This window comes from Spirillospora sp. CA-142024, from assembly GCF_050942325.1.
Taxonomy (GTDB): domain Bacteria; phylum Actinomycetota; class Actinomycetes; order Streptosporangiales; family Streptosporangiaceae; genus Spirillospora.
The window spans coordinates 2,588,355-2,640,866 of the sequence record NZ_CP192077.1 but is presented as its reverse complement, the minus strand read 5'-3'; the positions used below and the strand labels follow the sequence as shown (position 1 = coordinate 2,640,866).

67 protein-coding genes, 3 tRNA genes and 2 pseudogenes (2 of these 72 running past the window's edge) are annotated in these 52,512 nt (G+C 71.1%); 28 read left to right on the top strand and 44 right to left on the bottom strand.

Going from position 1 to position 52,512, the window contains the following annotated elements:
- The 3 genes in view from ACQPZP_RS12780 to ACQPZP_RS12770 are tightly spaced (each overlapping or abutting the next) and all read left to right on the top strand, a layout consistent with a single transcriptional unit that may run on beyond the window.
- Positions 1-230, top strand: the 3' end of a protein-coding gene (locus ACQPZP_RS12780; protein WP_433477840.1) for an SDR family oxidoreductase. It extends 505 nt beyond the left edge of the window; the window shows 230 of its 735 coding nt (coding positions 506-735); the start codon falls outside the window, past its left edge; the stop codon is at positions 228-230.
- Positions 227-1,069, top strand: a complete 843-nt coding sequence (locus ACQPZP_RS12775; protein WP_433477839.1) for an NAD(P)-dependent oxidoreductase — start codon at positions 227-229, stop codon at positions 1,067-1,069. Before ACQPZP_RS12780 ends, ACQPZP_RS12775 begins: the two co-directional genes overlap by 4 nt.
- A complete protein-coding gene (locus ACQPZP_RS12770; RefSeq protein WP_433477838.1) occupies positions 1,062-1,433 on the top strand; it encodes a carboxymuconolactone decarboxylase family protein in 372 nt (123 codons plus the stop codon). Before ACQPZP_RS12775 ends, ACQPZP_RS12770 begins: the two co-directional genes overlap by 8 nt.
- On the opposite strand, the gene ACQPZP_RS12765 is transcribed toward ACQPZP_RS12770, so the two are convergent.
- On the bottom strand, positions 1,430-2,002 hold the full coding sequence (locus tag ACQPZP_RS12765) for an acetamidase/formamidase family protein (RefSeq protein ID WP_433477837.1): 573 nt from the start codon (positions 2,000-2,002) through the stop codon (positions 1,430-1,432). The two genes, ACQPZP_RS12770 and ACQPZP_RS12765, sit on opposite strands and share 4 nt — an antisense overlap.
- A 160-nt stretch (positions 2,003-2,162) precedes the next feature.
- On the opposite strand from ACQPZP_RS12765, the gene ACQPZP_RS12760 reads away from it, so the two are divergent.
- On the top strand, positions 2,163-4,022 hold the full coding sequence (locus ACQPZP_RS12760; RefSeq protein WP_433477836.1) for a beta-propeller domain-containing protein: 1,860 nt from the start codon (positions 2,163-2,165) through the stop codon (positions 4,020-4,022).
- 4 nt (positions 4,023-4,026) lie between these two features.
- Here ACQPZP_RS12760 and ACQPZP_RS12755 read toward each other — a convergent pair whose 3' ends face one another.
- Genes ACQPZP_RS12755 through ACQPZP_RS12745 form a run of 3 tightly spaced genes read right to left on the bottom strand, consistent with a single transcriptional unit; the run spans position 4,027 to position 7,129 of the window.
- Positions 4,027-5,148 carry a D-alanine--D-alanine ligase family protein gene (locus tag ACQPZP_RS12755; RefSeq protein WP_433477835.1) on the bottom strand — a complete coding sequence of 374 codons (1,122 nt, stop codon included), beginning with the start codon at positions 5,146-5,148 and terminating at the stop codon, positions 4,027-4,029.
- A 56-nt stretch (positions 5,149-5,204) separates the two neighbouring features.
- The gene (locus ACQPZP_RS12750; RefSeq protein ID WP_433469957.1) at positions 5,205-6,194 is read right to left on the bottom strand and encodes an NAD(P)H-dependent glycerol-3-phosphate dehydrogenase; all 990 of its coding nucleotides are present in this window, start codon (positions 6,192-6,194) and stop codon (positions 5,205-5,207) included.
- Between the two features lie 17 nt (positions 6,195-6,211).
- Positions 6,212-7,129, bottom strand: a complete 918-nt coding sequence (locus ACQPZP_RS12745; protein ID WP_433477834.1) for a lysophospholipid acyltransferase family protein — start codon at positions 7,127-7,129, stop codon at positions 6,212-6,214.
- 83 nt (positions 7,130-7,212) lie between these two features.
- On the opposite strand from ACQPZP_RS12745, the gene cofC reads away from it, so the two are divergent.
- Together cofC and ACQPZP_RS12735 are read left to right on the top strand one after the other, a co-directional pair.
- Complete coding sequence (gene cofC / locus ACQPZP_RS12740) at positions 7,213-7,890, top strand: 2-phospho-L-lactate guanylyltransferase (RefSeq protein WP_433477833.1); 678 nt, start codon at positions 7,213-7,215, stop codon at positions 7,888-7,890.
- A gap of 27 nt (positions 7,891-7,917) precedes the next feature.
- Positions 7,918-8,121 carry a cold-shock protein gene (locus tag ACQPZP_RS12735; RefSeq protein WP_433467968.1) on the top strand — a complete coding sequence of 68 codons (204 nt, stop codon included), beginning with the start codon at positions 7,918-7,920 and terminating at the stop codon, positions 8,119-8,121.
- A 67-nt stretch (positions 8,122-8,188) separates the two neighbouring features.
- On the opposite strand, the gene ACQPZP_RS12730 is transcribed toward ACQPZP_RS12735, so the two are convergent.
- The 4 genes from ACQPZP_RS12730 to leuC all read right to left on the bottom strand — a co-directional run bounded on the left by ACQPZP_RS12730 (position 8,189) and on the right by leuC (position 10,995).
- Complete coding sequence (locus tag ACQPZP_RS12730; protein WP_117399631.1) at positions 8,189-8,467, bottom strand: HU family DNA-binding protein; 279 nt, start codon at positions 8,465-8,467, stop codon at positions 8,189-8,191.
- Between the two features lie 158 nt (positions 8,468-8,625).
- Positions 8,626-8,859: a hypothetical protein gene (locus ACQPZP_RS12725; RefSeq protein WP_433477832.1), complete on the bottom strand. Its 234-nt coding sequence runs from the start codon at positions 8,857-8,859 to the stop codon at positions 8,626-8,628.
- A gap of 140 nt (positions 8,860-8,999) precedes the next feature.
- On the bottom strand, positions 9,000-9,587 hold the full coding sequence (leuD, locus tag ACQPZP_RS12720) for a 3-isopropylmalate dehydratase small subunit (protein WP_433477831.1): 588 nt from the start codon (positions 9,585-9,587) through the stop codon (positions 9,000-9,002).
- A gap of 10 nt (positions 9,588-9,597) precedes the next feature.
- Positions 9,598-10,995, bottom strand: coding sequence for a 3-isopropylmalate dehydratase large subunit (gene leuC / locus ACQPZP_RS12715; protein WP_433477830.1), 1,398 nt, complete (start codon positions 10,993-10,995; stop codon positions 9,598-9,600).
- 97 nt (positions 10,996-11,092) lie between these two features.
- Between leuC and ACQPZP_RS12710 the strand changes: the two genes are divergently transcribed.
- The 5 genes from ACQPZP_RS12710 to ACQPZP_RS12690 all read left to right on the top strand — a co-directional run bounded on the left by ACQPZP_RS12710 (position 11,093) and on the right by ACQPZP_RS12690 (position 13,882).
- On the top strand, positions 11,093-11,812 hold the full coding sequence (locus ACQPZP_RS12710) for an IclR family transcriptional regulator (protein ID WP_433467964.1): 720 nt from the start codon (positions 11,093-11,095) through the stop codon (positions 11,810-11,812).
- Between the two features lie 106 nt (positions 11,813-11,918).
- Entirely contained in the window at positions 11,919-12,548 is a 630-nt protein-coding gene (locus ACQPZP_RS12705; protein ID WP_433477829.1) for a MerR family transcriptional regulator, read from the top strand.
- 95 nt (positions 12,549-12,643) lie between these two features.
- On the top strand, positions 12,644-13,033 hold the full coding sequence (locus ACQPZP_RS12700) for a YidH family protein (RefSeq protein WP_433477828.1): 390 nt from the start codon (positions 12,644-12,646) through the stop codon (positions 13,031-13,033).
- 34 nt (positions 13,034-13,067) lie between these two features.
- Entirely contained in the window at positions 13,068-13,373 is a 306-nt protein-coding gene (locus ACQPZP_RS12695) for a DUF202 domain-containing protein (protein WP_433477827.1), read from the top strand.
- A 113-nt stretch (positions 13,374-13,486) separates the two neighbouring features.
- Positions 13,487-13,882, top strand: coding sequence for a RidA family protein (locus ACQPZP_RS12690; protein WP_433477826.1), 396 nt, complete (start codon positions 13,487-13,489; stop codon positions 13,880-13,882).
- 16 nt (positions 13,883-13,898) lie between these two features.
- Here the strand turns inward: ACQPZP_RS12690 and ACQPZP_RS12685 are convergent, their stop codons facing one another.
- A complete protein-coding gene (locus tag ACQPZP_RS12685) occupies positions 13,899-14,819 on the bottom strand; it encodes a LysR family transcriptional regulator (RefSeq protein ID WP_433477825.1) in 921 nt (306 codons plus the stop codon).
- Positions 14,820-14,857: 38 nt separating this feature from the next.
- Between ACQPZP_RS12685 and ACQPZP_RS12680 the strand changes: the two genes are divergently transcribed.
- The 3 genes from ACQPZP_RS12680 to ACQPZP_RS12670 all read left to right on the top strand — a co-directional run bounded on the left by ACQPZP_RS12680 (position 14,858) and on the right by ACQPZP_RS12670 (position 17,292).
- The gene (locus tag ACQPZP_RS12680; protein ID WP_433477824.1) at positions 14,858-15,679 is read left to right on the top strand and encodes an SAM hydrolase/SAM-dependent halogenase family protein; all 822 of its coding nucleotides are present in this window, start codon (positions 14,858-14,860) and stop codon (positions 15,677-15,679) included.
- A gap of 12 nt (positions 15,680-15,691) precedes the next feature.
- Entirely contained in the window at positions 15,692-16,090 is a 399-nt protein-coding gene (locus tag ACQPZP_RS12675) for an NUDIX hydrolase (RefSeq protein WP_433477823.1), read from the top strand.
- Positions 16,091-16,212: 122 nt separating this feature from the next.
- The gene (locus ACQPZP_RS12670) at positions 16,213-17,292 is read left to right on the top strand and encodes a hypothetical protein (protein WP_433477822.1); all 1,080 of its coding nucleotides are present in this window, start codon (positions 16,213-16,215) and stop codon (positions 17,290-17,292) included.
- Between the two features lie 28 nt (positions 17,293-17,320).
- Here ACQPZP_RS12670 and ACQPZP_RS12665 read toward each other — a convergent pair whose 3' ends face one another.
- From ACQPZP_RS12665 to ACQPZP_RS12625, 9 genes are all read right to left on the bottom strand, one after another.
- Positions 17,321-18,685, bottom strand: a complete 1,365-nt coding sequence (locus tag ACQPZP_RS12665) for an NADH-quinone oxidoreductase subunit N (protein WP_433477821.1) — start codon at positions 18,683-18,685, stop codon at positions 17,321-17,323.
- On the bottom strand, positions 18,685-20,172 hold the full coding sequence (locus ACQPZP_RS12660) for a complex I subunit 4 family protein (RefSeq protein ID WP_433477820.1): 1,488 nt from the start codon (positions 20,170-20,172) through the stop codon (positions 18,685-18,687). Before ACQPZP_RS12660 ends, ACQPZP_RS12665 begins: the two co-directional genes overlap by 1 nt.
- Before the next feature lie 4 nt (positions 20,173-20,176).
- Positions 20,177-21,763 (bottom strand): NADH-quinone oxidoreductase subunit 5 family protein, encoded by a 1,587-nt coding sequence (locus tag ACQPZP_RS12655; protein WP_433477819.1) that lies wholly within the window; start codon positions 21,761-21,763, stop codon positions 20,177-20,179.
- Positions 21,760-22,065, bottom strand: coding sequence for an NADH-quinone oxidoreductase subunit NuoK (nuoK, locus tag ACQPZP_RS12650; protein ID WP_433477818.1), 306 nt, complete (start codon positions 22,063-22,065; stop codon positions 21,760-21,762). The genes ACQPZP_RS12655 and nuoK overlap by 4 nt, the downstream gene beginning before the upstream one ends.
- Entirely contained in the window at positions 22,055-22,561 is a 507-nt protein-coding gene (locus ACQPZP_RS12645) for an NADH-quinone oxidoreductase subunit J family protein (RefSeq protein WP_433477817.1), read from the bottom strand. The genes nuoK and ACQPZP_RS12645 overlap by 11 nt, the downstream gene beginning before the upstream one ends.
- Before the next feature lie 10 nt (positions 22,562-22,571).
- Positions 22,572-23,435: an NADH-quinone oxidoreductase subunit H gene (locus ACQPZP_RS12640; RefSeq protein ID WP_433477816.1), complete on the bottom strand. Its 864-nt coding sequence runs from the start codon at positions 23,433-23,435 to the stop codon at positions 22,572-22,574.
- Entirely contained in the window at positions 23,428-24,294 is an 867-nt protein-coding gene (locus ACQPZP_RS12635) for a hypothetical protein (RefSeq protein ID WP_433477815.1), read from the bottom strand. Before ACQPZP_RS12635 ends, ACQPZP_RS12640 begins: the two co-directional genes overlap by 8 nt.
- Positions 24,285-24,629, bottom strand: coding sequence for an NADH-quinone oxidoreductase subunit A (locus ACQPZP_RS12630; RefSeq protein WP_433477814.1), 345 nt, complete (start codon positions 24,627-24,629; stop codon positions 24,285-24,287). The genes ACQPZP_RS12635 and ACQPZP_RS12630 overlap by 10 nt, the downstream gene beginning before the upstream one ends.
- 71 nt (positions 24,630-24,700) lie before the next feature.
- A complete protein-coding gene (locus tag ACQPZP_RS12625; protein ID WP_433467946.1) occupies positions 24,701-25,147 on the bottom strand; it encodes a helix-turn-helix domain-containing protein in 447 nt (148 codons plus the stop codon).
- A 202-nt stretch (positions 25,148-25,349) separates the two neighbouring features.
- Here ACQPZP_RS12625 and ACQPZP_RS12620 point away from each other — a divergent pair, with 202 nt between their 5' ends.
- Positions 25,350-25,925, top strand: coding sequence for an ArsR/SmtB family transcription factor (locus ACQPZP_RS12620; RefSeq protein ID WP_433477813.1), 576 nt, complete (start codon positions 25,350-25,352; stop codon positions 25,923-25,925).
- Between the two features lie 96 nt (positions 25,926-26,021).
- Here the strand turns inward: ACQPZP_RS12620 and ACQPZP_RS12615 are convergent, their stop codons facing one another.
- Positions 26,022-26,708, bottom strand: coding sequence for a hypothetical protein (locus tag ACQPZP_RS12615; protein WP_433477812.1), 687 nt, complete (start codon positions 26,706-26,708; stop codon positions 26,022-26,024).
- Positions 26,609-27,028: a hypothetical protein gene (locus ACQPZP_RS12610; protein ID WP_433477811.1), complete on the bottom strand. Its 420-nt coding sequence runs from the start codon at positions 27,026-27,028 to the stop codon at positions 26,609-26,611. Before ACQPZP_RS12610 ends, ACQPZP_RS12615 begins: the two co-directional genes overlap by 100 nt.
- A gap of 23 nt (positions 27,029-27,051) precedes the next feature.
- Between ACQPZP_RS12610 and ACQPZP_RS12605 the strand changes: the two genes are divergently transcribed.
- Positions 27,052-27,810: an MMPL family transporter gene (locus tag ACQPZP_RS12605; RefSeq protein WP_433477810.1), complete on the top strand. Its 759-nt coding sequence runs from the start codon at positions 27,052-27,054 to the stop codon at positions 27,808-27,810.
- 49 nt (positions 27,811-27,859) lie between these two features.
- Here ACQPZP_RS12605 and ACQPZP_RS12600 read toward each other — a convergent pair whose 3' ends face one another.
- Complete coding sequence (locus ACQPZP_RS12600; RefSeq protein ID WP_433477809.1) at positions 27,860-28,249, bottom strand: ATP-binding protein; 390 nt, start codon at positions 28,247-28,249, stop codon at positions 27,860-27,862.
- Between the two features lie 139 nt (positions 28,250-28,388).
- On the opposite strand from ACQPZP_RS12600, the gene ACQPZP_RS12595 reads away from it, so the two are divergent.
- The gene (locus tag ACQPZP_RS12595; protein WP_433477808.1) at positions 28,389-29,198 is read left to right on the top strand and encodes a helix-turn-helix domain-containing protein; all 810 of its coding nucleotides are present in this window, start codon (positions 28,389-28,391) and stop codon (positions 29,196-29,198) included.
- Positions 29,189-29,380 carry a DUF397 domain-containing protein gene (locus tag ACQPZP_RS12590; protein WP_433477807.1) on the top strand — a complete coding sequence of 64 codons (192 nt, stop codon included), beginning with the start codon at positions 29,189-29,191 and terminating at the stop codon, positions 29,378-29,380. The genes ACQPZP_RS12595 and ACQPZP_RS12590 overlap by 10 nt, the downstream gene beginning before the upstream one ends.
- Positions 29,381-29,932: 552 nt before the next feature.
- Here ACQPZP_RS12590 and ACQPZP_RS12585 read toward each other — a convergent pair.
- Positions 29,933-30,103, bottom strand: a pseudogene (locus ACQPZP_RS12585) (transposase); the annotation flags it as partial.
- Between the two features lie 126 nt (positions 30,104-30,229).
- Here ACQPZP_RS12585 and ACQPZP_RS12580 point away from each other — a divergent pair.
- Both ACQPZP_RS12580 and ACQPZP_RS12575 read left to right on the top strand, forming a co-directional pair.
- The gene (locus ACQPZP_RS12580) at positions 30,230-30,913 is read left to right on the top strand and encodes a response regulator transcription factor (RefSeq protein WP_433477806.1); all 684 of its coding nucleotides are present in this window, start codon (positions 30,230-30,232) and stop codon (positions 30,911-30,913) included.
- Complete coding sequence (locus ACQPZP_RS12575; protein ID WP_433477805.1) at positions 30,910-32,340, top strand: HAMP domain-containing sensor histidine kinase; 1,431 nt, start codon at positions 30,910-30,912, stop codon at positions 32,338-32,340. Before ACQPZP_RS12580 ends, ACQPZP_RS12575 begins: the two co-directional genes overlap by 4 nt.
- Before the next feature lie 226 nt (positions 32,341-32,566).
- Here the strand turns inward: ACQPZP_RS12575 and ACQPZP_RS12570 are convergent, their stop codons facing one another.
- The 4 genes from ACQPZP_RS12570 to ACQPZP_RS12555 all read right to left on the bottom strand — a co-directional run bounded on the left by ACQPZP_RS12570 (position 32,567) and on the right by ACQPZP_RS12555 (position 36,515).
- A complete protein-coding gene (locus ACQPZP_RS12570) occupies positions 32,567-34,657 on the bottom strand; it encodes an MMPL family transporter (RefSeq protein WP_433477804.1) in 2,091 nt (696 codons plus the stop codon).
- Between the two features lie 145 nt (positions 34,658-34,802).
- Complete coding sequence (locus tag ACQPZP_RS12565; RefSeq protein WP_433477803.1) at positions 34,803-34,961, bottom strand: hypothetical protein; 159 nt, start codon at positions 34,959-34,961, stop codon at positions 34,803-34,805.
- Positions 34,962-35,041: 80 nt separating this feature from the next.
- Positions 35,042-35,893, bottom strand: a complete 852-nt coding sequence (locus ACQPZP_RS12560; protein WP_433477802.1) for an NADP-dependent oxidoreductase — start codon at positions 35,891-35,893, stop codon at positions 35,042-35,044.
- A 10-nt stretch (positions 35,894-35,903) separates the two neighbouring features.
- A complete protein-coding gene (locus ACQPZP_RS12555) occupies positions 35,904-36,515 on the bottom strand; it encodes a Crp/Fnr family transcriptional regulator (protein ID WP_433477801.1) in 612 nt (203 codons plus the stop codon).
- A 246-nt stretch (positions 36,516-36,761) separates the two neighbouring features.
- Here ACQPZP_RS12555 and ACQPZP_RS12550 point away from each other — a divergent pair, with 246 nt between their 5' ends.
- Positions 36,762-37,241 carry a hypothetical protein gene (locus ACQPZP_RS12550; RefSeq protein WP_433477800.1) on the top strand — a complete coding sequence of 160 codons (480 nt, stop codon included), beginning with the start codon at positions 36,762-36,764 and terminating at the stop codon, positions 37,239-37,241.
- Between the two features lie 10 nt (positions 37,242-37,251).
- Here the strand turns inward: ACQPZP_RS12550 and ACQPZP_RS12545 are convergent, their stop codons facing one another.
- The 4 genes from ACQPZP_RS12545 to ACQPZP_RS12530 form a co-directional block, all read right to left on the bottom strand.
- Positions 37,252-38,334 (bottom strand): hypothetical protein, encoded by a 1,083-nt coding sequence (locus ACQPZP_RS12545; RefSeq protein WP_433477799.1) that lies wholly within the window; start codon positions 38,332-38,334, stop codon positions 37,252-37,254.
- A complete protein-coding gene (locus ACQPZP_RS12540) occupies positions 38,327-38,905 on the bottom strand; it encodes an RNA polymerase sigma factor (protein ID WP_433477798.1) in 579 nt (192 codons plus the stop codon). The genes ACQPZP_RS12545 and ACQPZP_RS12540 overlap by 8 nt, the downstream gene beginning before the upstream one ends.
- A gap of 282 nt (positions 38,906-39,187) precedes the next feature.
- Positions 39,188-39,589: a hypothetical protein gene (locus tag ACQPZP_RS12535; protein WP_433477797.1), complete on the bottom strand. Its 402-nt coding sequence runs from the start codon at positions 39,587-39,589 to the stop codon at positions 39,188-39,190.
- A 146-nt stretch (positions 39,590-39,735) separates the two neighbouring features.
- On the bottom strand, positions 39,736-40,575 hold the full coding sequence (locus ACQPZP_RS12530; RefSeq protein WP_433477796.1) for a class II glutamine amidotransferase: 840 nt from the start codon (positions 40,573-40,575) through the stop codon (positions 39,736-39,738).
- Positions 40,576-40,676: 101 nt separating this feature from the next.
- On the opposite strand from ACQPZP_RS12530, the gene ACQPZP_RS12525 reads away from it, so the two are divergent.
- The 3 genes from ACQPZP_RS12525 to ACQPZP_RS12515 all read left to right on the top strand — a co-directional run bounded on the left by ACQPZP_RS12525 (position 40,677) and on the right by ACQPZP_RS12515 (position 41,539).
- The gene (locus tag ACQPZP_RS12525; protein ID WP_433477795.1) at positions 40,677-40,898 is read left to right on the top strand and encodes a hypothetical protein; all 222 of its coding nucleotides are present in this window, start codon (positions 40,677-40,679) and stop codon (positions 40,896-40,898) included.
- Positions 40,899-40,901: 3 nt separating this feature from the next.
- Positions 40,902-41,225 (top strand): DUF6191 domain-containing protein, encoded by a 324-nt coding sequence (locus ACQPZP_RS12520; protein ID WP_433477794.1) that lies wholly within the window; start codon positions 40,902-40,904, stop codon positions 41,223-41,225.
- A gap of 143 nt (positions 41,226-41,368) precedes the next feature.
- Positions 41,369-41,539: a hypothetical protein gene (locus ACQPZP_RS12515; RefSeq protein WP_433477793.1), complete on the top strand. Its 171-nt coding sequence runs from the start codon at positions 41,369-41,371 to the stop codon at positions 41,537-41,539.
- Positions 41,540-41,780: 241 nt separating this feature from the next.
- On the opposite strand, the gene ACQPZP_RS12510 is transcribed toward ACQPZP_RS12515, so the two are convergent.
- From ACQPZP_RS12510 to ACQPZP_RS12500, 3 genes are all read right to left on the bottom strand, one after another.
- On the bottom strand, positions 41,781-42,329 hold the full coding sequence (locus tag ACQPZP_RS12510; protein WP_433477792.1) for a YciI family protein: 549 nt from the start codon (positions 42,327-42,329) through the stop codon (positions 41,781-41,783).
- Between the two features lie 69 nt (positions 42,330-42,398).
- Complete coding sequence (gene dapF / locus ACQPZP_RS12505; protein ID WP_433477791.1) at positions 42,399-43,397, bottom strand: diaminopimelate epimerase; 999 nt, start codon at positions 43,395-43,397, stop codon at positions 42,399-42,401.
- Between the two features lie 150 nt (positions 43,398-43,547).
- Entirely contained in the window at positions 43,548-43,949 is a 402-nt protein-coding gene (locus ACQPZP_RS12500) for a roadblock/LC7 domain-containing protein (protein WP_433477790.1), read from the bottom strand.
- A gap of 283 nt (positions 43,950-44,232) precedes the next feature.
- Between ACQPZP_RS12500 and ACQPZP_RS12495 the strand changes: the two genes are divergently transcribed.
- The 4 genes from ACQPZP_RS12495 to ACQPZP_RS12480 are packed head-to-tail and all read left to right on the top strand — an operon-like array spanning position 44,233 to position 47,950.
- The gene (locus tag ACQPZP_RS12495) at positions 44,233-46,563 is read left to right on the top strand and encodes a sensor histidine kinase (protein WP_433477789.1); all 2,331 of its coding nucleotides are present in this window, start codon (positions 44,233-44,235) and stop codon (positions 46,561-46,563) included.
- A complete protein-coding gene (locus ACQPZP_RS12490; RefSeq protein WP_433477788.1) occupies positions 46,560-46,976 on the top strand; it encodes a roadblock/LC7 domain-containing protein in 417 nt (138 codons plus the stop codon). Before ACQPZP_RS12495 ends, ACQPZP_RS12490 begins: the two co-directional genes overlap by 4 nt.
- A gap of 13 nt (positions 46,977-46,989) precedes the next feature.
- Complete coding sequence (locus ACQPZP_RS12485) at positions 46,990-47,352, top strand: DUF742 domain-containing protein (protein WP_433477787.1); 363 nt, start codon at positions 46,990-46,992, stop codon at positions 47,350-47,352.
- The gene (locus tag ACQPZP_RS12480; protein WP_433477786.1) at positions 47,333-47,950 is read left to right on the top strand and encodes a GTP-binding protein; all 618 of its coding nucleotides are present in this window, start codon (positions 47,333-47,335) and stop codon (positions 47,948-47,950) included. Before ACQPZP_RS12485 ends, ACQPZP_RS12480 begins: the two co-directional genes overlap by 20 nt.
- A 23-nt stretch (positions 47,951-47,973) precedes the next feature.
- Here the strand turns inward: ACQPZP_RS12480 and ACQPZP_RS12475 are convergent, their stop codons facing one another.
- The 11 genes and pseudogenes from ACQPZP_RS12475 to ACQPZP_RS12425 form a co-directional block, all read right to left on the bottom strand.
- On the bottom strand, positions 47,974-48,477 hold the full coding sequence (locus ACQPZP_RS12475; RefSeq protein ID WP_433477785.1) for a pyridoxamine 5'-phosphate oxidase family protein: 504 nt from the start codon (positions 48,475-48,477) through the stop codon (positions 47,974-47,976).
- Between the two features lie 41 nt (positions 48,478-48,518).
- Positions 48,519-49,157, bottom strand: coding sequence for a phosphatase PAP2 family protein (locus ACQPZP_RS12470; RefSeq protein ID WP_433477784.1), 639 nt, complete (start codon positions 49,155-49,157; stop codon positions 48,519-48,521).
- Positions 49,158-49,329: 172 nt separating this feature from the next.
- Positions 49,330-49,425: pseudogene (locus tag ACQPZP_RS12465) on the bottom strand (hypothetical protein); the annotation flags it as partial.
- Between the two features lie 26 nt (positions 49,426-49,451).
- A complete protein-coding gene (locus tag ACQPZP_RS12460) occupies positions 49,452-49,694 on the bottom strand; it encodes an alcohol dehydrogenase catalytic domain-containing protein (RefSeq protein ID WP_433477783.1) in 243 nt (80 codons plus the stop codon).
- Between the two features lie 73 nt (positions 49,695-49,767).
- A tRNA-Glu gene (locus ACQPZP_RS12455) sits at positions 49,768-49,843 on the bottom strand.
- Positions 49,844-50,097: 254 nt separating this feature from the next.
- Positions 50,098-50,442 carry a zinc ribbon domain-containing protein gene (locus ACQPZP_RS12450; protein WP_433477782.1) on the bottom strand — a complete coding sequence of 115 codons (345 nt, stop codon included), beginning with the start codon at positions 50,440-50,442 and terminating at the stop codon, positions 50,098-50,100.
- A gap of 21 nt (positions 50,443-50,463) precedes the next feature.
- A tRNA-Glu gene (locus tag ACQPZP_RS12445) sits at positions 50,464-50,536 on the bottom strand.
- Positions 50,537-50,560: 24 nt separating this feature from the next.
- Positions 50,561-50,632: transfer RNA gene (locus tag ACQPZP_RS12440), tRNA-Gln, on the bottom strand.
- A gap of 103 nt (positions 50,633-50,735) precedes the next feature.
- Positions 50,736-51,371 carry a DUF2461 domain-containing protein gene (locus tag ACQPZP_RS12435; protein ID WP_433477781.1) on the bottom strand — a complete coding sequence of 212 codons (636 nt, stop codon included), beginning with the start codon at positions 51,369-51,371 and terminating at the stop codon, positions 50,736-50,738.
- Between the two features lie 10 nt (positions 51,372-51,381).
- Positions 51,382-52,149, bottom strand: a complete 768-nt coding sequence (locus ACQPZP_RS12430; protein ID WP_433477780.1) for a fumarylacetoacetate hydrolase family protein — start codon at positions 52,147-52,149, stop codon at positions 51,382-51,384.
- A gap of 22 nt (positions 52,150-52,171) precedes the next feature.
- On the bottom strand, positions 52,172-52,512 hold the 3' end of the coding sequence (locus tag ACQPZP_RS12425) for a cellulose binding domain-containing protein (RefSeq protein WP_433477779.1). It continues 1,147 nt past the right edge of the window; 341 of the gene's 1,488 nt are visible here — the last part of the coding sequence; its start codon lies off the right edge, out of view; the stop codon is at positions 52,172-52,174.

Sequence of the window (52,512 nt, the reverse complement as noted above, 5' to 3'; positions counted from 1 at the left end):
TGAACATCCGCGTGAACGCGATCGCGCCGGGCCCGATCGACACCGAGGCGAACCGCACCGTGGTCCCCGGGAACATGTCGCAGAAGATCGTCCAGGACAAGATGGCGCTCAAGCGGATGGGCTCGCCCGAGGACCTCGTCGGTGCCTGCCTGTTCCTGCTGTCCGACGAGGCCGCCTGGATAACCGGCCAGATCGTCAACGTCGACGGCGGTGAGGTGTTCCGCTCATGAGGGTCGGGTTCATCGGGCTCGGGCAGATGGGCGCGCCCATGGCTGCCCGTCTCGCCGGCGAGGGCCTGGCCGTGTACGACGCGCGCGCCGAGGCGATGGCGCCGCTGGTGAAGGCGGGCGCGCGGGCTGCGCGGAGCGTCGCCGACGTGGCCGCGCACGCCGACCTCGTGTCGGTGATGGTCCGGGACGACGAGCAGGTGAACGAGGTGGGCGCGGAGGTGCTCGCGAGCGCCCGCCCGGGCACGGTCCTGGCGATCCATTCGACGATCCGCGCGAAGACCGCCGAGGACCTCGCGACCCGGGCGCGCCGCTACGAGATCGAGGTGGTGGACGCGCCGGTCAGCGGGGGGTTCATGGGGGCGAGCGCGGGCAGCCTCGCGGTGATGGTCGGCGGGACGGACGAGGCGTTCGAGCGCTGCCGTGAGCCGTTCGGCGCCTGGGCCGGCCTCGTCCTGCACATGGGGCCGGTCGGCGCGGGCACCCGCACGAAGCTGGCCCGCAACCTGCTGCACTTCGTCGCGTTCACGGCCGCCGCCGAGGCGCAGCGGCTGGCGGAGGCGTCCGGGGTGTCGCTGCGCAAGCTGGGCCGGGTGGTCCGGCACACCGACGCCGTCACCGGCGGCGCCGGCTCGATCATGCTGCGGCCGACGACCGCGCCCATGACGCCGGACGACGACCTGTACGGCATCCTGAGTCACACCCGGGACCTCGGCGAGAAGGACCTGGCGCTCGCGCTGGAACTGGCGGACGAACTCGGCGTCGACGCCCCGCTCGCCCGCATCGCCCTCGGCCGCTTCGGCGCCGGGCTCGGCCTGACGGAAGGGGACGGCGATGGATGAGCGGCGCGAGCGCGGGCTGGAGATGATGCGGCAGGTCTACGGCTGGGAGGTCGGAGACGCGCCCGGCGACTTCTTCGGCATCACCGTCGACCACCTCTTCGGCGAGATCTGGACGCGTCCCGGGCTGAGCATGCGCGACCGGCGCCTGCTCCTGATCGGTGTCCTCGCCGGTCAGGGGCTCAACGACGTCCTCGACATCCAGATCCCGGCGGCGCTGGCCAACGGGGAGCTGTCACCGGACGAGCTACGCGAGATCGGCATCTTCCTGACGCACTACATCGGCTGGCCGCTCGGCTCGAAGCTGAGCGTGCAGATCGACACCCTGATCGCCCGGCAGGAGAAGCGCGCGAAGAAGGACGGCTAGGCGATGCGCGGGGACGGGTCGGGCATCAGCATCGGCCCGGTCACGCGGAACCGCTCGACGCCCCGCCGGGTGAGGTTGACCCGCAGGTCGATCCAGCCCGGGAGCCCGGAGTCGCCGCAGCCGTACGCTCCCCGCACCGGGAAATGCAGGTCGCCCACGGACAACTTCGCTCCGCGGACGTTCACCGGCAGCAGGAGGCGCGACCCGGCGGCGAGCGGCGCGATGAGGCACCCGCCCACGTCGCGGCCCCGCGCGTCGCCCGGCACGGCCACGGCGTCGGACGGCGCGCAGCCGATGATCCCGGGGTGGCCGCCGGCGTCGCGCACTCCGCCGGACCGCCCGACGCCGAGCACGTCCACCACGATCACGTCGCCGGGCTCGGCGCCGACGACCACGAGCGGCCCGCACAGCAGCACCCCGGCGCCGGGCTCGCGGCCGGGACACTCCATCCGGACGGACCCGCCCGTGATGACCTCCGCGACGCCGGGAACGTCGGGGTGCCAGTGGGAATGACCGAGGACTTCCCGCGTCCCGGGGTCACCGAGGTCGAACACGGCTGGTGAGGGCATCGGGCGAAGCTCCTTCCGGCAGCGGATCAGGCGGTGATCCGATCATGACGGGCCGCTGTTTCCGCCCGGTTTCCGCGCCCTGACGCCCAGGTAAGACGCCCATCACCGGGAAATCGTGGAATCAGGGGAACCTCGCCCCCACTTTCGACATCCAAGGTCCATGCGTGGTCACGTCCGCGTACCGGCCGCGGCGATACTGCTCCTGACCGGGATCGCCGGGTGTTCCGGTTCCTCCGGCGACGGCACCCGCGACCGGCCGAGCCAGGCACCGCCCGTACGGCTCGTCGCCTATGACACCTGTGACAGGCTCCACGAGGAGTTGCAGCGCGCCACGGCCGACAAGGTCGGTCCCTACGGGCTGGACGACGCGCCCGCCCTCCCCGCCGACGGGACCTGGGCGCTGCGCAAGGGCCCGAGTGCCGCCGAGGCCCCCGGGCAGGCGCCGGACCATTCGACGACCAACTCCCACGAGCCGGGCGCTGACGAGCCCGATCAGGTGAAGACCGACGGGCGCAGGATCGTGACGGTCGCGGACGGACGGCTCAGGGTCATCGACCCGGCGACGCGCAAGGTGACCGGCACGCTGCAACTGCCCGGCGGGACCCGCTACGACGATGCGCAACTGCTGCTCAGCGGCGCCCGGGTGCTCGTCCTGACCCGGTCGGCACAGATGATCCCCTTCGACAAGCCGGTGCCGGGGCGGAGTCCCCTTCCCTCGCCGGACCAGGCGACGCGGCTGACGCTGGTCGATCTCTCCGGTGCCCCGAAGGTCGTCGGGTCGATGACGTCCGGCGGCGACTACCTGGACGCGCGGCAGACCGGCTCGACGGTGCGCGTCGTGGTGCGGTCCAGGCCGCGCATCCACTTCCCCGGCGGGAACGGCGAGAAGAAGGCGACCGCCGAGAACCGGAAGGCCGTGTGGGAGGCTCCGCTCGACGCCTGGCTGCCCGCCTTCCAGCTGGATGGCGGCCAGACCTACCGAACGCCCTGCGACCAGGTCAGCCGCCCGTCCTCGTACGCGGGTGCGTCGATGCTGACCGTGCTGACCTTCGACCTGTCGAATGGCCTCGGCGACCCGCAGCCGATCGCAGTGACCGCCGACGGCTCCACCGTCTACGGCAACGGGAAGAGCCTGTACGTCACCGGCACTCCCCCGCAGCTGTTCACGTGGCCGCGCGGCAAGAACGTCGAGCCCCACACCGACGTGTACAAGTTCGACGTCAGCGGCAGTGGACGTCCGCGTTACGTGGCATCGGGTTCGGTGAAGGGCTTCCTGCTGAACCAGTATTCGATGTCGGAACAGGACGGGAACCTGCGCATCGCCACGACGACCAGCCAGAACGAGCAGGACCGCAGGTCGTCCCAAAGCTCGGTCTACGTCCTGGCAGAGCGGGGTGCGGGCTTCACCGAGGTCGGGCGGATCGGCGGGCTGGGCAAGGGCGAGCGGATCCACTCCGTCCGCTTCATCGGCACCACCGCCTACGTCGTGACGTTCCGGCAGACCGACCCCCTCTACGTGGTCGATCTGAAGGACCCGCGCCATCCCCGCGTCACCGGCGAGCTCAAGATCAACGGCTACTCCGCCTACCTGCATCCGATGGCGGACGGGAAGCTCCTCGGCGTGGGCCAGGACGCCGACGCCACCGGCCGGACGACCGGCCTCCAGGTCTCCCTCTTCGACGTCTCCGGCACACCCCGCAGGATCAGCGTCCACAGGCTCCCCGAGACCACGTCCCAGGCCGAGTTCGACCCGCACGCGTTCCTGTACTGGCCCAAGACCGGTCTCACCGTCGTGCCCGTGATGCCGCGGGACGCCCGGGCGGCCGAGGCGCTCGCCCTCAAGGTCGCGGACGGCCGCATCACCGAGGCGGGCACCGTCCGGCATCCCGGCAAGGACTACCGCACCGGCGTCACCCGCTCGCTGGTCGTCGGCGACACCCTCTGGACGTTCTCCCCCGGCGGCGCCCGCGCCGTCGACGCGTCCACCCTCAAGAACGCCGACTGGCTCCCGTTCGGCTAGCGGCTCAGCGCAGGCCGGTGGACCGCCGGAGCGCCGTCTGGATGAGCCGGTCGACCAGCGCCGGATAGTCCAGCCCGGTCGCCGCCCACATCTGCGGGAACGCCGACGCCGGGGTGAACCCCGGCATCGTGTTGATCTCGTTGAGGATCCACCGGCCGTCGGGCGTGTGGAAGAAGTCGACCCGGGCGAGGCCCTCGCAGTCGAGCGCGTCGAACGCCTGCACCGCGATGCGGCGGACCTCCTCGACCGCCGCGGGCGGCAGGTCCGGCGGGATCGCCATGGCGGTGGAGCCGTCGAGGTACTTCGTCTCGAAGTCGTAGAAGTCGTGGTCGCCCGCCATCAGCACCTCGGCGGGCAGGCTCGCCTCGGCGGGGCCGTCGTCCAGGCCCTGCAGGACCCCGCACTCGATCTCGCGGCCCTCGACGGCGGCCTCCACGATGACCTTCGGGTCGTGCTCGCGGGCGGCCTCGACCGCCGCCTCCAGGCCGGACTCGTCGGTGACGCGGGTGATGCCCATGCTCGACCCGGCGCGGGCCGGCTTGACGAACACCGGGGTCCCGGCCGCGAGGCCCAGCTCCTTGATCTCGTCGATCTTGCGCTTGCGCTCGCGCCGCCACTCCCGGTCGCCGACCAGCACGTACGGGCCGACGGGCAGCCCGCGCGCCTGCCAGACGAGCTTCATGAAGCCCTTGTCCATGCCGACGGCGCTGGCGAGCACCCCGGCACCGACGTAGCGGATGCCGGCGAGGTCGAGAAGTCCCTGGATCGTGCCGTCCTCGCCGTAGGGGCCGTGCAGGAGGGGCAGCACCACGTCGACGTCGCCGAGGGTCGCGGGGACCTTGCCCGGCTCGACCACCATCAGGCCGCGGCTGTCCGGATCGAACGGCAGCGCGAGGACGCCGCCCTCGCCGGTCACCTCGGGCAGCCGGCCGTCCTCGATGGCGAGCCGCAGGTCCCGGGGTGGGAGCACCCAGCGTCCGTCGCGCGCGATGCCGATCGGCACCACCTCGTACCGGTCCCGGTCGATGGCGGCCATGACGGCGCCCGCGGTGACGCAGGAGATCGCGTGCTCGGAGCTGCGCCCGCCGAAGACCACGGCCACGCGGATCCTAGAAACCTGGGACATGAGGCCCGACCCTACCGGTGATCAGCCCGCCCGGGCCACGAGCGCGGCGATCATGCTCACACTCCGTACCGCTCGGGCTTCGGAGAACGCGAGATCAGCGAGATCGCCGCCTCCTTGATGGGCATGCCGCGGTGCAGGACGGCGGTGACCGCCTCGGTGATCGGCATCTCCACGTTGTGCTTGCGGGCCAGCTCCAGCACCGCCTCCGCCGACTTGACGCCCTCCGCGGTCTGCTTGGTGGCGGCGATGACCTGGTCGAGGGTCATCCCGCGGCCGAGGTTCTCGCCGAACGTCCGGTTGCGCGCCAGCGGCGAGACGCAGGACGCGACGAGGTCGCCCATCCCGGCGAGGCCCGCGAAGGTGTGCTCGTCTGCGCCGAGGGCGGCCCCCAGCCGGGTGATCTCGGCGAGCCCGCGGGTCATCAGCAGCGCCTGGGTGTTGGCGCCGAACCCGAGCCCGACCGACATGCCCACGCACACGGCGACGACGTTCTTCACCGCGCCGCCGAGCTCGCAGCCGATCACGTCCGTGGAGGTGTACACGCGGAAGTACGACGTCATGGTCGCGGCCTGCAGGCCCCGCGCGGCGTCCTCGTCCACGCACGCGGCGACGGCGGCGCTGGGCTCGCCGGTGGCGATCTCGCGCGCCACGTTCGGCCCGCTGAACACCGCCACCCGCTCCTCGGGGACGTCGGCGACCTCGCGGATCACCTCCGACATCCGCCGGGTGGTGCCGAGCTCGACGCCCTTCATCAGGCTGACGAGGACCGCCTCGCGCGGCAGCAGCGGAACCCAGCCGCCGAGGTTCTGCCGGAGCGTCTGCGCCGGGACGGCCAGCGCCACGAAGTCGGCGTCCCGCAGGGCCTCGGCCGGATCCAGCGTCGCGCGGACGCGTTCGGGGAGCGGGACGCCGGGCAGGTATTCGGCGTTCTCGTGCCGCTCGTTGATCCCCTCGACCACCTCCCGGCGGCGTCCCCACACCGTGACCTCGCCGCCGGCGTCGTGCAGCATCTTCGCGAACGTGGTGCCCCAGGACCCGGAGCCCATCACCGCGGTACGGAAGGTCACGAGTCGGCCGCCTTCGGCTCGGCGTTCCGCCGCCCGGTGTTCTCCGGGGCGGCGGGCGTCGCCGGCTCGGGGACGGCGGCCTTGGCGGCCTCGGCCGCCTGGGCCGCGCGGCGGCGCTCCTCCAGCACCTTGTGGTGGTCGTAGCGCTCCGCGGGCGGCTCCTGGCCGCGCAGCTCCCCGAGCAGGCCGGTGATCGCGGCCATGATGTCGTCGGTGGCCGCCCGCAGCGTGTCCCTGTCGAGCGGCAGCCCTTCGTACCCGGACAGGTCCACGGGCGGTCCGGCGATCACCCGCATCGTCTTGCGGGGCAGCGGGTGGAGGCCCTTCTTCAGGCTGCCCGCGAGGCCCGTCTGCTCGCCCTTCTTGTACGGCATCAGCTCGTGCGCGCCCCAGGTCGCCACCGGGACGACCTTGGCGCCGGTCTGCAGCGCCATCCGCGCGACGCCGGTCTGCCCGGTCATGGGCCACAGCTCGGGGTCACGGGTGCAGCTGCCCTCCGGATAGAAGATCAGGCATTCGCCGTCCAGCAGCGCCTTCTCGGCGTCCTGGAGGGCGAGGGCGGCGTCGGCGCGGTCGCGATGCACGGGGATCTGGCCGGTGCCGCGCAGCGCGTTCCCGACGACCTTCACGTCGAACAGCGTGGACTTGGCCAGGTAGACGGGGTACCGGCCCGACTCGTAGACGAAGTGGGCGAGCGCGAGCGGGTCGGACTCGGAGATGTGGTTGGCGGCGATGATGACGCCGCCCTTCCCGGGTACGTTGCCCCGTCCGCGCCAGTCCCGTTTCAGCAGCCCGAACAGCAGCGGGCGCAGGACGACGATCGTGAGCTTGCGCCAGGCCGGCGAATACCCGTGGCCCGTGCGTGCTCCCGGCGAGGGGGCGGCCCCCCGCGCCCCCCGCTTCGCTTCGCTCATTACGCCCCTCCTCTTCCGTCCCCCGGGGTGAACGTGGGGTGTCCTCAAGTGTCGCGGTTGCGTGCGCATAGTGTCGAGTTGCCATGTCTACACCAGCACCGTCCACAGCAGCGCGCGGCGGGCCGCCGCTCCGCTGGTCGCTCGTCGTCCCCGTCAAGGTCCTCGCCAGGGCCAAGACCCGCATGTCGGCGGCGGCCGGGCCGCACCGGGAGGCGCTCGCGCTCGCGGTCGCGGCCGACACGGTCGCCGCCGCGCTGCGCTGCGACCGGGTCCGGACCGTGATCGTTGTCACCGACGATCCCCTTCCGGCGGCCGAGCTGGCCGCCCTCGGCGCCCGGATCGTGCCCGACGGGCCGGACGCCGGCCTGAACCCGGCGCTGGTCTACGGTGCCGGCCGGGGCCGCGAGCTCGCCGCCGGCGCGGGGGTGGGGGCGCTCTCAGCCGACCTGCCCGCTTTGCGGCCGGTTGAACTCGCCCGCGTCCTCGACGCCGCCGGGACGGCGCCCGAGGCGTTCGTCCCGGACGCGGCCGGCGTCGGCACGACGCTCTACACGGCCCGCCCGGGCGTCCCATTCTCCCCGGCGTTCGGCCGCGACTCGCGGTCCGCCCACCGCGCCCGCGGCGCGAGGGAGATCCTGCTCCCCGGCACCGACAGCGTCCGGCGCGACGTGGACACCCCGGACGACCTCCGCGCCGCCCTGGCCCTCGGCACCGGCCCCCGCACCGCGGCCGTCGCGTCGCGGCTGCCCTCGTTGGCCTAGAGTCTCGGTCATGCAGGGGACGGTGTCATGCAGGGGACGGTGAAGGCGTTCGACGCGGAGTCGCGTTCGGGCAGCGTGCTGCTCGACGACGGGACGGAGCTGCCGTTCGACGCGGAGGCGTTCGCGGCGGGCGGCCTGCGGCTGCTGCGCTTCGGCCAGCGGGTCAACCTCGCGCTGGAGGACGACCGCGTCACGGTGGTCACCCTGTCGACCTTCCCGCTGCCTTCCTGAGCGAGCCCGTATACACGTCAGCGCCCGGGACCGTGCCGGCACGGTCCCGGGCGCTGACGCGGTGAGGCTACTTCTTGCCGGCCACCAGGTTCTTGAAGTCGGCGCCCGCCTTGAACTTCGGCACGGACGTCGCGGGAACCTCGATGGTCTTGCCCGTTGCGGGGTTGCGGGCCGTACGGGCAGGCCGGTCGGCCTTCTCGAACGAACCGAACCCGGTGATCGCGACCTTGTCGCCCTTGGCGACGGCGTTCTGGATCGCGTCCAGGATGGCGTCGACGGCCTCGGCTGCGGCCTTCTTGCTGCCCAGCCGGTCAGAGATGGCGTCGACCAGCTCACGCTTGTTCATGGGTTACTCCTCTAGTTCCCCCCTTGCCCGAACGAAACTAAGGGACCCTCAGCATGGACACAATCACCTGCACGCAAACGATGGCGTGTCGCTGGCGTTTTTGTCGGCCTCGCCCCCGTCTCGCCGGGTGACCGGACCGGATCCGGCCACTGCGCACGCTAACCGACGTCGGGGCCGTCTTGGAAATCGGCGAGGAACGCGTCCAGCCTGCGGGCGGCCAGTTCGGCGTCCCGTTTCGCCAGATCGGTGATCGCCAGCAGGTGCCGGATGAGCCGCCGCCGGTCCTGCGGGGGAAGCGGCGCCACGGCCCGGTGAGCGTCACGCAACTGCCGCGCGAGCAGCGTCAACGCCGGATCGTCCCACTCAGGTCCGGTCCACGGGACCGTGTCCAATTCCCCACCCCCAAACGGTCGAACGGCTCTTCGCACTGAGCCAATTCTCCCCGCTCCCCAGCGGGCCCCGTCCATCCGGGGGTGACGAAGGCCCGGCCCGCCCGTCGAGGACGGACGTGCCGGGCCTGACGAGCGCCGCCTCAGGCGGTGGTCGGGAGCAGTGGGTTGCGGGTGGATTCGAAGTCGTTGATGGCTTCGGCGTGGCGGAGCGTCAGGCCGATGTCGTCCAGGCCCTCCATGAGCCGCCAGCGGGTGTAGTCGTCAATGTCGAAGGACGCGACGTCGGCGCCCCAGCGGACCTCGCGCTTCTCCAGGTCGACGGTGATCTCCAGGGCGGGGTCCTTCTCGACCGCGCTCTGCAGCGCCTCGACCTGCTCGCCCGTGAGGATGACCGGCAGCAGCCCCATCTTCGTGGAGTTGTTGCGGAAGATGTCGCCGAAGCGCGGCGCGATCACGACGCGGAAGCCGTACTGCTGGAGGGCCCAGACGGCGTGCTCGCGCGACGATCCGGTGCCGAAGTCGGGCCCGGCGACGAGGATGCCGGCACCCTCGTACTGCGGCTGGTTCAGGACGAACTCCGGGTCCTCGCGCCAGGCGGAGAACAGGCCCTTGTCGAAGCCGGTGCGGCTGACCTGCTTCAGCCAGACGGCCGGGATGATCTGGTCGGTGTCGACGTTGCTGCGGCGCAGCGGGACCGCGCGCCCGGTGTGGGTGGTGAACGCTTCCATTGGTGTTCCCCTAGAGGTCGGCGGGAGCGGCCAGGCGGCCGGTGACGGCGGTCGCGGCGGCGACGGCGGGCGACACCAGGTGGGTGCGGCCGCCGGGTCCCTGCCGGCCCTCGAAGTTGCGGTTGGACGTGGAGGCGCTGCGCTCGCCGGGCGTGAGCTTGTCGGGGTTCATCGCCAGGCACATCGAGCAGCCGGCCTCGCGCCACTCGGCGCCCGAGGCGGAGATGACCGCGTCCAGGCCCTCGTCCTCGGCCTGCTTCTTGACCTTCATGGAGCCGGGCACGACCAGCATCCGCACGCCGTCGGCGACCTTGCGGCCGTCGAGGACGTCCGCGACGGCGCGCAGGTCCTCGATGCGGCCGTTGGTGCAGGAGCCGACGAAGACGGTGTCGACCTTGATGTCGCGCAGCGGCGTCCCGGCGGTGAGGCCCATGTACTCCAGTGCGCGCTCGGCGGACTGCCGCGCCACCGGGTCGTCGTAGGACGCGGGGTCGGGGACGGACTCGGCGAGCGGCAGCCCCTGGCCCGGGTTCGTCCCCCAGGTGACGAACGGGGTCAGCTCGGCCGCGTCGATCACGACCTCCTTGTCGAAGACCGCGTCGTCGTCGGTGCGCAGCGACGTCCAGTACTCGACGGCCTTGTCCCACTCCTCGCCGGAGGGCGCGTGCGGGCGCCCCTTGAGGTACTCGAACGTCGTCTCGTCCGGGGCGATCATCCCGGCGCGGGCGCCGGCCTCGATGGACATGTTGCAGACCGTCATGCGGCCCTCCATCGACAGCGACCGGACGGCCTCGCCGCGGTACTCGATGACGTGGCCCTGGCCGCCGCCGGTGCCGATCCGGGCGATGATCGCCAGGATCAGGTCCTTGGCGGTGACGCCGTCGGGCAGCGCCCCGTTCACGGTGACGGCCATCGTCTTCGGCTGGATCTGCGGCAGCGTCTGCGTGGCGAGGACGTGCTCGACCTCGCTGGTGCCGATGCCGAAGGCGAGGGCGCCGAACGCGCCGTGCGTGGAGGTGTGCGAGTCGCCGCACACGACGGTCATGCCGGGCTGGGTCAGGCCGAGCTGCGGGCCGATGACGTGCACGATCCCCTGGCCCTCGTCGCCCATCGGGTGCAGCCGGATCCCGAAGTCGGAGCAGTTCTTGCGCAGCGTCTCGACCTGGGTGCGCGACACCGGGTCGGCGATCGGCTTGAGCAGGTCCGTGGTCGGGACGTTGTGGTCCTCGGTCGCGATCGTCAGGTCGGGGCGGCGCACCTGGCGGCCCGCCATCCGCAGCCCGTCGAACGCCTGCGGGCTCGTCACCTCGTGGACCAGGTGCAGGTCGATGTAGAGGAGGTCCGGCTCACCCTCGGCTCGCCGTACGACGTGCGCGTCGTACACCTTCTCGGCCAGTGTTCGGCCCATCACCTTCACCTCACCTGTAATGATCGTCAGCGCGGAGGCGCCGTGGTCCCTGTCACCTCGACTTGCATCTCAAATTACGAGACGGCAATATCAAGACATGGACAACTCTAGCGGAGTCGGCGTACTTGACAAAGCGGTTCGCGTACTGAACGCGCTGGAGGCGGGCCCGGCCTCGCTCGCGCAGCTCGTCCAGACGACGGGGCTGGCCCGCCCCACCGCCCACCGGCTGGCCGTCGCGCTGGAGCACCACCGCCTCGTGCACCGCGACACGCAGGGACGGTTCATCCTCGGGCCGCGGCTCGCCGAACTCGCGGTCGCGGCGGGCGAGGACCGCCTCCTCGCGATCGCGCAGCCCATCCTGGCCCAGCTGCGCGATCTGACCGGCGAGAGCGCCTCGCTCTTCCGCCGCCAGGGGGACGTCCGGGTCTGCGTGGCCGCCGCGGAGCGCACCAGCGGGCTGCGCGACACCATCCCGGTCGGCGCCGCGCTCCCGATGACCGCGGGCTCGGCCGCGCAGATCCTGCTCGCGTGGGAGGAGCCCGACCGGCTGCACCGCGGGCTGCGCAACGCCAAGTTCGAGGCCACGACGCTCGCGTCCGTCCGGCGCCGGGGCTGGGCGCAGAGCGTCGGCGAGCGCGAGCAGGGCGTCGGCTCGGTCTCCGCGCCCATCCGCGGCGCCGGCGGACGGGTGATCGCGGCCGTGTCGGTGTCCGGCCCGCTCGAACGGCTGACCCGCTCCCCCGGCCGGCTGCACGCCGGTCCCGTCGCCGCGGCCGCCGAGAAGATCTCCGAGGGGATGCGCCGCACGGCGTCCTGACGCCGGGGACCACCCCGAACCGTCATAAGCCGGTCAGACATCGGAAGTGCCGGTATCCCGTCGACCGACCTCGATACCGTTGGGCTCCGGTCAAGGGGGTGCGACGGTGCAGATCTCCGAGCTCAGCGATCGCAGCGGGCTCACGGTCCAGACGATCAAGTTCTACATCCGGGAGGGCCTGCTGCCGAAGGGCTCGGCCGTGAGCGCCACGCGCTCGGAGTACGACGGCCGCCACCTGGAGCGGCTGCGGCTGATCAGCGCGCTCCGCGAGGTCGGCGACCTGCCGGTCTCGGCGATCCAGCAGATCATCGAGGCCGTCGACGACGACCGCGTCGGCCTGCACCAGCTGTTCGCCACCGCCCGGCACGCGATCGGCCCGCACGTCGCCGCCCCGCACGACCCGCACTGGCGCGCCGCCCGCGAGGACGTGGACGCCCTCGTCCGCGAGCTCGGCTGGACGGTCGGCGACCGCGCCCCCGCCCGCGACCTGCTCGCGCACACCTTCGTGGCGCTGCGCCGCCTCGGCTTCCCGATCACCCTCCGGGACCTGCGCCCCTACGTGAAGGCCGCGATGGACGTCGCCGAGCACGAGGTCGGCCGGGTCGCGAGCGGCGCGCCGCGGGCCCGGACGGTCCACACGCTGATCGTCTCCACCATCCTCTACGAGCAGGTGCTCACCGCCCTGCACCGGCTCGCCCAGGAGGACGCCTCGGCCCGCCGTTTCGGCCCCGGCTGACCGCCCCCACCAGGCATTTCCGAGATGTTCGATCGGAATTGCGATTCATGTTCCGGAAATTGGACATTCGCATTCGTCGCCTAATATGAATGGCGATGACCACGACCCGGCCCCCCGAGGACCCCGGCGGCAGGTGGACCGACCGCCTGCTCGCCGAGGGCAGCGACCCCGACCCGCGCTTCTCCCTGGCCAACGAGCGCACGTTCCTGGCCTGGATCCGGACGGCGCTGGCGCTGATCGCGGGCGGCATCGGCCTCGCGCTCGCCGGCGACCTGGTCCAGCCGGCGCTGCGCAACGGCCTCGCGGTCGGCTTCGCCGCGACCGGCGCCCTCGTCGCCGCCTTCGCGTTCCGCCGCTGGCTGCGCACCGAACGCGCCCTGCGCCGCGCCGAGACGCTCCCCCCGCCCGCGCTGGCGCCGATCATGGCCTACGGCCTGGCGGCCGCCGCGATCGTCCTGCTGGTGGCCCTCCTGGCCACCCGATGACGGTGCGCGGCGGGCCGTCCCGCCGGAGGCCCCGGTGAGGCTCTGGGATCCCGGGGCGCAACTGGAGCGGACCGCGCTGGCCTGGTCGCGCACCACCCTGTCGCTGATCGCCGCCGGACTGCTGTGCGTGCGGCTCGCGCCCTCGGCGCCGGGCGCGGCCGCCGCGGCGGCGGTCGTCTGCGGCGGCGCCGCCCTCCTGCTCCGCCGCACCCGGGCGAGCCTGGGGAAGCGGCGGACCCGGCTGCCCGCGGGCGGCGGCGCGGCCGACCCGATCTCCATCCTGGTCATGACGGGTCTGACGGTGCTGCTGGCGGCGACCGCCGTCCTCTTCGCGGTTTGAGCCATGCACATAACGCATGACTGGCTTGCGAAGTCTTCGCTGGTGACATGGCCGGTCCAGGGCCTAGCGTCGATCACCTGACCGCCGTCGACCACGTCAGGAGGACCACGCAGATGCGCGTCACGCTCGGCAACCCCGCGACCGTCCCCGCGCCGCCGAACCCCGCCTACTCCCATACCGCCGTCGTGACCCAGGGATCGCTGCTGTTCGTGTCGGGTCAGATCGCCCTGGACGAGGACGGCAAAATGGACGCGCCCGGCGATATGACCCGCCAGTCCGAAGTGATCTTCTCGCTGCTGGACCGGATCCTCGCCGCCCACGGAGCCGGTTTCGAGGACGTCGTCAACGTCCGGACGTTCGTCACCGACCTGGACCGGCTGCCCGAGTACGGGGCCGTCCGCAGGCAGCACTTCACCGGCCCGCCGCCGACCAGCACGACCGTCGAGGTCTCCCGCCTGTTCCACCCGGACGCGCTGCTGGAGGTCGAGATCGTCGCCGCGCTGCCCTGAGCGGCCGCCGGGACGCTCAGCCGGTGGACGGCCGCAGCTCCCCGGCCACGTCCCGCAGGTCCGACAGGAACGCGGTGACGGCCGGGGACCGCCGCGCGTGCCGTCCCACCGCCGCGTAGACGGCGCGGCGCGGCCGGCCGGCCGTCACGGCGCGCAGCACGACGCCCTCCCGCGTCATCGCGACCGCCGCCAGCGCCGGGACGAGCGTGACGCCGAACCCCTCGGCGACCAGGCCCAGCTTGGAGATCCACTCGGCGACCCGCAGGGGCGTCTCCGGGACGAACCCGGCCGCCTCGCACCGGGCGCGCAGCGCCGCGACGGCCTCGGGGTCGTCGGCCACGATCCACGGCTCGTCCGCGAGCTCCGCCAGCGGGACGCGGTCCCGCGCGGCGAGCCGGTGGCCGCTCGGCAGCGCGACGAGGAGCGCGTCGTCCAGCAGGGGCACGAGTTCGTCCGCCGCGATCGACGGGATCTTGTGCGTGCTGACCAGCGCGATGTCGAGGTCGCCGGCGTCCAGCATCGGCAGCAGCCGCTCGGTCGTCCCCTCGCGCAGCATCGGCCGCACTCCGGGATGCCGGGCCCGGAACCGGGCGAGGGCGCGCGGGACGAGCGCGGCGTTCGCGGTGGGGAACGCGCCGAGCCGCAGTGTCCCTGCGTCCAGCCGGCGCAGGCCGTCCAGCGCGCGGGCGGTGTCGGCGAGCCGGTCGAGGAGGCCGCGCGCGTGCGGCAGCAGGTATTCCGCAGCCGGGGTCGGGCGGACACCCCGGGCCCCGCGCGCGAACAGCTCCACCCCGCAGACGTCCTCCAGCGCGGCGATCTGCCGGGACACGGCTGACTGCGTGTAACCCTCGGCGGCAGCGGCGGCGGTGAACGAGCCGAGGTCGGCGACGGAGACGAACGTCCGCAGCAGGACGGGGTCGAGGGCTTCGGCGCGCACGTCCCGGAGCATACGGGCTCGCTGGATAGCATCGCCGCATGTCCGAGAGCCGCCCGTTCGTCAGCCTGGCGACCGACTTCGGCGCCGCCTACACGGCGATCTGCGCGGGGGTGGTGTACTCCATCGCACCGGCGGCGAACGTGCTCGTGCTCAGCGACGAGATCACCCCGTTCGACGTCCGCGAGGGCGCGATGCTGCTGCGCCAGGCGCTGCCCTATCTGCCGGTCGGGGTGCACGCGGGCATCGTCGACCCGGGCGTCGGCACGCCGCGGCCGCCCGTCGCGATCGAGACCGGGCGCGGTGACGTGCTCATCGGCCCCGACAACGGCCTCCTTGTCCCGGCGGCGGAGAGGCTCGGCGGCGCCGTCCGGGCGCACGCGCTGGAGAACACGGCGTACCGGCTGCCCGAGGTGTCGGCCTCGTTCCACGGCCGCGACGTCTTCTCCCCCGCCGCCGCGCACGTCGCGAACGGCGTCGACGTCGGCGATCTCGGCGCGCAGGTCGATCCGCTGCCTCTGGACGTCCCGCCGCCGGCCGCGCGCGACGGCGAGCTGACCGCTCCCGTCCTCTACACCGACCGCTTCGGCAGCCTCATCCTCGGCGCCGAGCGCGAGGACCTGACGGCGGCGTTCGGTGAACTCCACCCGGGCACCCCGCTGGACATCGCATGGACCGTTCCCAGGCCCGGCGCCGAGCGCATCACCTTCGAGGAGACCTTCGGCGCCGTCGGCCCCGGCGTGCCGCTTCTCTGGATCGACTCGTCCGGCTGGCTGGGCCTGGCCGTGAACCAGGGCTCGGCCGCCGAGATCCTCGGTCTCGCGGACGTGCGGACCGTCACCCTGCGCGTCCCCCGCCTGTAGGAGACTGATCACGTGGAAGATCTCGATGTCGTCGCGTGGATCCAGGTGTCGGACGGCCGGATGCTCGCCGTCCGCTCACGGGGCCGCGACCTCCTCTACCTGCCCGGCGGCAAGCGCGAGCCGGGCGAGGACGACTGGTCGGCGCTGTCCCGCGAGGTCCACGAGGAACTGGACCTGGAGCTCGACCAGGCGTCCTTCCGGGAACTGGGCGTGATCAGGGCCCCGGCCCACGACCAGCCCGACTTCGCCCACGTCCGCATGGCGTGCTTCACCGCCGCCTACCGCGGCGCGATGGCGGCGGCCGGCGAGGTGGACGAGTACGTCTACGTCGGGCGCGGCGAACGCCACATGCTCGCCCCCGCGGCGCAAGCCGCGCTGGACCTCGCCGAGGAGCACGGCCTGCTCGCCTGATCGACCTTCGGCATCGCGCCCGGCGACTTTGGTCGCCGACGCATCGCCCGGTGGCCGCTGCCCGCCCGGCCCGCTCTGGAAAAGACTCGGGGCCAGGACGACCGAGCATCGAGGAGCAGGCCATGGCATCGATCAGCCGCAGGACAGTGCTGGCCGGGGCGGCGGCGGCGGCCGTCGCGGGCGGGGCCGCGGTCCGGCCCGCGCGGGCCGCCGCCCCGAAGAGCGGACGGCTGCCGCAGCACGGCGTCAACTACGACACCGAACGCGAGGTGTGGAAGCCGGAGTACGTGCGGCGCGAGATCCGCGCGATCCGCCGGGATCTGCACTGCAACGCGCTCATCCTCCTCGGCTCCGATCTGCGCCGCCTCATGCTCGCGGCCCGCTACGCGGCCGCGGAGGGCATGTTCGTCTGGTTCGAGCCGCGCCAGTTCGACCACGACGCCCGTACGACGCTGCGGTTCGTGTCGGCCGTCGCCCGGGAGGCGGAACGGCTCCGCCGCACCCACCCCGGGGTCGGCATCTCGCTGGGCTGCGAGCTGACGATCTTCATGGCCGGCCTGGTGCCCGGCAAGGACTGGATGGAACGGGCGGCCAACCTCGGCACTCCGGCGGGGTGGGGGTACGACAAGCGTCTCAACGCCTTCCTCGGACGGGCGCTGAAGACCGTCCGCCCCCTGTTCGGCGGCCGCCTCACCTACACGTCCGGCGTGTGGGAGAACGTCGTCTGGCGCGGCTTCGACGTGGTCGGCGTCGACCTGTACAGGGATGCGTCGAACAAGGCGACCTATGTCCAGGACGTCCGGGCGCTGCACCGGTTCGGCAAGCCGGTCGTCATCACCGAGTTCGGGTGCTGCACGTACCGGGGCGCGGACGAGCGCGGCGGCGACGGGTTCGACATCGTCGACTGGACGCAGGACCCGCCCGTCGTCCCGCCGGGGTACGTCCGGGACGAGCGGACGCAGGCCCGCTACATCTCCGAACTCCTGGACGTCTACGAGGCCGAGGGCGTGCACGGCGCGTTCGTCTACAACTTCATCGACGCCGACTCGCCCTACTCGCCCGAGCCGTGCCACGACCTCGACATGGCGGGGTTCTCGCTGGTCAAGGTGCTCCCGGCGGACTCCCGCCTCGGCTACGAGAAGACCGGCCACTGGGAGCCGAAGCTCGCGTTCCGCACCCTGGCCCGCCGCTACGCCCCCTAGTCGCTCTCAGGGCCGGCCCTTACGCCGGTCATGTGAGCGCGATCCCGCTGCCGATGCCCAGCGCCAGCGAGAACACCGCGGCGGTCACCGCGACCGCCGCGGCCGCGCGCGCCGGACGCGACGGGAGGGACTGCCGCCGGAACAGCGGGACGATCCAGCGCAGGTAGTAGAAGACGCTCGCGACCGTGTTCACCGCCGCGACCACGGCGAGCCAGACGTATCCGCCGTCGATGGCGGCACCGAACATCAGGACCTTCCCGACGAACACGGCGGTCGGCGGCGTGCCGACGAACCCGAGCAGGCAGACGATCAGCGAGAGGCCCAGGAGCGGTGACCCGCGCAGCAGTCCGGCGTAGCCGCTCAGGTCGTCCCGTCCCACGGCGAGAACGACGGCGAACGCCCCGAGGTTCGTCACCGCGTAGGCCGCGACGTAGTACAGCAGCGCGGGTTGCGCCAGGTCCGTCCGTCCCGCCATCGCGACCGGGACGAGGAGGAACCCCGCCTGGCCGATGGTCGAGTACGCCAGCAGGCGCCGGACGTTGTCCTGCCCGAACGCGGCGAGGTTGCCGAGCGTCATCGTCGCCGCCGCGACCACGGCGAGGAGCGCGGGCCAGCCGTCCGGGCGCGTCTCGGCCGCGAACCGGTAAAGGGCGGCGAACGCACCGATCTTCGGGACGGTGGTGACGTACGCGGCGACGGCCGGCGGGGCGCCCTCGGCCACGTCCGGCACCCAGAAGTGCCCGGGGACGGCGCCCGCCTTGAACAGCGGTCCGGCGAGCAGCGCGACGACGCCCGCCGCGACCGCCGCCGGCGGCGCGTCCGCCAGCCCGGCCCGCAGCACCAGGTAGGCCGTCCCGCGCCCGACCCCGAACAGCAGCGTCACACCGGCGAGCATCAGCACGCCGAGCAGCGCGCCCATCAGGTAGTACTTCAGCGCGGCCTCCGTTCCGGCCGCGTCCTTGCCGAACCCGGCGAGCGCGTACGCGGGGATGCTCGCCAGCAGGTACGCGGCGACGAGCACCAGCAGGTCGGCCGAGGTGCCGAGCAGGATCGCGCCCAGCGCCGAAAGGAGGATCAGCACATAGTGCTCGCTCTCCCGCGGATGGCCGCGCACCCGGCCTGCCGCCAGCACCACGATCGCCGCCGTCGAGCCGAGCACGGCGATCCGGGTGACGTGCGTGACCGGGTCGACGCGGAGGGCGTCGAAGACCACCAGATCGGGACGCGCGGCGGCGACGCCCGCGGCGGCCAGCCCCGCGACGAGTCCTGCCAGGCAGATCACGCCGACCCGCCACTGCCCGCGGCGCGGCAGGAACAGCCCGGCGACGAGCCCGAGGACGGCGGCGCCGAGCACGCACAGCTCGGGGGCGAGGTCGGCCGGGTTCTCGTTCATCACCGGCCCACCAGCGCGACGACGGCCGCCGACAGCGGCTCGATCGTGTCGAGCAGGACGCGCGGCGCGACGCCGATGAGCAGCGACAGCGCCAGCAGCGGGACGAGCGCCGCCAGCTCGGGCCGCCGCACGTCGGTGACCCGCGGGGTCAGCTCACCGGGCGGTCCGAGCACGGCCGTGTGCAGGACGCGCAGGAACAGCGCCGCCGTGATCAGGATGCCGAGGATCGCCAACGTGCCGGTCACGGCCGTCGCCGCCGTCCCCGTCCCGATCGTCCCGGCGAAGATCTGGAACTCGGCGATGAATCCGGACAGCCCGGGCAGCCCCAGCGAGGCGAACGCGGCGATCCCGATCAGCCAGGCGAAGACCGGTGCGTCACCGGCGATGCCGCCGAACCGCCCGAGATCGTAGCTTCCGGCCCGCTCGTACAGGACCCCGCACAGCAGGAACAGGGCGCCGGTCACCAGCCCGTGGCTGACCATCTGCGTGACCGCGCCGGTCACCGCGAGCCGCCGCGCGTCCGCGCCGCCGGAGGTGTACCCGGCCGCCCCCAGCGCCAGAACGATGTAGCCCATGTGGTTGACGGACGTGTAGGCCACGAGCCGCTTGACGTTGTCCTGTGCGAGCGCGACCAGCGCCCCGTACAGGACGCTCACAAGGCCGACGATCAGTATGACCAGGGCGTAGCGGCGCCAGGCGTCCGGCAGCATCGGCATCGCGATCCGGACGAGGCCGTACGTGCCCATCTTCAGCATGACCGCGGCGAGGATCGCCGACCCGGCGGCGGGCGCGTCGGTGTGCGCGGGCGGCAGCCACGTGTGGAACGGGACGACGGGCGTCTTGATCCCGAGACCGATCGCGACGGCGAGGAGCGTCAGCGCGGCCAGGCCCGGCGATCCGGCGAGCGGCGGCGTCCGGGTCAGCTCCACCATGTCGAACGTGTGCGGGTCGGCCCCGAGGTAGATCCCGATGAACCCCAGCAGCAGGACGAGCGACCCCAGGAACGTGTACAGGAAGAACTTCAGCGCCGAGCGCGACCGGTCGCCGTGCCCCCAAAGCAGGATCACGAAGTACATGCCGACGATGGACAGGTCGAAGAAGACGAAGAACAGCAGCAGGTCGAGGGCCGCGAACAGCCCGAGGCACACCGTCTCCAGGGAGAGGAACACGCTCGCGAACGCCCGCACCTGGTGCGTCCGGCGCAACGAGTACACCGCGCATGCCGCGAACAGGACGGCGGTCATCGCCAGCAGCGGCAGCGACAGCCCGTCCACGCCCACGTGGTAGCCGGCCCGGACGGACGGAATCCACCGCACGTCCGTCTCGAACGAGACCCCGCCGCCGGTCCCGTGCACGACCCACATGCCTGTGACGAGGGCGCACTCCAGCAGGCTGACGCCGATCCACGCCCAGGGCACGGCGCGTCGCGGGACCCCCGGCAGCGCCAGCGCGACCGCCGCCGGAAGGAAGATCACCAGCGTCAGCATCGGCTCACCCGGCCAGGAGGGCGACGGCGACGAGCACCGCGAGCACGACCGCGGCCTGGGCGTAGTACATGTGGACCTGCCCGGTCTGCGGACGCCTCGCCAGCGCGGCCAGCCCCCGCGCGGCGCGTCCGACCGCGCCGACCAGCCCGTCCACCCGGAACTCGACACGACGACCCGTGAGACCGGCGAGCGACCGTCCGCCGCGCGCGACGCCGCGCACCGCACCGTCGACAACGCGATCGTCGAAGCGGGCCAGGGCCCGCGCGGCCGCCAGCACGGGACGGACCACCGCGACCGAGACGGCCCGCTCCAGATGCAGCCAGTCCACGGCCCATCCGGGCTCCGGAACCCGCCGGACGGCCACGACCGCGCCCGTCGTGATCAGCGCGAGCACACCGGAAAGCACGGCCACCCGCACGTCGGGGCCGCCCTCGCCCGGGACGTCCAGAATCCGCCGCCAGCCGTCCGCCACCGCCGGAATCCCGAGCGCCCCGAGCGAGCCCGCCGGGAGCGCGAGCACCACCAACGGAGCCCGCTCCAAGAACCGCAGTTCGGAGCCCTCGGCGGGTCGGAGCAAACCCACCAAGGCCTTGGCGGCGTACACGGCCGACAGCACGGACGCCGCGAGCCCCACCGCGAGCAGTCCGGCCGACCGCTCGAAGGCGCCGCCCAGTACCTCGTCCTTGGTGACCCACAGCGAGAGGGGCGGGACGCCGGCCAGCGCAAGCGCCCCCACGCCGAACACGACGCCGACCAGCCGATCGCGCCGGGCCCACACTCCGGCGCACAGAAAGAGCAGGCTCTTCACCGCCGCATGCGCGACGAGTTGGGCCGCCCCGCCGGCCACGGAACCGACGCCCGCCGCCAGCACCATGAAACCGATCTGCGCGCACGTGGACGCGGCGAGAAGCTGTTTGAGGTCGCGCTGGGCCACCGCGACAGCGCCCAGGACCAGCGCGGTGAGCGCACCCGTCCAGCTAACGAGCGTCTCAGCCCATCCGGTCGCGGCCAGCAGCGGATGCAGACGCATCAGCAGGTACGCGCCGGCGGCGACCATCGTGGCCGAATGCAGCAGTGCGGACACCGGGCTGGGTCCGGCCATCGCCCGTGACAGCCAGAACGAGAAGGGCAGCTGTGCCGACTTCCCGAGCGCGGCGACCACCACTCCCGCCGCGACGAGGTCCCGCCAGGGGGCGCCGGCGCCGGCGAGGTCGTCGAGCCGCAGCGAATGGGCTCCGGCGACCGCGAATCCGGCCGCCGCGTAGAGGCCCATGTCGGCGGCCCGAGTGGTCAGGAAGGCGACGTTCGCCGACCGCACCCGGTCCGCGTCCGGCCACAGGTAGCCGATGAGCGCGTACGACGTGGCGCCCATGACCTCCCAGCCCATCAGCAACAGCAGCAGATCGGTGGCGGTCACCGTGACCGCCATGGCCGCCGCGAACAGCAGCATCAGCAGGTGGAACCGGGCACCGAACCCCTCCCCCGCCGCATACGCGAGGACGGCCACCAGGACGACGCCCAGGGTCACGAGGAGCACGGCGGACAGCCCGTCCACCGCCGGCCCGCCCGCCCACCCCGGAAGCACCGTCATCCGCGCAGGTCCCCGGCGTCATCGGTCATGTCCACGTCGCGCGCCCGGAACAGCGCGGTGACGACGGCGAACCCCATCGCCATCTCCAGCGCCATCACCGTGATCGCGACGAGCACGAGGACCTGCCCGTCCGCCGTGCCGGGCGACACCCAGTACCAGAACCCGGCCCCGGCGACCAGCACGCCGTTGACCATGAGTTCGAGACCCATGATCAGCATCACGATCGACCGCTGCGACAGCGCCCCGAACAGCCCGACGCAGAACAGCGCGGCGGCGAGCAGCAGGAACGTCTCAAGCGTCACGGTCGTACCGCCCCCGGTGCGTGGCCAGCACCACGGTCGCGATCATGGTGGCCAGGATGGCGACGCCGATCACCATCATGACCGGCATCTTCGGCCCCATGATCGACTCGCCGAGCGCGACGGTCGGATCGCGCGGCGGACGCCCCGCCCGCTCCGGCCACGGAACCGCGAAGATCCCGGCCGCCAGCGCCGCGAACGCGGCCCCCGAGATGGCGAACGCGCCCCGCGCGTTGTGGGTCATCGTCATCGGCATGAGCCCGCCCGGGTTCATCATGTACATGATCATGAAGACGGCCATCACCAGCATCTCCATGATCATCATGAGCACGACCAGCACGCCGAGGTAGTGCAGGTCGATCAGCAGCAGCTCGGCTCCGGTGCACAGGAACGACGCCAGCAGCGCGAACGTCGCCCGCGCCATCGAGTCCACGGCGAACACGGCGATGCCGGACCCGACCGCGGCGACGGCGAGCACCCAGAACGCGACGGCCTCCACGATCCCCTCCTCACACCACGACGATCGCGACGACGAGCATCTGCAGCACCGTGGCCGGGATCAGGACCGTCCACGCCACGGTCATGGCGCGGTCCATGCGCAGCACCGGCACGCGCCGCCGCGTCCACACCAGCAGGGTGAGGACGGCGCACGTCTTCACCAGGGACCACGCCCACCCCGGCAGCAGCGGCCCCGCTCCGCCCCCGAGGAACAGCGGGACGGCGACCGCGGACGCCACCGTCAGCAGCCCGTACCGTCCCGCGAGGAAGACGAGCCGGTCGGGTCCGGACAGCTCGGCCAGGACGCCCCCGGCCACATCACCGCCCACCGGGTGGTCGAACGGCCCCCAGAACGCCATCGCCGCCGCCGAGACCAGGTAGACGGCGAACGCGACCGGCATCCACACCGCGAACCAGAGCCCGTCCTGCGCGCCGCCGATCACCCTCAGGTCCAGTGAGTGCGCGGCCAGCGCGGCGGTGATGAGCGCGAACATGTGCGGCAGTTCGTACGCCAGCCCCTGCGCGATGAACCGGTAGCCGCCGACCAGCCCGAACGCCGAGTTGACGCCCCAGCCGGCCAGCCACACCGACCCCCATGCCACGACCTCCATGGCGTTGAACCAGACGACGCCGACCCTCGTCGCGACCGCCGCACGCTCACCGAACGGCACCACCAGGGCCGCGAGGGCCGCCGCCACCGGCAGCGAGACGACCCCGATCCGGGTCAGCAGCACATCGGACCTGGCCGTGACCCGCCGCTGCGTCGTCAGCAGCCGCGCGACCTCCTGGAACGGTTCGGCCGGGCGGCCGGCGAGCGCGCCGCTCAGCGCGGCCGCCGCCACCGCCAGCACTCCCAGCACCAGGACCTCAGCCATCGGCGCCCGCCCCGAGATCCGGGTCGAGGCTCGCCACGATCAGCCGGGCCTGGGCCAGCCCGGCTCCTTCGAGCCGCGACGGCAGCCGCTCCAGCACCTCGCCCCAGGGAGCGCGCGGACGATGGACCCGCCCCTCCAGGGACTCGGCGATCTCCCGCAGCCACTCGTCCAATCGCTCCTGCACACCGCCGACGCCCCGCGTCATCCATCGCAGGGCCCGCGACCGCCCGACCGTCCGTGCGAACGCCGCGAACCGCCGCGCCGGCACGTCGCCGGTTGCACCGGTCAACGCCTCGTCCCGCAGGACGGCCGCGCGCTCCCCCGCCGCCTCCCACCCTGCGACGCGCAGCAGCCGCGACACGCTGTCGAGGCGAGCGGCCGCCTGCCGCTCCTCCGTCCAGAACGTCCCCTCGCCCGTGTCGACGGCGGTGGCCCCGGCGGCCTGGACGACGTCCCCCTGCAACGTCAGATCGACGCGCAGCCCGGCGGGCCAGTACGGCAGGACGGGCCCGAGCGGCACATGCAGGACATCGAGCCGCAGCCCGTCCCGGTCGTCCGCCCGTCCGGCCATGCCGGCGTCCATCTCCAGGGGGCCGCGCGAACCGCCGGCGACCCCTTCCAGATCGGACGCCGACGCGCGCGTGCGCGGCTCCGGCATGTCCCGCCACACGGTGTCGATGGCCTCGGCCAGGGCGGGGCCCGGGTTCCCGCACACCACGAGCAGCCCCGTCTCGGCGGACGACAAGGCGGGACGCCATCCCCGGGTCCGCAGCGTCCCTTCGACCGCGAGCCGATCCCCTGTCCCGTCCGCCGCCGTGACGACGAACGGGCGCGGGGCCGCGAACCGGCTCAGGCCCACCGCAGCGCCCCCTCCCGCCACGCGTAGAGGACGCCGACCAGCAGCAGCGCGAGGAAGGCGAACATCTCCACGACCGCCTTGACGCCGATCGACGCGACGACGAGCGCCCACGGATACATGAAGACCATCTCCATGTCGAAGGCCAGGAAGACCATCGACACCGCGTACCAGCGCACGTGGTACCGCGACAGCGCGTGCTCGGCCGGCCGCGCCCCCGAAAGGAACGGCCCGCTCACGAACCCCCGTGGCGCGGCCGCGAAGGACACGGCGTAGACCCCCGCCACCACGGCCGCCACCAGCCCGAGAACCGAGAGGACGACGACGTGCGGCGGCATTGCCCCTCCGGGGTACGGGTGACCTGCTAGTCGCCCTCTACCTGATCGGGCCGTCCGCGAAACATCGGCCGCTAGGCGTGCCGTTCCCGGTCGGCCTCGGCGGCGGCGAGGATCATCTCGTCCACGACCCAGCGGGCCTCGGGCGAGAGGTCGACGAGGGCGCGCAGAACCTCGGGCCGGATGATGCCGTGCTCGACGTCCCGGCGCAGCGCCTTCAGCGTCAGGTCGTCGCCGATCGGGTCGGACTCGCTGGAGAAGCCGAAGTAGCCGATCGGTACGCCGAAGAACGTGGCGAGCGCCGTCAGCGTCTTGAGCTGCGGGTTCTCCTGCCGTCCGGTGCGCAGCTTCCATACGGTGGTGGACGAGATGTCCTCCCCGGTGGCGCGGGCGATGGCGGCGGCCGTGTCCACGTTGTTGCGCGGCGGCCCGGCCTCCGCCGGCCACAGGTTCCGGATGAGCCACTCGACCTTCTCGGCGAGCGACGCCCCGGGCGGCACTTCCTCCACCTGATGCTGCATTCGGCTCCCTCTCACCCTTGCCAGCGATTTAAGTTGACCACACCCGCGTTCGTCAGCCAAGGACGCGCACCCCGGGCGCGGCGCCCGTCGGGACCACAGGGGGACCCACCGCTTACCTCTCAGGTCGCGGCCCCTCGTCCTCTCCGGTGAACTTTGCCAAGAAGCGTTGCAAAGGCCCTTTGCAACTTTTAGCGTCCTTTTCATGAAGGAACAACCGGCCCCGGAGGTGATCACCGATCCGCAGCAGGTGCGGCTGCTGGCGCACCCGCTGCGGCAGCGGATCGCCGAGATCATGCGGCGCGGGCCCGTCTCGTCCACCACCCTGGCCCGCGAGCTGGGCGAGAGCACCGGCTCGACGAGCTACCACCTGCGGCAGCTCGCCAGGCACGGGTTCGTGGAGGAGGTCCCGGAGCTCGCGCGCGGGCGGGAGCGCTGGTGGCGGGCCGTGCCCGGCGACCGGCGGCTTCCCCCGTACCGCGAGCAGTCGCCGAAGATGCGCGAGGCGGTGGAGGAGGTGACCCGGCTGGAGTTCGCGAACGAACTGGAGATGCTCGCGCGCTACCAGCGGGAACGCGACGGGATGGGCCCCTGGGCGGACGCCCTGCTCTTCTCGTTCGGCACGGTCACGCTGACGCCGGACCAGTTGCGTCCCTTCTTCGAGGAGTACATAGCACTCCTCTACCGGTACAAACGCGACGACGACGACCCGCCGCCGGACGCGCGGACCCTGCACACCAGATTCCTGGCGTTCCCGGAGGTGTCAACTACTCGGCCCTGAAGGACCGGGCTTGTTGGCTCAGTCCGAAGAGCGTTGCTTATGCTCCCGACTGCCCTCTACGGCGGGGCGGTCACGGGTCACATCGCCGGTTCCCGCTCAGGCGGGGACCAGTGGGGGCATGTTGACGAATACCCACGCCGAGCGTGCGCGGTCGCGCACGTTGACCCCGGCGACGACGTCGGCGGGCCCAGCGAGGCCGCACCGACGACAGCAGAAAAAAGACCGCCGTGCTCGCTGGTCGCGTCGAACCGTGACCCGCTCGCGGATACCGCCCAGTTGTTCCAGGGCAATGCCGCGTTCGGTGCGTTGGGCGACAGCAACAACGGTCTTGGAAATCCTGTGATTGGTGTGGGTGGCGTGCCGGGATTCCCGGCGTGCGCGCTTTTTGAGGAGCTGGACGGCCGAGCGTGTCTTCTCGGCCTGGATCTCGGCCTTCTTGCGGGCCTGCCAGCGCCGGTAGCGGTCCAGGCGCCGCCCGCAGTGGTTGTCGGCGTCGCTGGTGGTGTTGCTGATGCCCCGGTCCACCCCGATCCAGTCCTTCGGCTCATACCTCTCGGCCTCGGGGACCTCGCACGTGGCGATCAGGAACCACTTGCCGTCCCGCAACACCAGGTCCGATTCGCCCTTGCGGTGCTGGGTGAGCTGCTTGAGCGCCGTGGCCGAACAGGCGAAGCGGACGTGCTTCAGGCACCCGTCCATCGTCCAGACCGATACGGTCTGGGCGTCGTAGTTCCACGACAGGCACCGGTCGTCGTAGGTGTGCGCGGCATCCGCACGGAACACGATCGGCTTGGAGGTGGCCTTGCGGCGCCGCTTGGACCGATCACTCCCAGGTTCCCGGCCCGGATGTTGGCCCGCAACGTGGTGTAGGCATCCACCACGCGTTTGATGACATGCTGCGCGGCCTGCGCACCCAGACCACGGGCCTTGAGCTCGCCATAGGCCATCGACCTCAGATCCTTGACGGATCCCTTGAGCCCGTACGCCTCGAACGAGGCGGCCGAAACCCAGTTCGCGCACTCGTTGACCATGTGCAGGGTGCGCTCAAGCGCCGGCGCCTGCCCGGCGTCCGGCATCAACTTCACCTGCACAACGATCTTCACGACCGTGATCGTATCATTACTTTGTGTCACCACAATTAACACCCCAGCCTTCATCGGACGGCCGCCTGACCAGGTTCGACGTCGTCCTGACCTCGCCGCCCGACAGCGCGGCGGCGAGGGAGACCGTGCGCGAACTACGCGAGACCGTCCCGGACGCGTTGTTCGGGGCGAGCACCGCCGGCGAGATCGATCTCGCCGACGCCCAATCCCACGACCGGCGGGTGGTGATCCCGCTGGTCCTGGGAGTCGGGCTGCTCGTCCTGGTCGCCCTGCTCCGCGCACTGATCGCCCCGCTCCTGGTGATCGCCACGGTCGTCGCGTCGTACTTCGCCGCCCTGGGCGGAGCCTGGCTGCTGTTCCGGTACGCGTTCGGCTTCCCCGCCCTGGACATCCAGGTCGCCCTCATGGGCTTCCTGTTCATGGTCGCGCTGGGCGTGGACTACAACCTCTTCCTCGTCTCCCGCATCCGCGAGGAGGCAGGACGCACCGACCACCGCACCGGCGTCCTGCGGGGCCTGGGCGTCACCGGCGGCGTCATCTCCAGCGCCGGGCTCGTCCTGGCCGCCACGTTCGGCGTTCTGGGCGTCATGCCGATCACGATGATGGTGCAGATCGGCGTCCTGGCCTCCCTCGGAGTTCTCTTGGACACCTTCTTCGTCCGCTCCGTGATCGTCCCCGCCCTGGCCCTGGACGCGGGCCCCCGCTTCTGGTGGCCCGCCCGCCGCCGCACCACACCGCCCCGGGCGACGCAGCACACATCCGTGGATGCCATCACAGGGTGAGCGAGAAGGCGGAGGGACGGTCGCCGGGCCGCCCCTCCGCTCGTTCCCTTCACGAGTTGAGGACCGCGAAAACGACCTTGCCGACGTCGCCGGCCAGCGGCCGGGCGCCCCAGCAGCGGGTGAACCGCTCGACCACGAACAGGCCACGGCCCGACTCGCCGTTGACGTCGGCGCTCTCGATGCGCGGCATGTCGCACGTGGAGTCCTGCACCTCCACCCAGACCGCGCCGTCGCCCGTCCGCCCGATGCGGAAGATCACCTCGTCGTCCGCCGTGGTCGCGTACCGGATGGCGTTGGTGACCAGTTCACTGGCGATCAGGCACGGGACGAAGTCGTCCACGTCCCAGCCGCCCAACACGAGCCGCACGAACCGCCGCACCTCCGCCACGGCCTTGAGGTCCCGCTTGACCACCATCTCCCCATGCACCGCCTCGCCCACGACCCTCTCCTCACTGCGTGTGCCGAACACCACACATTGAGCCACTGTCCAAGGTACGGTGGTGCTTACCCGATTAGGTCGGTAGACGCTGGTAAGTCACTGTCTGGTTCGGACAGATGCCATAGGAAGGCAAAGGGCCATGCCCCCACGTCGTCAGCGCCCCCGCGAGTCCCCTGCACTCGTCGCGTTCGGCCGTCAGATGCGTCGATTGCGAGAAGCCAAGGGGGTCAAGCAGGAGACCGTCGCACACTTGACGAACCTGAGCGGCGCGCAGGTGAGCCGAATCGAAGCCGGTAAGAGGCGCGCAAGCCGATCTTTCGCGGAAATCGTGGACGACTACATGGAAGCTGGCGGCGCACTGATCAGCCTGTGGGAGGACCTGAACAAGGACGGACACCCCGTTCCGATCTGGTTCGACTGGCCCAAGATCGAGGCAGACGCGGCGATGCTGGTTTCTTGGGAACCCATGCTGGTCAACGGCCTCGCACAGACCCCGGCTTATGCGTCGGCCTTGCTTCGCGGCAACCAGGAGGCGGTCGACGCACGGATACAGCGTCAGGAGATCCTTACCGGCAACGACGAGGCAACTCTGCCCAGCCTCGTGCTACTCATTGACGAGCAGGCGCTTCACCGGCGGGTCGGCACACCCGAGACCATGAAAGAGCAGCTTGAGCACCTCCTGGACCTGAGCATGTTGCCCAATGTCACGATTCAAGTAGTGTTGGCAAGCGGCGAGCATGACGGCAACTCAGGCGGGTTCATGGTCGCGACGATGGATGATCGAAGCGAGATCGCTTACGTCGAGACGGCCATACGCGCCATCACGACAGACGACCCCACAGACCTCTCCATCATGGCGCGGACCCTGATCGCTCTTCGTTCACGGACTCTCACGGAAGAGATGTCACGTGAACTGATTAGAAAGGTGGTCCAAGAAAAGTGGACCTGAGGAACGCCAACTGGCGCAAGAGCACCTACACCACGTCCAACGGCGGCAACTGCGTTGAACTGGCGGGGCTCCCGGGTGTGGTGGCGGTGCGGGACAGCAAGGACCCCGACGGGCCCGTCCTGCTCCTGACCCGCGAAGCCCTGCGCACGGCCGTCCAGGCGGCCGCCCGGACGGCCGCCTGAGCCCCACCAACCGACCCCCTGAGCCCTCCAACCCTCACCACCGAGGGTCGGGGGGCCTTTCCGTCCCGGCAGCCATTTGTCCTCACCGCTGTCCGGCTCATACCGCCACGCGCCACATGGATTCCGCGCGCCATGGACATCCAATGGACATGGACCCGAGCAACCCCCAATGGCGCAAGAGCAAGCACAGCACGTGCAGTGGCGCCAATTGACGTTGAGTTGGCTGAGCTCGCTGATGCGGTGGCGGTGCGGCCGCCCAAGCCGACGTTGCCGTCCTTGTTCACTGTCCGGTCGACCTCGACCGGCCCCCGGCACCGTCAGGTCGTGCCCGCTGCCGGGCGAACCGGTCGCCGACGCCACGCGGTCACGCTGAGAACGATCTTGGGTTGGGGTATGAGGGATCGGTTCGAGCCGTGCCGCCAACCGGGGTGAGCCGAGTCGTGGACCGTCCACAGCGCCCGGACGGTCCCGCATCCCCGAGGGGACGTTACGTTCGGCGCCAGGTTCCGTCCGCTGACCAGTGGCGATGTCGCTCATAGCAGGTCTTCCACGCCCGAACCGTTCCGGCAGGTCCCGCCATGGCACCCCCGTCCGAACCCGGTCCAAGATGCCCGACACCACCCGCCGGTGATCGGCTCACTGACCACCACGACCACCACAAGACGGCAGGAGCGGCGCAAGCCGCTCCCACTCCGCATCAGTCAGCTCGAACCGCCGCGTCACCGACCAACAACTACTGGTCCGATAGATCAAGATCTATCGGACACGCCCTAATCCTGGCCTCAGGTTGATCGGGGACAATGAGCGGCAAAAGCATCGACTGGAAGGGGGCGGGCCGGCGTGCGGATCATGATCGCGGATGATGAGAGGGCCATCCGTGAGTCGCTGGAGCGGGTGCTCCAGGTCGAGGGTTACGACACCAGCACCGTCGCCAACGGTCTCGCCGTGCTCGACGGGGTCGGTGGGGCCGGCGGTGACACGCTGGATCTGCTGATCCTCGACGTGATGATGCCCCGCCTCGGCGGGTTGGAGACCTGCCGGCGGTTGCGGGCCGCGGGCCGGGATCTGCCGGTGCTGATGCTGACCGCCCGCGACCAGGTCTCCGACCGGGTCGCGGGGCTGGACGCGGGCGCCGACGACTACCTGCCCAAGCCGTTCGCCACCGAGGAGTTGCTGGCCCGGGTGCGGGCCCTGCTGCGCCGGCGCACGCCGCCCGACGGGGAGTCGCAGATCCTGTCGTTCGCCGACGTCCGGCTCGATCCCGACAGGTTCGAGGCGTGGCGGGGCGGGCGGCCGCTGCGCCTGACCCGGACCGAGTTCTCCCTCCTGCAGGTCCTCGTGCGCAACGCGACCCGGGTCTTGACCCGCGACGCGCTGTTCGAGGCGGTCTGGGGCTTCGACATGAGCGCCACCGCCAACAACCTCCAGGTATACGTGAGCTACCTGCGCCGCAAGATGGAGGCCGAGGGTGAGCCGCGATTGATCTACACGCTGCGCGGCCTGGGATACACGTTGCGGGAGACTCCTCCGTGAGCAGGCCCGCCGGCCGGGAACCGCGTCGGCCGACCCGATGGTGGCGCCGGCGGTCCCTGCGGACCAGGCTGACGGTGATCGCGGCGACGGCCATCGCGGTCAGCGTGTTCGTGGCCTTCCAGGTGGGCATCGAGCTACTGAACTGGCAGCTGCAGGACACCGCCGAGAATCAGCTGCGCGCCGACTCCCGCGTCCTGGCGGCGAACGCGGAGCGCGCCGGTCTGGCGCAGGTCCAGCTACCGCCGTATCCCGGATCCGGTCGGCTGGTGCGGGTCATCCTGCCCGACGGCTCGACCCGGACGCCGGCCGGCCAACCCGCGCTGCCCCCGGTCAGCGAGCACGCCGGGCGCGTGGCGCAGGGCGCGTCGGCCGATCTGATGGAGTCGAACGACAGCGACGGCTACTTCATCTACACGCTGCGGGCGGGCGACGGCGCGGTCCAGGTGGCCCGCGTCACCGACGACGACAGCCCGATCACCCGGTTCGGGTTGGGCATGCTGCTGATCGGGCTGCTCTGCGTGGTCGGCGGCGCCCTTGTCGGGCGGACCGTGGCGCGGACCGGGCTGGCACCGATCGACCGGCTGACCGCCGCCGCGGTACGTGTCGCGCACACCCGGGATCTCGACGCCGACATCCCGGATGAGGGCGGTGGCGAGATCCGGCGGCTGATCCAGTCGATCAACGACATGCTCGCCGCGCTCCGGGACTCCCGGCGGGCCCAGCGGCTGCTCGCCGAGGACGCCGCCCACGAGCTCAAGACCCCGCTCACCAGCCTGCGCCTCAACGTCGAGCTGCTGATCCGGCTCGATCGGCACGGCACCCTGGACAGCGCACTGCCGGCGGAGAGCCGGACCCGGCTGCTCAACGATCTCGGCGCCCAGGTGGCCGAGTTGAGCACCCTTGCCGCCGAGCTGACCGACCTGGCGCGCGGTGACGTCGGCGACGAGAGCACCGAGCTGCTCGACCTCGCCGACGTGGTGGTGGCCGCCGCGACCCGGGCGCGTTCCCGCGTGCCCGACATCGAGGTTGCGCTCGACGTGACCTCCGTGTGGGTGAGCGGGCGTCCCGCTGCGCTCCAGCGGGCGGTGCTCAACCTCGTCGACAACGCCGGCAAGTGGTCCCCCGCGGACCAGCCGGTCCAGGTCCGGCTCCGTGCCGAGGGCGCGTCGGCGGTGCTCGAGGTCGACGACGCCGGGCCGGGCATCGACGCCGCCGACGTACCGCGGGTGTTCGACCGGTTCTACCGTGCCGACGGCGCCCGGGCGTTGCCGGGATCCGGTCTGGGGCTGTCGATCGTGCAGCGGGTCGTCGACGCCCACGGCGGCCGGGCCACCGTCGCCCGCTCCGCACGCGGTGGCGCGCTGCTTCGGGTCGACCTTCCGGCCGCGGCCCCGCCCGCCCCGATCGCGCGGCTCACCGCCGGGTAGGACACCGCGGTGCGCCGACCCGCCCCGGGGGGCGCGGCGCAGGACAAGGGACGGCGGCCCTCGGGCATGGCCCCGCGCGGCTCACCGTCGGGGCAGGACACCGCGGTGCGCCGACCCCAAGCCCCGGCCGCACGCGCAGGGCCAAAGGGCGGCGACCGTCGGGCCCATGAAAAAGATCCGGGACGGGCCTGGGTCCCCGTCCCGGATCTCGTCCGTGCCGCCGCGCTCACCGTTGCAGCGTGGGCTCCTCGTCGTCGGCGAGCGACTGTTGACCGTCCGGCAGCTCCGCCGCTGGACGGGACAGCCGGCTCGGCCACCAGATCCGCCGGCCGATGAGCAGGGTGAGGGCGGGCACCAGGACCGACCGCACCAGCAGGGCGTCGAGCAGCACGCCGAAGGCGACCAGGAACCCGACCTCGATCAGCATCACCAGCGGAAGTGTGGCGAGGACCGCGAACGTGGCCGCCAGGACCAGGCCTGCCGAGGTGATGACGCCACCGGTGGCGGAGAGGGCTTTGAGCATGCCCTCTCTGGTGCCGAGACGCACGGTCTCCTCCCGGGCCCGGCTGGCCAGGAAGATGTTGTAGTCGACGCCGAGCGCCACCAGGAACAGGAATGCCAGCAGCGGCACCGAATAGTCGATCCCCTTGAACCCGAGGATCGTGTCGAAGACGAACACGCTGCCGCCGAAGGCTGCGGTGAATGAGACGATCACGGTGGCCATCAGGACCAGCGGGGCCACGATCGCGCGCAGCAGCAGCCCGAGGACGATCAGGACGACGGCGAGCACCAGCGGGATCACCAGCTTCTCGTCGCGGCTGGTGGTCACCTCGGTGTCGAGGTTCTCCGCACTCGGCCCGCCGACGATCGCCTCCGCCCCGCTCACCGCGTGCACGGCGGTGCGCACCCGCTTGATCGTGTCGTACTCTGCGACGGTGTCCGGCGCGTCCGTCGGGAACACGGAGATGTCGGCCCAGCCACCGCTGGTCTGACCCGGGATGGCCAGGGTCACACCGCGAGTGCCCTTGACGATGTCGAGCACCCGCTCCTGGTACGCCGGCCGCGTGAAGATCGTCATCGGCTGGCCGCCGAGCTCCGGGAAGTGCTGGCGGAGAACGGTGAAGCCGGTGACCGACTCCGGCGCGGACAGGAACTGGTCCTGCTCCCGCAGGGCGCCGGTGTTGCCCGCCAGCCCGATGGCGAGCACGCCGAGGACTCCGAGCGAGCCGAGCGCCGCCACCCACCGGCGGCGGCTGATGGCGGTGCCGAGCCGTCCCCACAGCCCCGGCTTCTCCTCCACGGCCGTGCTGAACCGCGGGATGGCCGGCCAGAAGATCCGCCTGCCGAGCACCACGAGCACCGCCGGGAACAGCGTCAGCATGGCCACCAGCGCGCACAGGATGCCGGCCGCACCGATCGGGCCCAACCCGCTGGTGCTGTTCAGGTCCGCGACGAGCAGGCAGAGCAGGCCGGCGACCACGGTGGCCGCGGACGCGACGATGGCCGGCGCCGCGCCGCGTAGCGCGTGGACCATCGCGACCCGGACGTTCTCGTGGTGGCGCAGTGTCTCCCGGTACCGGGCGATGAGCAACAGCGCGTAGTCCGTGCCGACGCCGAATACCAGGATCGTCAGGAGCGCCGAGTTCTGGTCGTTGACCACGATGCCGAAGCCCTTGACGAGCAGGTAGACGGTCGCCATCGCGGTCAGTGCGGCCGCGCCCACGGCCACCAGCGGGATGAACCACAACACCGGGCTGCGGTAGGTGAGGATGAGCAGGAGCGTGACGACGACGACGGTGGTGAGCAAGACCTGCAGGTCGATGCCGTCGAAGACGGCGTCCATGTCGCCGTCGACCGCGGCCGGGCCGGTCACGTCGAGTTCCAGGCCGGCGGGGCGGTCCTTCGCGGCGTCACGCAACGGGCCGACGATGGCCTCCGGTCCGCCGTAGGTCGTGCTCACCGGGAGGGTGAACATCATCGCCTTGCCGTCGGTGGAGGATCTCGTCGGTGGGCCCTCGTCCTCGCCGCCGGCCGGGGCCGCCACCTTCGGCGGGTACCGCTTGGCAAGGGTGTTGTAGTGGCGCTCGACCGTCGCGCGGTCGGCGTCGGTCATGCCGCCGGCGCGGTGGTACACGAAGACGAACGTGTTGTCGTCCCCGGCGGGGAGACCGTCCTCCAGCACCGCCACCTTGGTGGACTCGGCACTGGCCGGCAGGGTGTCCGCGGCGCTGTCGGTGGTGACCGAGCTCAACTTTCCGCTCAGCGGCACCATGAAGGCCGCCAGCACCACCCACATGCCGATCACCAACCACGGCACCCACCGACCGGCTAACCGACCGGCCGGCGCTTCCCCGGACGGCGCTGCGTTGACTGCCATCACTGGCCTCCTACATACGGGTTACATCGCTTGTCTGATGCCTGCTTCCTACCGAGCGAACCTGAGACGACGGTTAATACGGCGCTCAGGCGGGTTGGCCGAACCAGGTGCCCAGCGCACGCACCAGCGTGGTGGCGTCGAGGCCCTGCCCGGTAGGCAAGGCCCAGGCGACACAGCCGTCGGGCCGGATGAGTGCACCGCACTCGAACCTGGCGTGTGCCGCGCACCGTATGGCCGATGACATCGAGGTAGAGCGCCACCACCATGAGACCGTGGAGCTGACGGTGGGGGAACTCCGTGAGGCTTTGAACGGGACTCTGACGGTCAGGGGATTAGTACCAGCTTGCCGCGCACGCCGCCGACGGCGAGCCGCCGGTGGGCCTGTGCCGCGTTTTCCAGTGGCAGCCGCTCCGCGACCCGGGTGGTGAGCTCGCCCGCGGCCGCCAGCTTTGACAGCTCGGCGAGTTGACCACCATCGGGCTCCACGAGCACGGTGATCGGCTCGATCCCGCGCGCTGAGGCGAACTGGCCATCCGGGACCCAGAATTCCGGAACCACTGTGACGTACCGTCCGCCATCGCGTACCGCCGCGAAGGCCTTCTTGGCGGTGATGCCTCCGATTACGTCCAGGGCCGCGTCGGCCGGTCCTTGGGTCACGAGCTTCACGCCCTGCCGTGCGGCGAGTTGCGTGGCGAATCCGCCGACCGCACCCAGCGGGCCGTTCACCAGCAGCCGGTCGCCAGGGGCGAGATCCAGCACTGCGAGCGCCTGCCGTGCGGTCAGTCCGGCGAGCGGAAGGCTCGCCGCATGCGCCCAGTCCAGCCCGGCCGGCGCGGGAGCCACGTAACCCGCGGGAAGCGTGACGTATTGGGCGTATCCACCGGCCTGGGTCTGTGAGTGGGCGGTGACGGCGATGACCGCAGTGCCCACCGGAAGGTCGGCCGTACCCACCTCGATGGTGCCGGCCACGTCCCAGCCAGGGACGAGGGGAAACCGGACCGGCTCCCGCCACCGGTATCGCCCTTCACGCATGCCGAGATCCGGCGGGTTCACCGCCGCTGCGGCCACCCGGATCAGCACTTCGCCTTCGGCGGGCTCACGGACCGGCAGTTCAGTGAGGGTGAGGTTCTCCGCAGGACCGAACTGCTCGACCGCCGCGGCGCGCATGGTCGTCATGACCACGACGCTAGGAACGAACGGCGGCCGTGTCGTTAACCGAGATCAACCTTGTGCGGATCCTGCTCAGCGCGACCGGGGTGACTCCGACATAGGACGCGATCTGCCGCTGAGTGAGGCGCCGGGCCAGGTCGGCGTGTTCGGTGACGAAACTGAGATACCGGGTGGCCGCGTCGTCGAGCAGCAGCTCTCTCTGGCGGCGTTCCTGCCGCACGTACAGCTCCTCGGTGAGCCGGCGGGTCAGCTCCCGCCAGCACTGGTGCCCCGCCCGCAGTTGCTCGAAGGCCGCGCGGGAGGCCACAAGCAGGGAACATGGCTCCAGTGCCTGGATGGACACGTCCGCCGACTCACCGCGCAGCGCCGCACTGTAGGCGCACACGAGTTGGTTCTCCGCCCGGAACCCGTGGGCACGTTCCACCCCGTCGGGGCCGGTGTAGTAGAGACGAACCAGACCCCGCCCGATGAAGGCGACGCGATCCGTCCGATCCCCGGCCCGGGTCAGGAACCCCCCTCTAGGCACGCTGACCGGCCTGAACACTTGCCGCGTCTTCGCAAGCTCGTCAGAGGGGAACTCGCACCATCCACCCAAGAACGCGTCAAACTGGTCGAAGAGGTCTGGCATCAACGGTTCCTTCCCTGGTCGCCGCAGGATCCGGCTCCATGAAGAGGCTATGCGGTCGCGCCCGGGCTGGCGCGTACCAGCCGTTTCACTGCCAGGTTTCCGGAAGGGGCGGGATCCGCTCGTCACGGGTGTGATCGTTTGTTGGAAAGCTCTGGCCAGCGGTGAAGCTGATCTGAAGCCGATCTGAAGCCGCCGCGGTATTCCCTGGTGCTGCCTGCTCCCTGACCGCTGCACAAAGGGGAAAAAATGAAGAGCGTGAAATGGGCATCCATCACTGCCCTGGCCGCAGCCCTCCTGACCGGCCTGACACCCTCCGCATCAGCACAGGCGGCGTATCACAATTACGTTCACAACACAGGCACGGTCGGCATCGGTGCCATCCAGTTCTGGGACGGCTATTACAAACACGCCCCCGGTTACGATGACATCATCCCGGGCGGGAGCTGGTCGGGGTACAGGCCGGGGACTGCCGGCTTCTACGTCGGGCCGGGGTACTGCGTGAGAATCCGCGGCTGGAATAACGGGAGTCCGAGTTCTCCCCCACCTCCTTCGGCATACACGGACCCCCAGGTCGTCGGGACCGGGTGGTGGGAGTTCATGGATCTTCACGAGGGCTACGACGTGAAGGCTTTGCGTACCAGCGATCCAGGCTGCGACCCGTCATACTTCGACATCCTGGTCAAACCTGGGAACCCCTGGCCGGACCGGGTTCAGACGGGCCGGTAGCATCCCCTCTTCAATCGCGGGGAGGCGTCTCGTTCGTCCAGCCCTCGCTGAGCGTGCAGGTGTAGTCGAAGCGCAGCCCTGGCCGCATCCCGGTCTTGCCCGCCTTCTTGAGGACCATCTGGTCGCCGAGCACGTCGTTGGTGTTCGGGTCCAGGACGAGCTGGTACTCCACGACCGACCCGTCGGCCCGTTCGACCCACGGCGCGGCCAGGCCCACGCCCGTACGGTCGCACGCGTCCTGGACCGTCCCGATGGACCGGATGCCGGACAGCCCGGCCAGCATCCGCAGCACAGCTGCGCGCGACTTCGGCGCCGCCAGCTTGTCACCGATGTAGCGGGCCCCGGTCATCAGCTCGTTGGCGCTGCCGTCCACAAAGCCGGCGTCACGGCGTACCAGCGCGACGAACGCGGCCGGGTCCGCACCGGAGGCGATCCGGGATTCCACGCTCGGCGGATCGGTGCTCGGATCCAGGATGTAGCCGGGTCGGTGCGGCTCCAGCGGCTTGCCGTCCCTGGTCAGGTCGCGGCGGTCACCGTCGGCTTCGGCCCGCCAGCGCGTCGGGGACCCGGCCTTGCGCCACGCCGCCATGTCCTGCGGCGTCCGCGGCCCCACCGGATTGGCCTTCTCTGCGAAGTGGCCGCGGCCCGGTCCGGTGCCCGGCTGCCAGGCGTCGCTCTCCACTTCCGTGTAGATCACGTAGCCCCCGTCCTTGGAGACGACGTGCCACGCCTGCCCCCGGAGCGTGCGCTGCCGCCAGAAGCGGCCCGCCTTCGGCGGCGTCCCGGCCTCCAGCTTCGTCGCGGCGGCCAGCAGGAACGTCCGCGCCTGGAGGTGCTGCTCCGCCGCCTGCTCCTTGGGCAGCACCAGGGTCGCGCCCTCGCCCCCGAGGGATGCGGCCGCGACCACGGCGGCGGCGGTGGCAGCGGCGGCCAAGCCCAGCCCGAACCCGAACCGGCTCCGCCACGGCCGCCTGCGCGGCTCTGGAACGGTCGGCCGCATCAGCTCCTCCAGGCGGCGCCGCCCCTCACCGGTCTCCAGGGCCGACGGGCCTCCCTCGTCGAACGTCTCCGCGAGCATTGTCAGCTCATCCATGGGACTCCTCCTCGTCCGTGTGATCGATCCGGCCCAGTGCCTCCCGCAGCTTCCTTCGAGCCCGGCTCATCCGCGATCCGACCGTTCCCCCGGGAATCTCCAGCGCCGCCGCGGCCTCCTCGTAGCCGAGGCCGCCTACCGCTACGAGCAGCAGCACGTCCCGATCGCCCTCGGTCAGCGCGGCCACGGCCGCCGCCAGCCGAGGGCGCATGCCCTCGGCGGTGAGGCGCTCCACGACCCGTTCCTCGTGCCCGGCGGCCGCGGCCCCCGTGCCGAGACGGGCGATCGCCGCCAAGCGGCGGTTCTCGGTGCGCCGGTGCTGGCCGACAAGGTTGGTGGCGATGCCGTACAGCCAGGGCCGCAGGGCGCCACGCGCCGGGTCGAACCGGTCCCGGTAGCGGTACGCGGCCAGGAACGTCTCAGCGGCGATGTCGGCGGCGTCGTCGCGGCCGAGCCGAGCCGCCACGTACCTGTAGATCTGGGGGAAGTACTCGTCGTAGATCTCGGCGAATCGGTCGGGTTCATGCCAAGACCCTTTTGGCGCGCGTACGGCGCGCGTCGAGGGTGTCACGGGTGGTTCCCTGTCATATCTGGCCTTCCAGACACGTATCGGCGGTCACCCTCTTGTAAGCCGGAACCCGGAATCTTCTTCACGGGTGCGCTCCGGACGGCCGCCCAGCCGGCACCACGGAGCGCGTGGAGAGTGCGGGACGACCTCGCTCCCTGATGGCAGGCTCCCTGAAAAGGGCGGTCTTCGTGGCATTTCTGGTCGGCCGTCGACCTGGCAAAACAAACAGGAGCCCGGCGGGCGGGCTCCTGCGGATGGGTCCGGCGGATGGGGATCCGCCGGAGGTCAGTCCCTGGCGGGTCGGCCTTTGACGGCGCCGACGATGCTGCCGAGGACGGACGAGTCGATGATTCCGCCCAGGAAGACACCGAGGACGTAGGCGCCGCCCCCGATGATGGACCCGGCGATCGCCCTCGGGGCGTCGTCGAGCAGGGGCGACATCAGGAAGACGATCTCGACGCCGATCACGTAGCCGATGATGCTGCCGATGACCCTCTCAGTGCGGAAACGGCGGTCGGCGAGGCTGCTGAAGAAGGCAGCGAAGCCGCAGTAGATGCCCGCCAGAACACCGTCAGTGATCGCGATGGGAGCGCTCGCGTGTACGGGGCCGTACATGGCGAGCCCGCCGAGCACGCCGACAGTGACTCCGAGGACGGCGGCGACGGCGGCGCGAGCAGGGTGTCGCATGGTGGTACTCCTGTTCTTTGAGCGGGTGCCCGAGCTGTGCACGGGCACCGGTTGTGGTTTGGTCGGCCGCCTGCGTTGACCGCAGGTACCGCCTTCGACCGTTCGGAAGATGGCAAGCAGCGCAAGCCGATCAGCGGGCCATCCCGCTATGCGGGCGGTGCGGGATGGAACGGGTGTACCTCGTGCATCCCGTCTTCGATCACGATGTACGTCGACTCGGGCACCTCGTTCCACACGCCGGGCAGGTCTCGCAGCGGCTCGGAAACGACGAGCCGCGCGTCGTCCGACAGCTGCTCCCGGGCGAAGCTCTCCGGATGCAGTTGCCGGAGACTGCGCGCTTCGGTGCTGTAGAAAAGGGACCGCGACCGTTTCTCGCTGGAGTACCGGAAGGACCACAACCGCACACCGTCAGATGTCGCGATGGTCATCTGGATCGGGTGCTCGACGCCGTGCTCCCGCCCGGTCGCCTCGACCAGACCGACCATCCGCTCCACCGCCGCCGGTGGGTCCTCGCGAAGCCCGAAGGTGAGCGCGAGGAAGAACATGACCTCCGAATCCGTCGAGCCCTGGATCGCCGGGTAGAGCTCCGGGTCGACGGCGAATACAAGATCGCGTTTGAGGCGGTCGAAGTCGGCGATCGCCCCGTTGTGCATCCACAGCCACCGGCCGTGGCGGAAGGGGTGGCAGTTGGTCTGCTGCACCGCTGATCCGGTGGAGGCGCGAATGTGCGCGAAGAACAGTCGCGATCGGAAGTGGCCGGCGAGCTCGCGCAGGTTCAGGTCGCTCCACGCCGGTACGACGCTCCGGACCACCGTGGGAGGGACGTCGCTGCCGTCTCCGTACAGGCCCAGACCGTGCCCGTCGCCGTTGGTGGTCTCGGCTCCCAGCCGGGCAAAGCGGCTCTGCTCGATCAGCGAATGCTCCGGTTGGAAGAGGAGTTCGTCGAGAAGGATCGGCGAACCGCTGTAGGCAAGCCATCGGCACATGCGTGCCCCCTACCCTCGATCGCCGCTACCCACCAGCAGGGATGCTGCCGCTGCCTGCTCAGGGCCCCTCCCGCCGCCGCCCGTGGGTGGCATGCACGGCGGTGAAGCTTGTCGACGATCACGCCTGTCGTCGCCGGCCGGCCCTCTGCCCATCAACCGCCGGCCGCCAGATCGGCCGTCCCGTCGCATACTCTGAGGACAAGATCGAGTACGTCCGCCTCTTGAGGGCTCAGGTCGGCTCCCTTGGCGTCATCGCCGCCAAGACCGGGATCCCCAAGACCTCCCTGCATCGCTACCTGACCCCCACTGCCCAGGAGGCTTGAACGATGGCGGCATACGCAGCGGCACTGCCCGCCCTGGCCGGCGTGCTCCTGACCCTGGCCGGCATGGAATTGGCCTGGAAACGCTTCACCGGCCGCGGACTGCTGCCCTGGCTACGCGGCCGCTCGGGCACCCCGCTGTCGGCGACCGGCTTCGAAGAGTTCACCGCGATCTTTCAGGGCAGCAAACGCACCGAACTCGCCCACCGCCAGACCCAGCTGGTGCTCCGCCACGACGAGAGCGACGGCGCGCCGCCGACCACCCGGATCGACCTCGACCGGGGCATCGCCGTCATCACCCAACCGCGTCCTGGCGACGAGGCACGCTGACCCCGTCCTGGCCCACTGATCCGCCTAGGGCACCTGCGTGTGCACCGCGGCGAACCGGCTGATGAAACCGTCCGCTCGTTTCCGCGCGCCGGGGTAGGCAACCAGCTGATCATTCCGTGGGTCGACGACGGTGTGATCGCACGGTGGGGCCGGCGGTGGAGTCGTCGTCGGGATGGGATGACGGCCTGCTCCCCTTCCTGGAGGCCGTGGAGGACCGGCGGGTTCCTCTGGACCCCAAGACGGTCGAAGGCGTGATCATCCGAGGGGGCCGCGTCCGCTGCCTGGACGACAGCTCCTTGCAGAAGGAGCTGTAGACCGCGACTGGCCTGAACCGAGCAGCAACACACAGGACCGGTCTGTCCCCAACGGGCAGGCCGGTCCTTTAGTTCGAACCTCCACACCGGCGTTTGGAAGGCGACGGTGCCGCTGTGGGCAAGCCATCCGCACATGCGTGGTCCCTACCCGGGTCGCCGCTGCCCGCCAGCTCCCCCGCCCGGCCGCGCTGGCGCACGCCGGTCAAGCGATGGCGGCGGAGGTCACGGTGCTTGGGAGCCGTTATCGGCGGCCGCCGAACTCCCAGGGGTGGACTTCGATGGCGGCGTATCGGTCAGGGGTCAGGACGGCGCGGGCCGTGTCCACGTCCGGTGCGCGGACCAGTGCCGCCGTCCCCAGCCAGGTGGCGCCGTCGTCCGACAGCAGCGGCCCGTACGCGATCAGCTCGTCCCGGACGGACGGCACGGCGAGGTCGGCGGCCTCCCCCGAGCCGAGGCCGAGCACCAGGAAGCGGCTGCCGCCGGTCCGGCCGCCGGGGAAGTCCCACATGGTGCGGCCCAGCGCGTTGCGCCACCGGCGCACCAGCACGTCTCGGTAGACGCCGGCCTGGTAGCCGGGCTCGTCGAAGGCGAATGCGCGGGCGGCGGCCGCGTCCGGCAGGTCGACGATGTGCACGCTGCCGGTGGCCGTCTCACCGTCGGCGGTGAGGGTCGGGCCGCGGGCGATCATCTCCTTCGCGTACCCGTCCATGTAGGACCAGTGCTCTTCCAGCAGCTCGTAGCGCAATGCCATCGAGCCGGGCCGGTCGCGGTGGTAGACGAAGAACTCCATGTCCGCAGTCTTCACCACACCCGGCCGGACACGTCGGGAACCCGCCATCCCGGTGGGAGGTCGGCGGGGTCAGATGGTGGGGTTCACTCCGGCGGCGGCGAGGACCTCGCGGTGCTCCCGGTACAGCGCGTCGAACGCGGCGATCTCCGCGTCGTCGTCCTCCCGCGTGAAGGCGAGCGGCCCGTCCCCGGCCAGGTCGTCCGGGTCGAACTCGGCGCGGTAGACGATCGTGGCGTTGCCCTCCAGGACCGGCTGCCACCGGCCGTCCCGCTCCTGCAGCCACGACCGGGCGACGCCGCCCGGGTTGCGCACCCGCACCGGCACGTCCGGCGCGACCCGGCCGAGCCGCGACAGCACCGCGCGGGACGCCGCGACGCCGGAGCCGCAGCTCTGCGTCAGCCCGGCGCCGCGCTCGTACGTCTGCGCGTAGACCTCGGACGAGTCCGCGCTCAGCGGCAGGACGAAGCTGACGTTCGCGCCGAGCGGGAAGACCTCCGGGGTGTCCGCCACCCGCAGGCCGGTCTTCACCAGGTCCCCTTCGTCATAGGCGTCGATGACGCTGACCAGGTGCGAGTTCGGCACGGCCACCGCGGTCGCCGGCAGCGACGCATGGTAGGACTCCAGGGCCTGCTCGACCACCGGGGACGGGACGCCGGCGACGATCGGGTCGGCCGGTGAGAAGTCGACCGGCGGCAGCTCCACCGCGGTCTGCCGCACGCCGTGCGGCGTCAGGCCCGCGTCGCGCACCGTGAACGCGTAGGGGCCGGTGTGCAGGACGATCTGCTCGGCGTCGTAGCGGTCCAGCAGCAGCCTGCCGGCCCCGCGCATCCCGTTGCCGCAGAGCAGCGCCGCGGACCCGTCCGGGTTGAAGAACCAGGCCCGGCCCGTCCCGTCGCCGTCGTCGGCCACGAAGTACACGCCGTCCGATCCGAGCCCCAGCTTCCGGTCGCACAGCCGCTCCACCGCACTGGTGAGCCGCCCGCCCGGAAAGCGGTCCTCGGGCGCGCCCTCGATGACCAGGATGTCGTTACGACTCCCGTGGATCTTGGTGACCGGCAACTGCGACATGACGCCTTCCGACGCGATTCCCCTGATGAAGCCCCCGACCGGCCCATGCTACCCGTCCGGTCCACGCCCCCATCGGGCCGATCGCGCCGACGCCGCCCCAGTGCACCTCAAGGGACACCGTGTCTCCACGTCTCCACGCGAGCGGCCGGGTCAGTGCCGAGGGTGGGTCGCGAGGTGCTCGCCGACCCGTCCGACAAGGAGGGTCATCTCGTAGCTGATCTGCGCCGGGTCGACGTCGGCGTCGCTGAGCACGGTCAGCGAGGCGCCCTCGCCCGCGGCGGTGACGAACAGGAACACGTTGCGCATCTCGATGATCGTCTGATGCACCTCCCCCGCGTCGAACTGGCTTCGCGCGCCCTGCGCGAGGCTCTGCAGTCCGGCGGCCAGCGCGGACAGGTACTCCGCGTCCTCCCGGCTCAGGCCGGCGGACGCCCCCATGAGGAGCCCGTCCGCCGACTGCACCACCGCCCTGGTCACCTGGGGCACGCGTTCGACCAGCCCGTCGATCAGCCAGTCCAGCCGGTCGGTCGATTCGCCCTGCAGCGGCGTCACGTGAGTTCTCCTCTTCCGAGACAGGGTGAGGGTCCGGGGTTGCCGAACGCCGCCACATGATTCCATCGACTCCCGGCAAGATCCACAGAATTCCAGACAAATGATCAAATCTGTGGCTACGGTGTCACGAGACTCAGCCGCCCGGTGCATCACCAAGCCTGGGAGACGACACCATGAACAACCCCATCAGCCGTATCCGCGCCGACCTCGTCCGTTTCGTCAGGTGAGGGGCTCCCGCCGGCGCTCGATTCGGTTCTCGCTGTTCGGCCTGATCATCATCCCGATGATCTCACTGGTCACGCTGTGGGGCTTCGCGGCGCAGAGCACCGCGTCCAAGGCCGTCAACCAGCGCGACCTCGACACCACCAACGAGATCTACGGCAATGCCGCGCAGCCGATGCTGGTCACCCTTGCGCAGGAACGGCAGGAGTCGGTGGTCTGGCTGAGCCGCGACGGCCTCCTGCCGCGCACTTCGATGGACGCCGTCCGCAAGAAGATGGACGGCACGATCGTCCAGATGAACAGGGCCGTGCGCTCCGGCAAGTTCCAGGCCACCCTGAACGGCCCGATGAAGCAGCGGCTGTCGACGCTGATGGAAAAACTCAACCGGATCAACGATCTCCGGGGCCAGGTCGACTCCCGCGCCATGACGAGGCTGGCGGCGTTCAACGCCTACAACGACGTCCTCGAAGCCCACTTCCGGTACGTCAACGTGCTCGTGGCCGGCGACGGCCTCCAGCAGGCGTTCCATCTGGCCAACATGTCGCGCGCCACCGAGTTGCTCGGACGCGAGGCGGCGCTGGTGGGCGGCGTGCTCTCCGACGGGGGCCGGATGACCGCCGCCGAGTACACCGCGGTCACCAAGCTGGTGTTCGAACGGCGGTACCTGGAGACCTCGAGCCTCTCCGAGCTCAAGCGGGCCACCGGCGCTCCCTACCAGCAGGCACTGTCGTCCCCCGCCGTGAAGTCCTTCACCGCGGTGGAGGACGGCATCCTGGCGACCCGTCCCGGATCCAGGCTGCACGTCACCCCGGCCGCATGGAAGGCCGCCGTGGGAGCCTCCATCGGAGAGATGGACGGCGCGCTCGGAAAGTCCCGGGTGACACTGGCCGCCGACGCCAAGCAGATCTCCGACGAGACCCTGCTGCGCCTCGCTCTCATCGGCGCCACCGGCCTGGTCGCGTTCCTCCTGACGGCGTTCCTCATGCTCCGGTTCGGCCGCCGCATCAGCCGCGACCTGCGCGGCCTGCAGGGCACCGCGCACGCCCTGGCCGAGGAGCGGCTGCCCGACGTGGTGCGACGGCTGAGCCGCGGAGACAAGGTCGATGTGGCGGCGGACGCCCCGCCGCTGGAGGTCGGCAGGACGGCCGAGGTGTTCAACGTCGCGGCCGCGTTCTCGTCCGTCCAGCGCACCGCCATCGAGGCCGCCGTCGGCCAGGCCGAACTGCGCACGGCGGTGAACCAGGTGTTCCGGAACCTGGCCCGGCGCAACCAGTCGCTGCTGCACCGCCAGCTGGCGATGCTGGACACGCTGGAACGCAAGGCCTCCGACCCGGACGCCCTGGCCGACCTGTTCGCCATCGACCACCTCACCACCCGCATGCGGCGGCACGCCGAGGGTCTGATCATCCTGTCCGGCGCCGCGCCCGGTCGCGGCTGGCGCCATCCGGTCGGCGTCCTGGACGTGCTGCGCGGCGCCATCGGCGAGATCGAGGACTACGCCCGTGTCGAGGTGGTCAGCACGGCGGAGGAGGGCATCGTCGGCCCGGCCGTCGCCGACGTGATCCATCTGCTGGCCGAGCTGATCGAGAACGCGACCGTCCTGTCGCCGCCGAACACGCCGGTCGAGATCGACGCCGGGCTGGTGGGCCAGGGGTTCGTGGTGGAGATCCAGGACCGCGGCCTGGGCATGGGCCCGGACAAGCTGGCGGCCTTCAATGAGCAGCTCAGCCGCGAGCCGGAGTTCGACCTGACCAACGGCGAGCAGCTCGGGCTGTTCGTCGTCGGGACCCTCGCACACCGGCACGGGATCAAGGTGGCACTGGAGCCGAACTCCTACGGAGGTATCAAGACCATCGTGCTCCTGCCGCACTCGATCGTCGTGTCGGCGGACCGGACCCGCGGTGTGGCCGACGCCGACGACGATTCGGCGGACGTCCCGGCGAACGCCCCGACCGGGACCGCTCCGGACGGGACCGCGGTACCGGCGGGCTCCGACCCCCGGTACATCACCGGCCGGGACGCGCAGGAGTATGCGATGGACTCCGTGGGACGGCACCGCGTCGGCATCACCGAGCCCCGCCCCGGCCACGACCCGCTCGGCATGCCATCGCCGCCCGAGCCGCCGCCCGAGCCGCCGCCGGCGAAGGCGGCGTCCACGACCGCGGGGACCCACGCGGGGATGCCGCGCCGCGTACGCCGCGCGAACCTGGCCCCGCAGCTGCGCGAAGCCGCACCGCCCGCCCCGGACGCGACGCAGCCGTCCGGACGCGTGGAACGCTCGCCGGAGCGGGCCCGTTCGGTCATGGCCTCGATGCAGAGCGGATGGCGGCGCGGGCGCTCCGAGCCGCCGCCGGTCCCGCCCGCCGAACGGAACGACGAGGGTGAGCGATGACGGAACCACCGATCACGGCCGAGGACGTGCGCCGGCTCCTCGACGGGTTGGTCGGCGGCGCGGGGAGGTTGGGCGGTGCGGTCCTGCTGTCCAGAGACGGGCTGGTCGTGGCTTGCTCCTCCGGTCTCGGCCGGGAGGACTCCGAGCATCTGTCCGCGCTGGTGGCGGGCGTGCAGGGGCTCGCCCGCGGCGCGTGCCGCCGGTTCGGCGGCGGCGAGCTGATGCAGAGCGTCATCGAGATGGACTCGATGCTGGTGTTCATGGTGCCGTCCGGGGAGCACGCGTGCCTCGCCGTGCTGAGCCCCCCGGACGAGGACGCGGGCGCGGTCGTGTACGAGATGACCGAGCTCGCCGAGCGACTCGCCGAGCGACCGCCGGTCATGCCCCGGCTGTCGGGGTCGAGCGTCAGGTGAGGCCGGGTGAGCAATGACCGAATGGCTTGACGGCGACGCGGGGCCGGTCGTCCGTCCCTACACGGTCACGCGGGGCAGGACGCGGCTACGCGACGACAGCCTCGACCTGATCTCCGTGCTGGAGGCGACCGGTGTGCCGATTCCGCGGCGGGTGCGGCTCGACCCCGAGCACCGCAGGCTGGTGGCGATCTGCCGGCGGCCGATCACCTTCGCCGACCTGGCGTCCGAGATCAACCTGCCCGTCGGCGTCGTGCGCGTCCTCGTCGACGACCTGCGCGACGAAAACCTGCTCAGGGTGCTGAAACCGACCCCCACCGGCGACGCCCCGGACGAGCTCGTACTAAGGAAGCTGCTGAATGGACTACGTGCACTCTGACACCGCCGTCCACGAACCGGGCGCGGCCCCCACCGGAGGCGAGGGCAAGCTGACCGCCGCGAAGATCCTCATCGCCGGCGGGTTCGGGGTCGGCAAGACGACCATGGTGGGCTCGATCAGCGAGATTCGCCCGCTGCGCACCGAGGAGCTCCTCACAGACCGGAGTGTGGGCGTCGACGACACCACAGGTGTCGACGGCAAGATCAGCACGACCGTGGCCATGGACTTCGGCCGGATCACGCTCCCGGACGACCTGGTGCTGTACCTGTTCGGGACGCCGGGCCAGCAGCGTTTCTGGTTCATGTGGGACGAACTGGCGCTGGGCGCCATCGGCGCGGTGGTGCTCGCCGACGTGGGCCGCCTCGCCGACTGCTTCGCCGCCGTCGACTACTTCGAGGACCGCCGCACCCCGTTCATGGTCGCGGTGAACTGCTTCGACGGCACCGAGCGCAAGGATCCCGAGGACGTGCGGATCGCGCTGGACCTGGACGAGGACGTGCCGCTGGTGCTGTGCGACGTGCGCAGCCGGGACTCGGCCAAGCGGGTGCTGATCACCATGATCGAATATGTCCTCACCAAGATCGCATCCCGGCGCTGAGCGGGTCCGCCGCCCCGTCGGCCTCAGAAGCGCCAGCGGGTGGCGCTGAAGCCCTTCTCCTTGCCGAACGCGAAGACCGTCGCCGGCACGACCGCGAAGACGTACCGGGGGTCGCTCAGCGCGGTGTCGGCCGGATCGTAGAACTCCCCGTCCCTGACGACCGGATGCCACCACGGGTACTTGGCCGGGAACAGGTCCGCCACCCGCTGCAGCCGGTCGGCGTCCCGAACCAGGTGCGCCGTGCCTTCGAGCACCAGGTCGACGTCGTCGCCGGGCACGGTGACGGCGCATCCGTCGTTGCGCGCGAGGGCGCGGGCCTTGCGCGCCTGCCGCCCGGTGTTGAAGCAGACGGCTCCGTCCAGCCAGACCCCGAGGACCGGGACGACGTGCGGCCGTCCGTCCGGGCCCGACGTCGCGAGCAGGTAGGTCTCGTTCTCGGACAGCCGCGTCCGCGCATCGGTCCAGCTGAGCGCTGCCAGCGGCGTCCCGCCGGGACTCGACAGCCGTTCGGCGACCGGCTCGGCCATGACCACTCCTCATCTCCTCGGCTGCACCCGTCTTGGTCGTATCACGCCAGGCGTCTTCCGTGGAGTCTCAGCGGATCCATGACGATCAAGGAGCGGAGCAGGACCAGGCCGAGCGCGACACTGAAGACGCAGTCGGTGAGCCAGTGCTTGTCGGTCAGTGTGAGGGCCACCGCCACGACGATCCCCGTCGTCACCGCGATGTGGCGGCGACGGCGCGGCGGCAAGCGGACGCGGGGGAACGCGACGACGAGCAGTTCGAGCAGGACCCAGACGAGCACGAGCGCGTTGAGGGTGTGCCCGGACGGAAAGGCGTCCCCGCGCCTGAACAGCACATCGGTCTCACTGATCGGATAAGTCCTGGGAATCGCCGCCTTCAGCACCAACTGCAGCAGCGACACACCACCCACGATGACGGCGCTCATGAGGGGAAGGCGCCAGGAACGAGTACGCGCCGCGGCGATGAGCGCCGGCGGAACCATGACCGCCACCAGGACGCCGCGCTGGCCGAGCTTGGTGAACGCGTCGACCGCCGTCAGCGACGCGCCCTGGATGTGCGCGTCGCAGAACTCGTGGACGATGTGGTCGAGCCGCCGCAGCGGGCCGTCCGCGAGCACGTCCACCGTGACGAGCACCATGACCGCGACGAGCAGTCCGTTCCAGCGCTTCGCCCCAGGCTTCACGTACTGGAGCATTCCCGGCGGCGAGGCCGTTCACGTCACGGCGTGAGGATGGCGCGGCCCCGGACCGCCCGGCGTCCAGGTCGTCGATCGCGGACTGGAAGTCGTCCAGCGCGTACTCGGCGGACCCGACGAAGTCGACGAGGACCTCGGCGCCCTGCCCGCCGGTCAGGTCGAGGACCTTGCCGACGTGCCCGCCGTCCGCGACGATCGCGTGGTCGGCGCCGATCTCCGCGGCGAGCTTCACCGCGTCCGCGTCGCGGTCGACCACGATGAGCTCGGCGGGACTGATCGCCTTCAGCACCTGGACGCCGATGTGCCCGAGCCCGCCGGCGCTCGTCCACCGGACCGGCAGGCCCGGCACAGACCGCACGTGATCAGCGGATGGACGATCACCTTGTCGCCCTCCGCCACGTTGGTGACCGCGGACCCCACGGCGTGCACCCACCCGGCGTTCTCGTGCCCGATCGTGTACGGCAGTTCGACCTGCGACTTCTCCGCCCACTGCCCTTCAAGGACGTGCAGGTCGGTACGGCACACGCCCGCGCCGCCGAACGGAGCCCCACAAAACAAGAAACCGCAGATCGCCAGGGATGACGGTCTGCGGTGTCGCTGGTACCCCCGAGCGGATTCGAACCGCCGTTACCGCCTTGAGAGGGCGGCGTCCTAGGCCACTAGACGACGGGGGCCGGACCATGAACCCTCACGGTCTCCCGCTCGGGCCTCGCCCAGCCTACCGGACCCCCGCCCCCACCTCGACCCGATTTCACCCGACTCCGCCCCCGAAGCCCATGTCACCCTCTCGGCCGTGCACGGCCGAGCTTGGTAGCGCCCCTTGCGCCCGGCCCAGGCCTGGCGCTGTCGTCTGCCGGGCCGACGAGCCCGCACACGACGCGGCGAACCCGTCCCGGGTGGGCCGGTTGCGGCGGGAAACATGCCCGCATCACGGCACGAGACATCTCTGGAAGGTGTGGTGCGGATCCACCTTCAGGAACGGCACCCCGGCCCGGCGTGCCTTGTATTCCAGGAAGGTACCGAGTTGCTGGAACGGCCAAGCGAGAGAATTGCCCTCAAAAGTGCGGGCGCACACAAAACCGGCCGAGGTCGAACAGCGACAGTTCCGGAGGGCGGCTCCCTGGAGCGACAATTGCGGGCTCCACCAAAACCGACCAAAGCTCGATGAGCATGCGGCCCCGCCACGTGAGGGCGGAGCCCGAACAGCCGGGGGTTCCAGGGGGTCGCCCCCTGGGAGACATTGCGGGCACCGGCGAAGATGCCCGAAGGGCATCGAGCATGCGGCCCCGCCGCGTACCCCCGAGCGGATTCGAACCGCCGTTACCGCCTTGAGAGGGCGGCGTCCTAGGCCACTAGACGACGGGGGCGTGTGTCCGCCTGGGCGGACGCAGCTGGGGTACCAGGACTCGAACCTAGACTAAGTGAACCAGAATCACTCGTGCTGCCGATTACACCATACCCCAGTGAGGTACGGGCTTCCGAACCGTTTCCGGCCGGTCGCTCGCGCCTCGATGAGAATACAGGACCTTGGGACCTTGGCCAAAACGATTGGCCTGGCCCGACGTGTCACCGGGTGAAGTCGGGCGGCCCGATGTGCTCGCGGCCCCAGTCGACGAGCGGGCGGAGGCGCCGCCAGGAGGATCGCACGCGGGTGAGAACCTCTTCCCGGTCGGCCATCCAGGGGTCGGCGGGCCAGCCCGAGTGGGCGTAGAGGGAGCGGTGCCTCAGGAGGTCCAGCCGCGGATGGTCCGGGGAGGTCCCGCGTGGACGGGTCTTGAGCCGGTCCCCCGCGATCTCCATGTCGGCCTTGCGCAACTCGTCCACGATGCGCTGGAGTTCACCGCCGTACGTGTCCGAGCCCACGGCGTCCCGGTAACGGCGGAGCTGCTCAGGGGTCGGGGCGTACATGCCGCCCGCGACCATGAGGCCGTCCGCGTCGACCTGGATGTAGAAGCCTTCGCTGGTGTGCCCGCCCTGGTGCGTCTTGTACGGGGACTTGTCCTTGCTGAACCGCACGTCCCGGTAGGGGCGGAAGAGCTTGACCGCGCCGAACTCCTCCTCAAGTTCGGCGCACAGGTCCGTCAGAGGTTCGCGCACGTGGCGTTCATAAGTCTCCTTATGGGACGTCCAGTAGGGCTTGCTGTTGTCGCTCTGCAAGCCTTCGTAGAACGAGAACGCCTCGTCGGTGAATCCGGTGAACACCAGGCCCTCCTCAGTCGCGGGCGATGACCCGGTTCGTGAGGCTGCCGATGTTCTCGATCGTGACGGTCACCTCGTCCCCGATGTCCAGCGGGCCGACGCCGGCGGGGGTTCCGGTGAGGATGACGTCGCCGGGCAGCAGCGTCATGACCTGGCTGACGTACTCGACCAGGTTGGGAATGTCGTGCAGGAGAAGGGACGTGCGGGCCTCCTGCCGCACCTCGCCGTTCACGGTCGTGGAGATCGCCAGGTCCGCCGGGTCGATCTCGGTCTCGATCCACGGCCCGATCGGGCAGAACGTGTCGAAGCCCTTGGCCCGCGTCCACTGCCCGTCCTTCTTCTGCAGGTCGCGGGCCGTGACGTCGTTGGCGCAGGTGTAGCCGAGGATGACCTCGGCGGCGCGGGGCGCCGGCACCTCACGGCACATCCGGCCGATGACGACGGCCAGCTCGCCCTCGTGGTCGACCCGCTCCGACAGTTTCTGCGGGTAGGCGATCGCCTCCCCCGGGCCGATCACGGCGGTGGACGGCTTGGAGAACAGCACCGGCTCGGCGGGCGGCTCGTCCCCGCCCATCTCGCGGACGTGGTCGGCGTAGTTCTTCCCGATCGCGATGATCTTGCTGGGCAGGATCGGCGCGAGAAGGCGGACGTCGGCGAGCGGGAGACGCTGCCCGGTGAACGTCAGCTCACCGAAGGGATGGGCCGCGATGACGGCGACGGTGTTCTCCTCCACCACACCGAAGGACATGCCGTCGTCGGTGGAGAACCTGGCGATACGCATGTCCGAGAGCCTAGTAGACCGCTCAGAAGCCGCACGCCTTGCCGTTGAGCCAGCAGCCCTGCGGGGTGGACGCGGGCCCGGCCGCACCGAACTGGACGTCCCACGTGCCGCCCGGAGGGATCGCCGGGACGCCGGACAGGTTCTGGAGCTCGACCATCGAGCCGCCGCGCACGAGCTGCGCTCCCCAGACGTTCTTCACGTTCGCCCGCGGGACGCGGAACGCCAGCTTCCACGTCGACATCGGCTGCTGGGTGTGGTTGGTGATGACCATCTTGCCCTCGAAGTACCCCTCGTCCTGCTGGACGAGCTGGTACGTGATGCCGTTGCCCGCCACCACGGGGCCGATCGGGGCGGTGGTCGCCG

Coding starts and splice junctions, on each gene's coding strand:
- ACQPZP_RS12775 (WP_433477839.1), top strand. CDS start 227: ATGAGGGTCGGGTTCATCGGGCTCGGGCAGATGGGCGCGCCCATGGCT.
- ACQPZP_RS12770 (WP_433477838.1), top strand. CDS start 1,062: ATGGATGAGCGGCGCGAGCGCGGGCTGGAGATGATGCGGCAGGTCTAC.
- ACQPZP_RS12765 (WP_433477837.1), bottom strand. CDS start 2,002: ATGCCCTCACCAGCCGTGTTCGACCTCGGTGACCCCGGGACGCGGGAA.
- ACQPZP_RS12760 (WP_433477836.1), top strand. CDS start 2,163: ATGCGTGGTCACGTCCGCGTACCGGCCGCGGCGATACTGCTCCTGACC.
- ACQPZP_RS12755 (WP_433477835.1), bottom strand. CDS start 5,148: ATGTCCCAGGTTTCTAGGATCCGCGTGGCCGTGGTCTTCGGCGGGCGC.
- ACQPZP_RS12750 (WP_433469957.1), bottom strand. CDS start 6,194: ATGGGCTCCGGGTCCTGGGGCACCACGTTCGCGAAGATGCTGCACGAC.
- ACQPZP_RS12745 (WP_433477834.1), bottom strand. CDS start 7,129: ATGAGCGAAGCGAAGCGGGGGGCGCGGGGGGCCGCCCCCTCGCCGGGA.
- cofC (WP_433477833.1), top strand. CDS start 7,213: ATGTCTACACCAGCACCGTCCACAGCAGCGCGCGGCGGGCCGCCGCTC.
- ACQPZP_RS12735 (WP_433467968.1), top strand. CDS start 7,918: ATGCAGGGGACGGTGAAGGCGTTCGACGCGGAGTCGCGTTCGGGCAGC.
- ACQPZP_RS12730 (WP_117399631.1), bottom strand. CDS start 8,467: ATGAACAAGCGTGAGCTGGTCGACGCCATCTCTGACCGGCTGGGCAGC.
- leuD (WP_433477831.1), bottom strand. CDS start 9,587: ATGGAAGCGTTCACCACCCACACCGGGCGCGCGGTCCCGCTGCGCCGC.
- leuC (WP_433477830.1), bottom strand. CDS start 10,995: ATGGGCCGAACACTGGCCGAGAAGGTGTACGACGCGCACGTCGTACGG.
- ACQPZP_RS12710 (WP_433467964.1), top strand. CDS start 11,093: ATGGACAACTCTAGCGGAGTCGGCGTACTTGACAAAGCGGTTCGCGTA.
- ACQPZP_RS12700 (WP_433477828.1), top strand. CDS start 12,644: ATGACCACGACCCGGCCCCCCGAGGACCCCGGCGGCAGGTGGACCGAC.
- ACQPZP_RS12690 (WP_433477826.1), top strand. CDS start 13,487: ATGCGCGTCACGCTCGGCAACCCCGCGACCGTCCCCGCGCCGCCGAAC.
- ACQPZP_RS12680 (WP_433477824.1), top strand. CDS start 14,858: ATGTCCGAGAGCCGCCCGTTCGTCAGCCTGGCGACCGACTTCGGCGCC.
- ACQPZP_RS12670 (WP_433477822.1), top strand. CDS start 16,213: ATGGCATCGATCAGCCGCAGGACAGTGCTGGCCGGGGCGGCGGCGGCG.
- ACQPZP_RS12665 (WP_433477821.1), bottom strand. CDS start 18,685: ATGAACGAGAACCCGGCCGACCTCGCCCCCGAGCTGTGCGTGCTCGGC.
- ACQPZP_RS12660 (WP_433477820.1), bottom strand. CDS start 20,172: ATGCTGACGCTGGTGATCTTCCTTCCGGCGGCGGTCGCGCTGGCGCTG.
- ACQPZP_RS12655 (WP_433477819.1), bottom strand. CDS start 21,763: ATGACGGTGCTTCCGGGGTGGGCGGGCGGGCCGGCGGTGGACGGGCTG.
- ACQPZP_RS12640 (WP_433477816.1), bottom strand. CDS start 23,435: ATGGCTGAGGTCCTGGTGCTGGGAGTGCTGGCGGTGGCGGCGGCCGCG.
- ACQPZP_RS12630 (WP_433477814.1), bottom strand. CDS start 24,629: ATGCCGCCGCACGTCGTCGTCCTCTCGGTTCTCGGGCTGGTGGCGGCC.
- ACQPZP_RS12625 (WP_433467946.1), bottom strand. CDS start 25,147: ATGCAGCATCAGGTGGAGGAAGTGCCGCCCGGGGCGTCGCTCGCCGAG.
- ACQPZP_RS12620 (WP_433477813.1), top strand. CDS start 25,350: ATGAAGGAACAACCGGCCCCGGAGGTGATCACCGATCCGCAGCAGGTG.
- ACQPZP_RS12595 (WP_433477808.1), top strand. CDS start 28,389: ATGCCCCCACGTCGTCAGCGCCCCCGCGAGTCCCCTGCACTCGTCGCG.
- ACQPZP_RS12580 (WP_433477806.1), top strand. CDS start 30,230: ATGATCGCGGATGATGAGAGGGCCATCCGTGAGTCGCTGGAGCGGGTG.
- ACQPZP_RS12565 (WP_433477803.1), bottom strand. CDS start 34,961: ATGTCATCGGCCATACGGTGCGCGGCACACGCCAGGTTCGAGTGCGGT.
- ACQPZP_RS12560 (WP_433477802.1), bottom strand. CDS start 35,893: ATGACGACCATGCGCGCCGCGGCGGTCGAGCAGTTCGGTCCTGCGGAG.
- ACQPZP_RS12555 (WP_433477801.1), bottom strand. CDS start 36,515: ATGCCAGACCTCTTCGACCAGTTTGACGCGTTCTTGGGTGGATGGTGC.
- ACQPZP_RS12550 (WP_433477800.1), top strand. CDS start 36,762: ATGAAGAGCGTGAAATGGGCATCCATCACTGCCCTGGCCGCAGCCCTC.
- ACQPZP_RS12545 (WP_433477799.1), bottom strand. CDS start 38,334: ATGGATGAGCTGACAATGCTCGCGGAGACGTTCGACGAGGGAGGCCCG.
- ACQPZP_RS12535 (WP_433477797.1), bottom strand. CDS start 39,589: ATGCGACACCCTGCTCGCGCCGCCGTCGCCGCCGTCCTCGGAGTCACT.
- ACQPZP_RS12530 (WP_433477796.1), bottom strand. CDS start 40,575: ATGTGCCGATGGCTTGCCTACAGCGGTTCGCCGATCCTTCTCGACGAA.
- ACQPZP_RS12520 (WP_433477794.1), top strand. CDS start 40,902: ATGGCGGCATACGCAGCGGCACTGCCCGCCCTGGCCGGCGTGCTCCTG.
- ACQPZP_RS12510 (WP_433477792.1), bottom strand. CDS start 42,329: ATGGAGTTCTTCGTCTACCACCGCGACCGGCCCGGCTCGATGGCATTG.
- dapF (WP_433477791.1), bottom strand. CDS start 43,397: ATGTCGCAGTTGCCGGTCACCAAGATCCACGGGAGTCGTAACGACATC.
- ACQPZP_RS12495 (WP_433477789.1), top strand. CDS start 44,233: ATGATCTCACTGGTCACGCTGTGGGGCTTCGCGGCGCAGAGCACCGCG.
- ACQPZP_RS12490 (WP_433477788.1), top strand. CDS start 46,560: ATGACGGAACCACCGATCACGGCCGAGGACGTGCGCCGGCTCCTCGAC.
- ACQPZP_RS12485 (WP_433477787.1), top strand. CDS start 46,990: ATGACCGAATGGCTTGACGGCGACGCGGGGCCGGTCGTCCGTCCCTAC.
- ACQPZP_RS12480 (WP_433477786.1), top strand. CDS start 47,333: ATGGACTACGTGCACTCTGACACCGCCGTCCACGAACCGGGCGCGGCC.
- ACQPZP_RS12475 (WP_433477785.1), bottom strand. CDS start 48,477: ATGGCCGAGCCGGTCGCCGAACGGCTGTCGAGTCCCGGCGGGACGCCG.
- ACQPZP_RS12450 (WP_433477782.1), bottom strand. CDS start 50,442: ATGCCCTTCGGGCATCTTCGCCGGTGCCCGCAATGTCTCCCAGGGGGC.
- ACQPZP_RS12430 (WP_433477780.1), bottom strand. CDS start 52,149: ATGCGTATCGCCAGGTTCTCCACCGACGACGGCATGTCCTTCGGTGTG.